This is a genomic window from Natronomonas sp. EA1, assembly GCF_051195035.1.
Lineage (GTDB): Archaea > Halobacteriota > Halobacteria > Halobacteriales > Haloarculaceae > JBNTJV01.
In genome coordinates this window covers 54,444-105,540 of the sequence record NZ_JBNTJV010000001.1, presented here as the reverse complement: position 1 = coordinate 105,540, position 51,097 = coordinate 54,444, and the positions used below count along the sequence as shown (strand labels likewise).

Annotated in this window: 64 protein-coding genes and 1 tRNA gene; 29 read left to right on the top strand and 36 right to left on the bottom strand. The window is 66.1% G+C overall.

Translation table 11 applies throughout. From position 1 onward, the window contains the following. The first annotated feature begins 242 nt into the window (after positions 1–242). Complete coding sequence (locus ACQUQR_RS00625) at positions 243–2,948, top strand: ATP-dependent helicase (RefSeq protein WP_435193929.1); 2,706 nt, start codon at positions 243–245, stop codon at positions 2,946–2,948. 74 nt (positions 2,949–3,022) lie between these two features. Continuing rightward, positions 3,023–3,985, top strand: coding sequence for a hypothetical protein (locus ACQUQR_RS00620; protein ID WP_435193928.1), 963 nt, complete (start codon positions 3,023–3,025; stop codon positions 3,983–3,985). Between the two features lies 1 nt (position 3,986). On the opposite strand, the gene ACQUQR_RS00615 is transcribed toward ACQUQR_RS00620, so the two are convergent. Both ACQUQR_RS00615 and panB read right to left on the bottom strand, forming a co-directional pair. Continuing rightward, on the bottom strand, positions 3,987–4,181 hold the full coding sequence (locus ACQUQR_RS00615; protein ID WP_435193927.1) for a hypothetical protein: 195 nt from the start codon (positions 4,179–4,181) through the stop codon (positions 3,987–3,989). Between the two features lie 52 nt (positions 4,182–4,233). Further along, on the bottom strand, positions 4,234–5,046 hold the full coding sequence (panB, locus tag ACQUQR_RS00610; protein ID WP_435193925.1) for a 3-methyl-2-oxobutanoate hydroxymethyltransferase: 813 nt from the start codon (positions 5,044–5,046) through the stop codon (positions 4,234–4,236). Between the two features lie 89 nt (positions 5,047–5,135). On the opposite strand from panB, the gene ACQUQR_RS00605 reads away from it, so the two are divergent. Then, positions 5,136–5,384 carry a DUF5822 domain-containing protein gene (locus ACQUQR_RS00605; protein WP_435193923.1) on the top strand — a complete coding sequence of 83 codons (249 nt, stop codon included), beginning with the start codon at positions 5,136–5,138 and terminating at the stop codon, positions 5,382–5,384. On the opposite strand, the gene ACQUQR_RS00600 is transcribed toward ACQUQR_RS00605, so the two are convergent. Genes ACQUQR_RS00600 through ACQUQR_RS00590 form a run of 3 tightly spaced genes read right to left on the bottom strand, consistent with a single transcriptional unit; the run spans position 5,357 to position 7,544 of the window. Beyond that, positions 5,357–5,863 (bottom strand): HAD family hydrolase, encoded by a 507-nt coding sequence (locus tag ACQUQR_RS00600; protein WP_435193921.1) that lies wholly within the window; start codon positions 5,861–5,863, stop codon positions 5,357–5,359. The genes ACQUQR_RS00605 and ACQUQR_RS00600 overlap by 28 nt on opposite strands. After that, complete coding sequence (locus ACQUQR_RS00595) at positions 5,863–6,990, bottom strand: acyl-CoA dehydrogenase family protein (RefSeq protein WP_435193920.1); 1,128 nt, start codon at positions 6,988–6,990, stop codon at positions 5,863–5,865. The genes ACQUQR_RS00600 and ACQUQR_RS00595 overlap by 1 nt, the downstream gene beginning before the upstream one ends. A 38-nt stretch (positions 6,991–7,028) precedes the next feature. Next, positions 7,029–7,544: a helix-turn-helix domain-containing protein gene (locus ACQUQR_RS00590; RefSeq protein WP_435193919.1), complete on the bottom strand. Its 516-nt coding sequence runs from the start codon at positions 7,542–7,544 to the stop codon at positions 7,029–7,031. Between the two features lie 195 nt (positions 7,545–7,739). On the opposite strand from ACQUQR_RS00590, the gene ACQUQR_RS00585 reads away from it, so the two are divergent. Next, positions 7,740–7,824: transfer RNA gene (locus ACQUQR_RS00585), tRNA-Leu, on the top strand. Positions 7,825–8,205: 381 nt separating this feature from the next. Here the strand turns inward: ACQUQR_RS00585 and ACQUQR_RS00580 are convergent. After that, positions 8,206–8,349 (bottom strand): rubrerythrin-like domain-containing protein, encoded by a 144-nt coding sequence (locus ACQUQR_RS00580; protein ID WP_435193918.1) that lies wholly within the window; start codon positions 8,347–8,349, stop codon positions 8,206–8,208. A gap of 115 nt (positions 8,350–8,464) precedes the next feature. Between ACQUQR_RS00580 and ACQUQR_RS00575 the strand changes: the two genes are divergently transcribed. Next, positions 8,465–9,025 (top strand): DUF420 domain-containing protein, encoded by a 561-nt coding sequence (locus tag ACQUQR_RS00575; protein ID WP_435193916.1) that lies wholly within the window; start codon positions 8,465–8,467, stop codon positions 9,023–9,025. A gap of 1 nt (position 9,026) precedes the next feature. Here ACQUQR_RS00575 and purF read toward each other — a convergent pair whose 3' ends face one another. The 4 genes from purF to ACQUQR_RS00555 all read right to left on the bottom strand — a co-directional run bounded on the left by purF (position 9,027) and on the right by ACQUQR_RS00555 (position 12,183). Beyond that, on the bottom strand, positions 9,027–10,487 hold the full coding sequence (gene purF, locus ACQUQR_RS00570; RefSeq protein ID WP_435193915.1) for an amidophosphoribosyltransferase: 1,461 nt from the start codon (positions 10,485–10,487) through the stop codon (positions 9,027–9,029). A 221-nt stretch (positions 10,488–10,708) separates the two neighbouring features. Further along, positions 10,709–10,885, bottom strand: a complete 177-nt coding sequence (locus ACQUQR_RS00565; protein WP_435193913.1) for a 50S ribosomal protein L37e — start codon at positions 10,883–10,885, stop codon at positions 10,709–10,711. Continuing rightward, positions 10,882–11,067: an LSM domain-containing protein gene (locus ACQUQR_RS00560; protein ID WP_435193912.1), complete on the bottom strand. Its 186-nt coding sequence runs from the start codon at positions 11,065–11,067 to the stop codon at positions 10,882–10,884. Before ACQUQR_RS00560 ends, ACQUQR_RS00565 begins: the two co-directional genes overlap by 4 nt. Before the next feature lie 57 nt (positions 11,068–11,124). After that, complete coding sequence (locus ACQUQR_RS00555; protein WP_435193910.1) at positions 11,125–12,183, bottom strand: M20/M25/M40 family metallo-hydrolase; 1,059 nt, start codon at positions 12,181–12,183, stop codon at positions 11,125–11,127. Between the two features lie 100 nt (positions 12,184–12,283). Between ACQUQR_RS00555 and ACQUQR_RS00550 the strand changes: the two genes are divergently transcribed. After that, on the top strand, positions 12,284–12,541 hold the full coding sequence (locus ACQUQR_RS00550) for a hypothetical protein (RefSeq protein ID WP_435193908.1): 258 nt from the start codon (positions 12,284–12,286) through the stop codon (positions 12,539–12,541). A gap of 5 nt (positions 12,542–12,546) precedes the next feature. Here the strand turns inward: ACQUQR_RS00550 and ACQUQR_RS00545 are convergent, their stop codons facing one another. Beyond that, the gene (locus tag ACQUQR_RS00545; RefSeq protein WP_435193906.1) at positions 12,547–13,170 is read right to left on the bottom strand and encodes an alpha/beta hydrolase; all 624 of its coding nucleotides are present in this window, start codon (positions 13,168–13,170) and stop codon (positions 12,547–12,549) included. A gap of 106 nt (positions 13,171–13,276) precedes the next feature. On the opposite strand from ACQUQR_RS00545, the gene ACQUQR_RS00540 reads away from it, so the two are divergent. Continuing rightward, on the top strand, positions 13,277–13,657 hold the full coding sequence (locus tag ACQUQR_RS00540; protein WP_435193905.1) for a winged helix-turn-helix transcriptional regulator: 381 nt from the start codon (positions 13,277–13,279) through the stop codon (positions 13,655–13,657). A gap of 21 nt (positions 13,658–13,678) precedes the next feature. Here the strand turns inward: ACQUQR_RS00540 and ACQUQR_RS00535 are convergent, their stop codons facing one another. Beyond that, complete coding sequence (locus ACQUQR_RS00535) at positions 13,679–14,272, bottom strand: flavin reductase family protein (protein ID WP_435193904.1); 594 nt, start codon at positions 14,270–14,272, stop codon at positions 13,679–13,681. 72 nt (positions 14,273–14,344) lie between these two features. On the opposite strand from ACQUQR_RS00535, the gene ACQUQR_RS00530 reads away from it, so the two are divergent. Beyond that, positions 14,345–15,283: a zinc-dependent metalloprotease gene (locus ACQUQR_RS00530; RefSeq protein WP_435193902.1), complete on the top strand. Its 939-nt coding sequence runs from the start codon at positions 14,345–14,347 to the stop codon at positions 15,281–15,283. 15 nt (positions 15,284–15,298) lie between these two features. Here the strand turns inward: ACQUQR_RS00530 and ACQUQR_RS00525 are convergent, their stop codons facing one another. The 6 genes from ACQUQR_RS00525 to ACQUQR_RS00500 all read right to left on the bottom strand — a co-directional run bounded on the left by ACQUQR_RS00525 (position 15,299) and on the right by ACQUQR_RS00500 (position 18,544). Continuing rightward, positions 15,299–15,517, bottom strand: coding sequence for a hypothetical protein (locus tag ACQUQR_RS00525; RefSeq protein ID WP_435193901.1), 219 nt, complete (start codon positions 15,515–15,517; stop codon positions 15,299–15,301). Between the two features lie 59 nt (positions 15,518–15,576). Beyond that, positions 15,577–15,951 (bottom strand): Zn-ribbon domain-containing OB-fold protein, encoded by a 375-nt coding sequence (locus tag ACQUQR_RS00520; RefSeq protein ID WP_435193900.1) that lies wholly within the window; start codon positions 15,949–15,951, stop codon positions 15,577–15,579. Then, entirely contained in the window at positions 15,948–17,114 is a 1,167-nt protein-coding gene (locus tag ACQUQR_RS00515) for a thiolase C-terminal domain-containing protein (RefSeq protein WP_435193898.1), read from the bottom strand. Before ACQUQR_RS00515 ends, ACQUQR_RS00520 begins: the two co-directional genes overlap by 4 nt. Positions 17,115–17,266: 152 nt before the next feature. Further along, positions 17,267–17,488 (bottom strand): hypothetical protein, encoded by a 222-nt coding sequence (locus ACQUQR_RS00510; protein WP_435193896.1) that lies wholly within the window; start codon positions 17,486–17,488, stop codon positions 17,267–17,269. Next, a complete protein-coding gene (locus ACQUQR_RS00505; RefSeq protein WP_435193895.1) occupies positions 17,488–17,892 on the bottom strand; it encodes a nuclear transport factor 2 family protein in 405 nt (134 codons plus the stop codon). The genes ACQUQR_RS00510 and ACQUQR_RS00505 overlap by 1 nt, the downstream gene beginning before the upstream one ends. Before the next feature lie 103 nt (positions 17,893–17,995). Further along, on the bottom strand, positions 17,996–18,544 hold the full coding sequence (locus tag ACQUQR_RS00500; protein ID WP_435193894.1) for a hypothetical protein: 549 nt from the start codon (positions 18,542–18,544) through the stop codon (positions 17,996–17,998). A gap of 76 nt (positions 18,545–18,620) precedes the next feature. Here ACQUQR_RS00500 and ACQUQR_RS00495 point away from each other — a divergent pair, with 76 nt between their 5' ends. Next, the gene (locus tag ACQUQR_RS00495) at positions 18,621–21,323 is read left to right on the top strand and encodes an AAA domain-containing protein (RefSeq protein WP_435193892.1); all 2,703 of its coding nucleotides are present in this window, start codon (positions 18,621–18,623) and stop codon (positions 21,321–21,323) included. Between the two features lie 19 nt (positions 21,324–21,342). Here the strand turns inward: ACQUQR_RS00495 and ACQUQR_RS00490 are convergent, their stop codons facing one another. After that, positions 21,343–22,107 carry an alpha/beta fold hydrolase gene (locus tag ACQUQR_RS00490; protein ID WP_435193890.1) on the bottom strand — a complete coding sequence of 255 codons (765 nt, stop codon included), beginning with the start codon at positions 22,105–22,107 and terminating at the stop codon, positions 21,343–21,345. A gap of 156 nt (positions 22,108–22,263) precedes the next feature. Between ACQUQR_RS00490 and ACQUQR_RS00485 the strand changes: the two genes are divergently transcribed. Together ACQUQR_RS00485 and ACQUQR_RS00480 are read left to right on the top strand one after the other, a co-directional pair. Next, complete coding sequence (locus ACQUQR_RS00485) at positions 22,264–22,500, top strand: DUF7127 family protein (protein WP_435193888.1); 237 nt, start codon at positions 22,264–22,266, stop codon at positions 22,498–22,500. Then, complete coding sequence (locus ACQUQR_RS00480) at positions 22,497–24,758, top strand: CDC48 family AAA ATPase (RefSeq protein ID WP_435193886.1); 2,262 nt, start codon at positions 22,497–22,499, stop codon at positions 24,756–24,758. The genes ACQUQR_RS00485 and ACQUQR_RS00480 overlap by 4 nt, the downstream gene beginning before the upstream one ends. Before the next feature lie 202 nt (positions 24,759–24,960). Here the strand turns inward: ACQUQR_RS00480 and ACQUQR_RS00475 are convergent, their stop codons facing one another. Genes ACQUQR_RS00475 through ACQUQR_RS00465 form a run of 3 tightly spaced genes read right to left on the bottom strand, consistent with a single transcriptional unit; the run spans position 24,961 to position 27,621 of the window. After that, the gene (locus ACQUQR_RS00475; protein WP_435193884.1) at positions 24,961–25,908 is read right to left on the bottom strand and encodes a DNA replication complex subunit Gins51; all 948 of its coding nucleotides are present in this window, start codon (positions 25,906–25,908) and stop codon (positions 24,961–24,963) included. Further along, positions 25,905–27,086 carry a DNA primase small subunit PriS gene (gene priS / locus ACQUQR_RS00470; RefSeq protein WP_435193883.1) on the bottom strand — a complete coding sequence of 394 codons (1,182 nt, stop codon included), beginning with the start codon at positions 27,084–27,086 and terminating at the stop codon, positions 25,905–25,907. Before priS ends, ACQUQR_RS00475 begins: the two co-directional genes overlap by 4 nt. Before the next feature lie 49 nt (positions 27,087–27,135). Continuing rightward, positions 27,136–27,621, bottom strand: a complete 486-nt coding sequence (locus tag ACQUQR_RS00465) for a GNAT family N-acetyltransferase (RefSeq protein ID WP_435193881.1) — start codon at positions 27,619–27,621, stop codon at positions 27,136–27,138. Positions 27,622–27,756: 135 nt separating this feature from the next. Between ACQUQR_RS00465 and ACQUQR_RS00460 the strand changes: the two genes are divergently transcribed. Genes ACQUQR_RS00460 through ACQUQR_RS00440 form a run of 5 tightly spaced genes read left to right on the top strand, consistent with a single transcriptional unit; the run spans position 27,757 to position 32,330 of the window. Next, on the top strand, positions 27,757–28,737 hold the full coding sequence (locus ACQUQR_RS00460; protein ID WP_435193880.1) for a DUF502 domain-containing protein: 981 nt from the start codon (positions 27,757–27,759) through the stop codon (positions 28,735–28,737). Continuing rightward, on the top strand, positions 28,734–29,141 hold the full coding sequence (locus ACQUQR_RS00455) for an archease (RefSeq protein WP_435193879.1): 408 nt from the start codon (positions 28,734–28,736) through the stop codon (positions 29,139–29,141). The genes ACQUQR_RS00460 and ACQUQR_RS00455 overlap by 4 nt, the downstream gene beginning before the upstream one ends. A 53-nt stretch (positions 29,142–29,194) precedes the next feature. Then, positions 29,195–30,274, top strand: coding sequence for a DoxX family membrane protein (locus ACQUQR_RS00450; protein ID WP_435193877.1), 1,080 nt, complete (start codon positions 29,195–29,197; stop codon positions 30,272–30,274). A 31-nt stretch (positions 30,275–30,305) separates the two neighbouring features. Further along, entirely contained in the window at positions 30,306–31,769 is a 1,464-nt protein-coding gene (locus ACQUQR_RS00445; RefSeq protein WP_435193876.1) for an RtcB family protein, read from the top strand. 57 nt (positions 31,770–31,826) lie between these two features. Further along, positions 31,827–32,330 (top strand): hypothetical protein, encoded by a 504-nt coding sequence (locus ACQUQR_RS00440; protein ID WP_435193875.1) that lies wholly within the window; start codon positions 31,827–31,829, stop codon positions 32,328–32,330. Between the two features lie 21 nt (positions 32,331–32,351). Here the strand turns inward: ACQUQR_RS00440 and ACQUQR_RS00435 are convergent, their stop codons facing one another. Next, positions 32,352–32,510: a DUF7563 family protein gene (locus ACQUQR_RS00435; protein ID WP_435193874.1), complete on the bottom strand. Its 159-nt coding sequence runs from the start codon at positions 32,508–32,510 to the stop codon at positions 32,352–32,354. 82 nt (positions 32,511–32,592) lie between these two features. Next, a complete protein-coding gene (locus tag ACQUQR_RS00430) occupies positions 32,593–32,886 on the bottom strand; it encodes a hypothetical protein (RefSeq protein ID WP_435193873.1) in 294 nt (97 codons plus the stop codon). A 77-nt stretch (positions 32,887–32,963) separates the two neighbouring features. On the opposite strand from ACQUQR_RS00430, the gene ACQUQR_RS00425 reads away from it, so the two are divergent. Next, a complete protein-coding gene (locus tag ACQUQR_RS00425) occupies positions 32,964–33,815 on the top strand; it encodes a translation initiation factor eIF-2B (RefSeq protein ID WP_435193872.1) in 852 nt (283 codons plus the stop codon). Here the strand turns inward: ACQUQR_RS00425 and ACQUQR_RS00420 are convergent. Together ACQUQR_RS00420 and ACQUQR_RS00415 are read right to left on the bottom strand one after the other, a co-directional pair. After that, a complete protein-coding gene (locus ACQUQR_RS00420) occupies positions 33,812–33,982 on the bottom strand; it encodes a hypothetical protein (RefSeq protein ID WP_435193870.1) in 171 nt (56 codons plus the stop codon). The two genes, ACQUQR_RS00425 and ACQUQR_RS00420, sit on opposite strands and share 4 nt — an antisense overlap. A gap of 434 nt (positions 33,983–34,416) precedes the next feature. Next, a complete protein-coding gene (locus ACQUQR_RS00415; RefSeq protein WP_435193869.1) occupies positions 34,417–35,160 on the bottom strand; it encodes a proteasome assembly chaperone family protein in 744 nt (247 codons plus the stop codon). A 73-nt stretch (positions 35,161–35,233) separates the two neighbouring features. Here ACQUQR_RS00415 and ACQUQR_RS00410 point away from each other — a divergent pair, with 73 nt between their 5' ends. Beyond that, on the top strand, positions 35,234–36,238 hold the full coding sequence (locus ACQUQR_RS00410; RefSeq protein WP_435193868.1) for a mechanosensitive ion channel family protein: 1,005 nt from the start codon (positions 35,234–35,236) through the stop codon (positions 36,236–36,238). Here the strand turns inward: ACQUQR_RS00410 and ACQUQR_RS00405 are convergent. Beyond that, positions 36,222–36,623 carry a universal stress protein gene (locus ACQUQR_RS00405; protein WP_435193867.1) on the bottom strand — a complete coding sequence of 134 codons (402 nt, stop codon included), beginning with the start codon at positions 36,621–36,623 and terminating at the stop codon, positions 36,222–36,224. The two genes, ACQUQR_RS00410 and ACQUQR_RS00405, sit on opposite strands and share 17 nt — an antisense overlap. Positions 36,624–36,659: 36 nt before the next feature. Continuing rightward, positions 36,660–38,006, bottom strand: a complete 1,347-nt coding sequence (locus ACQUQR_RS00400; protein WP_435193865.1) for a bifunctional metallophosphatase/5'-nucleotidase — start codon at positions 38,004–38,006, stop codon at positions 36,660–36,662. Positions 38,007–38,089: 83 nt separating this feature from the next. Between ACQUQR_RS00400 and ACQUQR_RS00395 the strand changes: the two genes are divergently transcribed. From ACQUQR_RS00395 to ACQUQR_RS00365, 7 genes are all read left to right on the top strand, one after another. Next, the gene (locus tag ACQUQR_RS00395; RefSeq protein WP_435193864.1) at positions 38,090–38,335 is read left to right on the top strand and encodes a DUF5816 domain-containing protein; all 246 of its coding nucleotides are present in this window, start codon (positions 38,090–38,092) and stop codon (positions 38,333–38,335) included. A gap of 138 nt (positions 38,336–38,473) precedes the next feature. Beyond that, complete coding sequence (locus ACQUQR_RS00390; RefSeq protein WP_435193863.1) at positions 38,474–38,791, top strand: DUF7116 family protein; 318 nt, start codon at positions 38,474–38,476, stop codon at positions 38,789–38,791. Positions 38,792–38,830: 39 nt separating this feature from the next. Continuing rightward, entirely contained in the window at positions 38,831–39,358 is a 528-nt protein-coding gene (locus tag ACQUQR_RS00385) for a mechanosensitive ion channel domain-containing protein (protein WP_435193862.1), read from the top strand. A 55-nt stretch (positions 39,359–39,413) separates the two neighbouring features. After that, entirely contained in the window at positions 39,414–40,325 is a 912-nt protein-coding gene (locus ACQUQR_RS00380) for a metal-dependent hydrolase (RefSeq protein WP_435193860.1), read from the top strand. Between the two features lie 50 nt (positions 40,326–40,375). Further along, complete coding sequence (locus tag ACQUQR_RS00375) at positions 40,376–41,008, top strand: hypothetical protein (RefSeq protein ID WP_435193858.1); 633 nt, start codon at positions 40,376–40,378, stop codon at positions 41,006–41,008. Beyond that, complete coding sequence (locus tag ACQUQR_RS00370) at positions 41,005–41,670, top strand: hypothetical protein (protein WP_435193856.1); 666 nt, start codon at positions 41,005–41,007, stop codon at positions 41,668–41,670. Before ACQUQR_RS00375 ends, ACQUQR_RS00370 begins: the two co-directional genes overlap by 4 nt. Before the next feature lie 46 nt (positions 41,671–41,716). After that, positions 41,717–41,917, top strand: coding sequence for a dodecin (locus ACQUQR_RS00365; RefSeq protein WP_435193854.1), 201 nt, complete (start codon positions 41,717–41,719; stop codon positions 41,915–41,917). A gap of 109 nt (positions 41,918–42,026) precedes the next feature. Here ACQUQR_RS00365 and ACQUQR_RS00360 read toward each other — a convergent pair whose 3' ends face one another. Beyond that, entirely contained in the window at positions 42,027–42,380 is a 354-nt protein-coding gene (locus ACQUQR_RS00360) for a HesB/IscA family protein (RefSeq protein ID WP_435193852.1), read from the bottom strand. A 60-nt stretch (positions 42,381–42,440) separates the two neighbouring features. Then, a complete protein-coding gene (hisD, locus tag ACQUQR_RS00355) occupies positions 42,441–43,709 on the bottom strand; it encodes a histidinol dehydrogenase (RefSeq protein ID WP_435193850.1) in 1,269 nt (422 codons plus the stop codon). A 133-nt stretch (positions 43,710–43,842) separates the two neighbouring features. Between hisD and ACQUQR_RS00350 the strand changes: the two genes are divergently transcribed. Together ACQUQR_RS00350 and ACQUQR_RS00345 are read left to right on the top strand one after the other, a co-directional pair. Beyond that, positions 43,843–45,081, top strand: a complete 1,239-nt coding sequence (locus ACQUQR_RS00350; RefSeq protein WP_435195494.1) for a putative manganese transporter — start codon at positions 43,843–43,845, stop codon at positions 45,079–45,081. A 36-nt stretch (positions 45,082–45,117) separates the two neighbouring features. Continuing rightward, complete coding sequence (locus ACQUQR_RS00345; protein WP_435193849.1) at positions 45,118–45,789, top strand: metal-dependent transcriptional regulator; 672 nt, start codon at positions 45,118–45,120, stop codon at positions 45,787–45,789. Positions 45,790–45,801: 12 nt separating this feature from the next. On the opposite strand, the gene ACQUQR_RS00340 is transcribed toward ACQUQR_RS00345, so the two are convergent. From ACQUQR_RS00340 to ACQUQR_RS00330, 3 genes are read right to left on the bottom strand one after another with little or no spacing between them, the layout of a single operon-like run. Further along, on the bottom strand, positions 45,802–46,404 hold the full coding sequence (locus tag ACQUQR_RS00340) for an ArsR/SmtB family transcription factor (RefSeq protein ID WP_435193847.1): 603 nt from the start codon (positions 46,402–46,404) through the stop codon (positions 45,802–45,804). A gap of 60 nt (positions 46,405–46,464) precedes the next feature. Then, positions 46,465–46,722 carry a DUF5615 family PIN-like protein gene (locus ACQUQR_RS00335; RefSeq protein WP_435193845.1) on the bottom strand — a complete coding sequence of 86 codons (258 nt, stop codon included), beginning with the start codon at positions 46,720–46,722 and terminating at the stop codon, positions 46,465–46,467. Next, positions 46,719–46,997 (bottom strand): DUF433 domain-containing protein, encoded by a 279-nt coding sequence (locus tag ACQUQR_RS00330; protein WP_435193843.1) that lies wholly within the window; start codon positions 46,995–46,997, stop codon positions 46,719–46,721. The genes ACQUQR_RS00335 and ACQUQR_RS00330 overlap by 4 nt, the downstream gene beginning before the upstream one ends. Positions 46,998–47,097: 100 nt before the next feature. Between ACQUQR_RS00330 and ACQUQR_RS00325 the strand changes: the two genes are divergently transcribed. Further along, complete coding sequence (locus tag ACQUQR_RS00325) at positions 47,098–47,733, top strand: IS6 family transposase (protein ID WP_435193841.1); 636 nt, start codon at positions 47,098–47,100, stop codon at positions 47,731–47,733. 20 nt (positions 47,734–47,753) lie between these two features. Here ACQUQR_RS00325 and ACQUQR_RS00320 read toward each other — a convergent pair whose 3' ends face one another. After that, positions 47,754–47,963: a hypothetical protein gene (locus ACQUQR_RS00320; protein WP_435193839.1), complete on the bottom strand. Its 210-nt coding sequence runs from the start codon at positions 47,961–47,963 to the stop codon at positions 47,754–47,756. A gap of 80 nt (positions 47,964–48,043) precedes the next feature. Between ACQUQR_RS00320 and ACQUQR_RS00315 the strand changes: the two genes are divergently transcribed. Beyond that, positions 48,044–48,373, top strand: coding sequence for a hypothetical protein (locus ACQUQR_RS00315; RefSeq protein WP_435193837.1), 330 nt, complete (start codon positions 48,044–48,046; stop codon positions 48,371–48,373). 63 nt (positions 48,374–48,436) lie between these two features. Here ACQUQR_RS00315 and ACQUQR_RS00310 read toward each other — a convergent pair whose 3' ends face one another. Together ACQUQR_RS00310 and ACQUQR_RS00305 are read right to left on the bottom strand one after the other, a co-directional pair. After that, the gene (locus ACQUQR_RS00310; RefSeq protein WP_435193835.1) at positions 48,437–49,252 is read right to left on the bottom strand and encodes a hypothetical protein; all 816 of its coding nucleotides are present in this window, start codon (positions 49,250–49,252) and stop codon (positions 48,437–48,439) included. Continuing rightward, entirely contained in the window at positions 49,253–50,929 is a 1,677-nt protein-coding gene (locus ACQUQR_RS00305) for a hypothetical protein (RefSeq protein WP_435193834.1), read from the bottom strand. It lies immediately after the preceding gene. Positions 50,930–51,097 lie beyond the last annotated feature (168 nt).

Sequence of the window (51,097 nt, the reverse complement as noted above, 5' to 3'; positions counted from 1 at the left end):
CGTTCCACTCGTCCCACGACGTTCGCCTCACTGTCGTTCGGCTCACCCCCGGCCCGCGCGGGTACTCGCGAATACTCGTACCACGCGCGACCGGCCGTCCGCCTCACTGTCGTTCGGCTCACCCCCGGCCCGCGCGGGTACTCGCGAATACTCGTACCACGCGCGACCGGCCGTCCGCCTCTGTACAGCCACACCCTCCCCTTCCAGAACCCCCTTGAGCCTGCGAGTCGAACACCGGACAAATGGGAGGCCGTGACCTGCTCGCCGAGTCGGGCGTCGAGTTCGACCCCGAGTCCGTGGCCATCGACGACGAGGCCGTTCTCTCCCGGCTCGAACCCGAGGTCCGGTCGTGGTGGGTCGAGCAGTTCGGCTCCTTCGTCCCCGCCAACGGCGGCTTCTTTACGCCACCGCAGAAGGAGGCCATCCCGCTCATCGACGACGGGGAGAACGCGCTCGTCTGTGCGCCGACGGGGTCGGGCAAGACGCTGGCCAGCTACGCGGCCATCATCGACGACCTGTTCGGACGGGCGAAATCGGGGACGTTGGAGGACTCGGTCTACTGTCTGTACGTCTCTCCTCTCAAGTCGCTCGCCAACGACATCCACCGCAATCTGGAGGTCCCCCTCGACGGCATCACCGAGCGGGCCGAGGGGGACCTCGAGATCAGACACGCGATTCGCCACGGCGACACCTCCGACTACGAGCGCCAGCAGATGCTGGAGACGCCGCCACACATCCTCAACACGACCCCCGAAACGCTCGCCATCCTGCTGAACAGCCCGAAGTTCGCGGCGAAACTGGAGACCGTGGAGTACGTCATCGTCGACGAGGTCCACAGCCTCGCGGAGAACAAACGCGGGACGCATCTGGCCGTCTCGCTCGAACGGCTGGAGGCGATGTGCGACAGCTCCCCCACGCGCATCGGCTGTTCGGCGACGGTGGAGCCCCTCTCCACGATGGCGGAGTTCCTGGTGGGACAAGAAGGGGGCGAACCACGGGACTACGAGCTCGTGGATGCCAGATTCGTCCGGGAGTTCGACATCGAGCTCACCTGCCCGACGGCGGACCTCATCAACACGCCCGGCAGCGTGGTCCAGGACCGTTTTTACGACCAGCTCCACGACCTCGTCGCCGACCACACGAACACCATCGTCTTCACGAACACCCGGTCGGGGGCCGAGCGCGTGCTCCACAACCTCCGGGAGCGGTTCGGCTACACCGAAGCGAACTCGGGGTGTCACCACGGCTCGCTCTCGAAGGAGCGACGGCACGACATCGAAGAGCGCCTCAAGTCGGGGGACCTGGACGTGGTGACGACCTCCACCTCCCTCGAGTTGGGTATCGACATGCCCCACGTCGACCTGGTCGTACAGGTGGGGTCTCCCAAATCCGTCGCCGCGCTCCTCCAGCGCGTGGGCCGCGCGGGCCACCAGGTCGGCGAGACGGTGACGGGCCGGGTCATCGCGCTGGACCGCGACGAGCTCGTGGAGTGTGCGGTGATGCTCAAGAAGGCCGAGGAGGGGTTCGTCGACCGGGTGTTCGTCCCCGAGCGAGCCCAGGACGTGGCCGCCCAGCACGTCTACGGGATGGCCATCAACGGGCCGCGACCCGAGGCCGAGGTTCGGGAGATCCTCGGTTCCGCCTACCCCTACCGGGAGTACACCGACACCGACTGGGAACGGCTCATGTCGTATCTCACGGCCGCATACGACGGGTTAGAGGAGAAGAACGTCTACGCGAAGATCTGGCGCGACACCAACGACGCGCCCGACGGCGAGCACCACTACCCCGACTACGAGGTGGGTGAACCCCTCATCGGGAAGCGCGGCCGGCTCGCCCGGGTCATCTACATGACGAACCTCGGGACCATCCCCGACTCCTTCGACATCGACGTCTACACGCGCTCGGACGAGTGGGTGGGCCAACTGGACGAGGAGTACCTCGACACCCTCGAGAAGGGAGACGTGTTCGTCCTCGGTGGCGGACACTACGAGTACCGCTACCGACGGGGGTCGAAGGCCTACGTCGACCCGACGAGCGCCCGCCCCACGGTCCCCTCGTGGTTCTCCGAGCGCCTGCCGCTCTCCTATGATCTGGGACGGGAGATCCTCGCCTTCCAGCGTGAGTTGCTCGCTCGCCTAGAGGAGGGCCCCGCGGCCGTCCGCGCGTGGCTGCGTGAGTACCCGCTCGACGAGCACACCGTCCGGGCGCTCACCCGGATGTTCGACGAGCAGGTGCGCTACGCGGGCGAGGAGAGCGTCGCCACCCCATCCAGATTGCCCATCGAGGTCGAGCTGGACAAAACCGAGTACCGAAGAAACTACTACGTCCACTCGAACTACGGCCGCCGGTTCAACGACGGGCTCTCACGACTGCTCGCGTACCACGTCGCACAGACCACCAACACGAACGTCAACGTCGCCGTCGCGGACCACGGCTTCACGCTCTCGATGCCGCTCAACCGGAAGGTGGACCTCGAGCGTCTGTTGCGAGAGATCGACCCCGCGAGCGTCCGTGCGGACCTGCGGGCTGCCCTCGACGGGACGGACCTCCTGAAGCGCTACTTCCGCATCAACGCCACGCGCTCGCTGATGATCCTGAAACGCTACAAGGGGTACGAGAAGACCGCGGCCCAACAGCAGGTCTCCTCGGAGATGCTGCTCTCGTTCGCCCAGGAGCTCCCCGCGTTCGCCGTCATCGAGGAGACCTACCGGGAGATCCTCGAGGACAAACTCAACGTCGGGGCCATCGAGTCGGTGCTCGCGGCGCTCCAGTCGGGTGACCTCGAGGTGTGCGTGGCGCAGGTGGACTCCCCCTCCCCGCGAGCGTTCGGCCTCGCCACGCTGATGGCGAGCGATGTGGTGCTCGCGGAAGACGAATCCGCCGCCCTCCAGGAGTTCCACGAGCGCGTGCTGGAGGCGATCGGCGACGGGGCGACCGCGGACTGACCCCCAGTACACTTTGCCCTGCTATATCAGGGGACAACGGTATCTACCGGGGCTCCTCGGTCGGAGATGGGGGAATGACGCTCAGCGATGATTTACGACGACTGGCGGCGTTCGTTGACCAACTGGAAGCGCGAGGGATCCCGGTCGAAGACGCGGTGCCTCGGGGGCGAAACGGGGAGGCGCTGACCGTCGAACTCGAGGTGACGCTCACGCCGGAGACGGACCTCCGGGGAGCGGAGTCGGCCGACACCACGCCTGCCGACGAGGGGACGGAGTGCGAGACGGGCGATGACGCGGCGATGCCGGGAGACGCGACAGACGCGGGGGAGGACACCGGGCCGACCCTCGTCGAGCCCGCCGTCGTCGTGGCGAACGAGCCCATCCCGACCATCGTGGCGACCGAGGGAGAAGTCGGGAGACCCGACGGCGAACCGGAAGCGGAGGCCGGTCGAGTCAGCTGCCAGCACGGCGCGTGTGACGCGGCCTTCGAGACGGCCCACGGCATGAAGATTCACTACACGAAGGTCCACGTCAGCGGCGGGGAGACAGCACCCCACCGGGACCCAGAGAAACTCCGGGCGGTGTACGAGACCTGTGATACCTTCGAGGAGATGCGCGACGAGCTCGGCGCGACGGTGACCCCGGCGACCGTCCGCCACCACCTCATCGAACACGGGATCCACGAGCCGACGCCGAACGCCGCCACGACGGCGGCCGACACGAGCGCCACTGACGCCGAGCCGGCCGTCGAACCGACGGACGAGGAGACCGACGCCGCCGAAGCCACCGAGGTCATCGACCCGAAAACCGAGATTCGGGAAGGGATCACGGTCGAACAGCTCGTCGACAGCGTGTCGACCGCCTCGACGGTGTACGACGTGGAGCGGGCGCTCGCCCTCGATCGCGAGGAGACGACGGCGCTGCTCGACACGCTCGACATCCTCGAAATCGTCCACGGACGGGTTGCGACGAAGCCCGACCGCGACGCGCTCCGGTCGGAGATCGACGAGCGCATCCGGGCGAACGTCGAGCCCTGATCTACCCGAACACGGCGTAGTATCCCGCGAGCGAGCCGATGACGGCCGTCGGAGTGATACCGATGAGCGCCTCGGGCACCGGGAGTGCGAGCGACCCGTAGAGATAGATCCAGAGGAACGTCGTCCCGGCGATCGCGGCGACGGAGACGAAGAAGAGCACTGCGCGGATCGTCGCACTCAGCGAGCCGGTAGTCATCTCTCGGGGAGGTGTAATCCGGCAGCCACAATCAGTGTGCCGGTCATCCCGCTCAGTAGAGCGAGTCGAGTTCTTCCTCGACGTGGCTGTGCTCGTCCGCCGGGAACTCCCCGTTCGCGATCGCCTCGACGAACGAATCGACCGCGTGCTCCATCTCGGATTTCGCGTCACCGAACGGCTTCGCGAACGGCGGGGTCCGCTCGGAGAGCCCGACCACGTCGTGGAAGACGAGCACCTGGCCGTCGCAGTCCGGGCCGGCACCGATCCCGATAGTCGGAATCGAGAGCTGTTCGGTCACCTGCGCGGCGAGGTTCGCGGGGACGTGCTCCAGGACGAGCGAGAACGCGCCGGCCTCCTCGTGGCGCTGGGCGAGGTCCATGATCTCGCGGGCGGCGGCCTCGTCGGTGCCCTGGCGAGTATAGCCACCGAGCTGATTGACGTGCTGCGGGGTGAGTCCGAGATGCGCCTGCACCGGGATGCCGAGCTGAACGAGTTTCTCGGTCAGCTCGACCGTGTGCGGGCCGGACTCGAGCTTCACGGCGTCGGCGCCGGCCTCCTTCAGCATCCGGCCGCAGTTCTCGATGGTCTGGGCGGTGTCGACGCCGAACGAGAGGAACGGCATGTCCGCGACGACGAGCGCGTCCTCCGTGCCGCGAACGACGGCCTCGGTGTGGCTCGCCAGCTGGTCGACGGTGACCGGAAGCGTGGAGTCGAAGCCGAGCACCGCGTTGCCGACGCTGTCGCCGACCAGGATCATGTCGACGCCGGCTTCGTCGACGATGCGCGCGGAGGGCGTATCGTAGGCGGTGAGCATCGTGAGGCGCTCGCCGCCCGTCTGCTCCCGAATCGTCCGAACGGTGGGCATGCCTGAGCCTCCATGCCGGCGACTATCAAAACCCCGGTTCTCGGGAGCCATCTCGAACCGTTTATTCGGCCGTCCGCCCCACTCCGGGTATGGAACGTGTCGACGTCCCCGACGACGAGGTCGATTTCGGCTGGGTGATGCAGACCACCTTCGTCGTCACCATCGTCGTCGGCGCGCCGATCGTCGCCCTCCTCTCCGTGCCGTTCGACCTCCCCACCTGGAACGCGAAGGCCGGCTTCGCCATCCGGGTTGGCGCCGTCATCTGGATCCTCGTCGCCCTCTCCGTGTACGGCTACGCCCGCAAGCGGGCTCAGGCCGCGAGCCAGTCGTCGACGTAGAGGAACGCGACCCCCGCCCGCTCGGCACACCGTTCGTCCGTCTCGCTATCGCCGATGAACAGCGCCTCGCTCGGGTCGCCGCCGAGCGCGTCGATGGTCGCGAGCAGGGGTTCGGGGTCGGGTTTCTCCCACGGCCCGGAGTCCCGGCCGACGACGGCGTCGACCTCGATGTCGTGGCGGTCGAGCGCGATGTGACAGGCGTCCGTGCAGTTGAGCGAGCAGACACCGACCGGTCCCTCGGGGAGGCGGTCGGCCGCGGGCAGGCGCTCGCTGGCGTGGGCCCCCTCGCGCTCGTGTGCCGAGATGACCGCCTCGACGACGTGTCGCGTCCCCGTCTCGTCGCCCACGTCGAGCATCCCCCAGAGGTCGTGTGGCGGGTCGACGCCCTCCTCGCGGAGCGCGGCGGCAGCCTCCTGTGCGACCTGCTCCCAGTCGACGGTGAGCCGGACGAGCGTGTTGTCCAGATCGAAGACGTGCATCACTCGAGCAGCGACCGCGCGATGACTTTCTTCTGGATCTCGGAGGTCCCCTCGTAGATGGTCGTGATCTTCGCGTCGCGGTACATCCGCTCGACGGGGAAGTCCGTCGTGTAGCCGGCCCCGCCGTGGATCTGGACCGCCTCGTTCGTCACGTCCATCGCGGCCTCGCTGGCGAAGTACTTCGCCGTGCTCGCGGCCTGCATCGGCGGGCGACCCGAATCCAGCTGGCGCGCCGCGTCGTACGTCAGGAGACGCGCGGCCTGTGTCCGGGTGTGCATATCCGCGAGCTTGTGGCGAATCGTCTGGATCTCGCTGATGGGCTTGTCGAACTGCTCGCGGTCCTGTGCATACTCGAGGGCCGCGTCGAGCGCCGACTGCGCGACCCCGACGGCCTGGGCGGCGATGGCGACCCGGCCACCCGTGAGCGTCGAGAACGCGGCGGAGAGCCCCTTCCCGACCTCCGTGAGGCGGTTCTCCTCGGGAATGCGCACGTCGTCGAAGGTGAGCGTCGTCGTGTCCGACGCCCGAAGCCCGAGTTTGTGCTCCTTCTTCCCCACCTCCAGCCCGTCGGTGTCCTTCGGGACGAGGAACTGCGTCACCGTACCGTCGTCCGTCTTGTCCGTCTTCGCGAAGAGGATGACGACCCCGGAGCGCTCCCCGTTCGTGATCCACTGTTTCGTCCCGTTGATGACGTACTCGTTGCCCTCCAGTTTCGCCTCGGTGGAGAGCTCCGCGGGGTTCGACCCGGCGTGGGGTTCGGAGAGCGCGAACGCACCCACGGGTCGCCCGGAGGCCATCTCCGGGAGCCACGTCTCCTTGTGCGCCTCGGTGCCGAAGTTCGCGATACAGGAGGTGGCGAGCGAGTGGACCGATGCGGCGGTCGCGACGGCGAGCGAGCCGTACGCGAGCTCCTCGTTGACGAGCGCGTAGGTGAGGCCGTCGGCGTCGTAGCCGCCGTACTCCTCGGGGACGGTGAGCGAGAGCAGGTCCAGTTCGCCGAGGCGGTCCCACACCCCCTCGGGGAACGTCTCCGTCTCGTCGCACTCCCTCGCGAGGGGCCGGATCTCCTCCAGCGCGACCTCGCGGACCGTCTCGCGGACGGCCTCCTGTTCCGGGGTGAGTTCCATATCCACCCCTTGGAGGGTGGGAGCAAAAATTGCCCGGCCTACGACTCCTCGGCCAGCTTGACGTTCAGCCGCTCTTCGAGCGCCGAGATGAGCGAGCCACCGATGCCCGCACGGGTCGCCCGCCCCTGCTCGACGGCGATGATGTCCGCCTCGTCGACGCCCAGTTCGCCGGCGAGTTCGGCGGTCTGGAGCCCCGCCTCCTGACGAGCCTCCTCCAGCTTGTCGCCGTAGCCCCGAACGAGATACGGCAGGGGGTCGTCCTGGTAGTCCGTCCCCTCCTCCTCCCAGTGTTTGGGGTCGCCCTTCCGGGCGTCGTCCATCCGGGCGAGCCGCTGAGCCGTCTTCTTCCGGCGTTCGCGCTCGGGGTCCTGCGAGGCGTCCGACGTGTTGGAGGAGCGCTTTCCGCCCCCTTCGCCGTGTTTGGCACAGTCGCTACAGACCTGCAACCGGGCACCGGCGACATCCTCGGTCCGGAGCTTCGTGGTCTCCTTCCCGCAGAGTTCGCAGGCGTCGGCGTCGTCTCCCCCGACGCCGCCGGTGGAGTATTTTGCCATACGCCCGTCTACTTCGGTTACGTACTTCAACCCCGCGCCTCGCGGCGTTTCTCACCACCGCGGACGCCGTACGCACCCCCCAGACCCCACCGCCCGCCGGCCCCGAATCCGCGCGAGGGGGTCACAGGGCGAAGTCGAAAAGACACCCTTAAGTCAACGACGCGGATACGATGGAGTGCACACAAGACGCACCGTGCGTGGGTAGCCAAGCCAGGCCAACGGCGCAGCGTTGAGGGCGCTGTCCTGTAGAGGTCCGCCGGTTCAAATCCGGTCCCACGCACTGTTAGGGTGGCCGTCTCGGCCGCTAACTCAGTGCGGGTGCTCGTCCCTAGGACAGCACCCACGCATTAACCTCTCTGAACACGACACTCACGAGCGATAGCCATGCAGGGCGCTGTCCTGTAGCGGTCCGCCGGTGAGCGAACAGCTCGCTGTTCGCGAACGCTGTCACGAACGAAGTGAGTGACTGAAGTTCAAATCCGGTCCCACGCACTGGCTGTCCCCGAACGAACGTGAGGGGACGACAGTGCGCGGCCGGTTTGAATCAGGGAGGAGCTTTGCTCCGACCGAAGTTCAAATCCGGTCCCACGCATTAACCTCTCTGAACACGACACTCGACAGCGGCCGCTCCGTCCGGGAGTGGCCGCGCTTCCTCCGGTCGTCACTCCCCGCGAGGGATGGCGATGTTCCGCAGGAAGCCGTCGCACTCCGGACAGACCCGCGTGTGTCGCTCTTCGGTGACGCGAGCGCCGCAGTCCTCGCACTCGTAGAGTGGTGCGTTCGGTACCTCCGGGTTCGGATGCATATCCGCGTATACGTCCCCGAGCGTGTTAAAGCTTAACACACTATCGGACGTAATCGGGGGACATGCTAACACGCCTCTTCTAACGCCTATCTACCTCCCGTCCGTACGCCCGGGCATGGAACTCAACGCGAAGGAGCGCGTGCCGGAGCTCACCGCCGTCCTCACCGTCGTGTCGCTCGCGGCCGTGTTCGGGGCCGCGCTGGGGGTCGTGCCGGCGACCGCCCTGCCGCGGGCGTCCGATGCCGTCCTCGCGCTCATCCCTCACGTGAACGCCGTCGTCAGCACCGCCGCCATCGGTACCATCGTCCTCGGCGTCGCGGCGGCCCGGCAGGGCCACTACGAGCGCCACCGCGTGTTGATGCTCACCTCGCTGGTGCTGTTCGCCGGCTTCCTCCTCCTCTACCTCTACAAGGTCGCGCTGGAGGGGCCGGCGCCGTTCCCCGGCCCCGACGCGGTCTACCAGTTCGTCTATCTCCCACTGCTCGCCATCCACATCCTGCTCGCCATCGTCTGTATCCCGCTGCTGTACTACGTCGCGCTGCTGGGGCTGACCCGGCCGCTCGGGGCCGTCTTCGACACCGTGCACAAGCGCGTGGGACGGGCGGCTGCGTCGCTCTGGCTCGTGTCGTTCGTCCTCGGAAACGTGGTGTATCTGCTCCTGTACGTCGTCTACTGACCTAGTCGTCGGCGGGTGCGGGGTCACCGATGACCGGCCGTTCCACGTCGCGGTCCGTCTCCTCCCCCTCGATGTCGTACGGGTACTCGCCGGTCACGCAGCCGAGACAGAGGTCCGACTCCGACTCGTCGAGCGTCTCCGCGATGGCGTCGATGGAGAGGTACGCGAGCGAGTCGGCGGCGATCTCCTCACAGATCTCCTCGGTCGTCTGGTCCGCGGCGATGAGCTCCTCCCTGGTGGCCATGTCGATACCCATGTAACACGGCGCGATGATGGGCGGTGCCCCGATGCGCATGTGGACGGCCTCGGCGCCCACGTCGCGCAGGAGCTGGACGAGCTGCGTCGAGGTCGTCCCGCGGACGATGGAGTCGTCGATGACGGTGACCGTCTTCCCCTCGACGACGTCCCGGATGGGGTTGAGCTTCAGGCGGACGGCCCGCTCGCGGGCGTCCTGTGTCGGCATGATGAACGTCCGGCCGACGTATCGATTTTTCATCAGCCCCTCCGCGAACTCCACGTCCGCGCCCTCCTCCTGTGCGGCTTCGGCGTAGCCGGAGGCGAACGCCCGCCCCGAGTCGGGGACGGGCATGACGACGTCCGTCTCGATGCCGGACTCCTCCCAGAGCTTCCGCCCGAGGTCACGGCGCACGTCGTAGACGAGCTTGCCGTCGATGGCGGAGTCCGGGCGGGCGAAGTAGACGTGTTCGAAGAAGCAGTGGGCCGTGTTCTCGGGCGTAAAGAGCTGATAGGAGTCGAACCCCTCGCCGTCCTCCTGCAGAACGACCAGTTCGCCGGGGTTCACGTCGCGAATGAGCTCGCCGTCGAGCACGTCGATCGCGGCCGATTCGGACGCGAGAATGTAGCCGTCGTCGAGCTTCCCGATACACAGCGGGCGGTTCCCCTCTGGGTCTCTGACCCCCAGAACGGTGTCGTCGTGGGTGATGGTGAGCGAGTACGAGCCGTGGATGCGGTTCATCGTGCGCTTGACGGCGCGCACGAGGTCGGCCTCGAGGAGGTTCCGGGCGAGGTCGTGGGCGATGACCTCCGTGTCCCCGTCGCTGGTGAACGCGTGGCCCAGTCCAGCGAGTTCCTCGCGGATCTCGTCGGCGTTCACGAGGTTGCCGTTGTGCGAGAGGCCGAGCGAGCCGGATTTGAAGGAGACGGAGAAGGGCTGGGCACACGAGGAGTCGAGCCCACCCTCGGTGGGGTAGCGGACGTGGCCGATGCCGACGCGACCCGCGAGCCCGTCGAGGTCCGCTTCGGTGAAGGCATCACCCACGAGCCCCAGCTCGACGTGGTCGTGCTGCTGGAAGCCGTCGTGGGTGACGATACCCGCCGACTCCTGCCCGCGGTGCTGGAGGGCGTACAGCGCGTAGTAGAGCGGTCGTGCGGCCTGCCTGTCGGCGAGCGACACGCCGACGACACCGCACTTCTCCCGGAGGCCTTGGGGAAGCCCAGACATGTGAGAGAGGGTGGGGGGCCGAGGGGTAAAAACACCCGTGGTTGTGTCGTATCTCGCTTCGATTCGTGAAAAAGTGTGCACAAACGTGTCCATTCGGAAGCGAGAGGGCCGAGATCGGGTGACGGTGGCGGGGCTGGTCGTGAGAGGGTGAGAGGATGAGACGGGGGACCGGGGGAGACAGCCGTCGCTCGGCGCGGGGAGAAAGCAGTTCGGAAAGCGCGTTAGTTGTCGCCCTGCTTCGACTGCCAGCTGTAGCTCCGACGTTTCGCCGTCTTCCCGAAGCCGCAGGAGGCGCAGACCTTCTTGCGGCTGTGGTAGGACTTCTCGCCGCAGCGGCGGCATTTGACGTGCGTCGTCTTGTTCTTCTTCCCCTGGGACGGAGTTCCTGCTCCGGTCATGGTTGTATCGTGACGACGTTATCGCCGCGGATAATCGTTGTGTTCTCGCCCTCCTCGATGACGAGGTTCATGTGCTGGTCGTAGCCTGCGAGGACGCCAGAGTACATCTCGCCGCCCTTCAGTTGCACCGTCACGTCCTCACCGAGGGTCTCCTCGAGGACGTCGAGTGGTCGGCCGGTCATACTCTGAGTCGGTAGCGCGGCCGCCTTAAACACACCGAACGACTGCGCGTGGATGCCTCAGATATCGACCCGGTACGGTGCGAACGCGTCGGCGCGCGCGGCGAACGCGGCCAGCAGGTCGGCGACGGCGTCGAGGTCCGTGAGATCGACCACCTCGACGGGGGTGTGCATGTACCGGTTGGGGACGCCCACGTTGAGCGAGGGGATCCCGCCTTTCGTCGTGAAGAAGGCATCAGCGTCCGTCCCCGTGGCGCTCCCGGCCGACTGGAGCTGGACGTCGATCCCCTCCGCGGCGGCCACCTCGCGGACCGCATCCACGACGACCGGGTGGTTCGTGCTCCCGCGGGCGACGACGGGGCCCGCGCCGAGTTCGATGCCCGAGCCCTTCGAGCCCGGCGATTCGGGGGTGTCCGTCGCGTGGGTCACGTCCGCGGCGACCGCCACGTCCGGGTCGAGGTCGAACCCGACCATCTTCGCCCCCTGGAACCCGACCTCCTCTTGCACCGTGGAGACGGCGTAGACGGTTGCGTCAGGGTCCACTTCGGCCGCGCGCCGGAGCGCCTCGGCCGCAGCCCACGTCCCCACGCGGTTGTCCATCCCCCGGGCGGAGACGAGACTCCCCTGCAGGTCGTGGACCCGGGTATCGAAGGTGATGGGGTCGCCGACCTCGACGAGTTCGCGGGCCGCCGTCTCGTCGTCGGCCCCGATGTCGACGTACTGCTCGGCGATGTCCGTCTGGCCCTCCTCGCCGGTGTCCCGGAGGTGGATCGCCACCTGTCCGATCACACCGTCGACCGGGCCGTCGGCGCCGTGGACGGTGACGTGCTGGCCACGGGTGACCGTCCGGTCCGCACCACCGACCCGGGTGAGTTTGAGGAAGCCATCGTCGGTGATATCCCGGACCATGAGGCCGATCTCGTCGCCGTGGCCCCCGAGTAACACCTCGGGTCCATCACCCTCGACGACGGCGACGGCGTTGCCGTACGCGTCGGTGTGGACCGCGTCCGCGAACGTCTCGACGTACTCGACCCACACCCGCTGGCCGGCGGTCTCGAACCCGGAGGGCGTGGCCGTCGCGAGCAGGTCGTCGAGGAACTCGCGTTGTCGCTCGTTCATAGCCGAACGCGGGCCGGGAGAAAAAAGTAGTGCTCGGTCGCGTGTGGTGTGAGGACACGACCGTCACAACCGATAAGTGCGGTCTCGCCGATATGTAGGTATGGCGAAATTCACGCTTCTGGAGCTCCACCTCGACGGCGCGACGTTCAACGCCCCCTTCTCGCGGGGAACCGAAGACGAGGACGGGAGCATCGAGTTCGCGGAGTCCGAGGACTCCGACGGCAGCACGGCGGCGTGGAAGCCCGCGCTCGTCGGCCTGCTGTTCCTGGCACTCATCGCCGTCGTCGTCAAGAAGAAACTGGATGGCGCGGACGAGGTCGACGACGACCTCGGTGACCTCGACGATATCGACGCCTGAGGGGGTTAGAGGTCCGCGACCAGCGCGCGGACGTGTTCCAACTCGTCGGGGATGACGGTGTGACCCATCCCCTCGTAGATGTTCTCCGTGACCGCCGCGTCCATCGCTTCGAACACCTCGGCCGTCTCGTGGACGCGTTCGACCGGAATGTGCGGGTCCACGTCGGAGCAGCCGAGGAACACCGGGGTGCCGTCGAACGACCCCTCGTACTCGCGGGGGGTCCCCTCAGGGCCGATGAGGCCACCGGAGAGCGCGGCGAACCCGCCGTAGCGCTCGGCGTTCCGGGCGAGATACTCACTCGACAGACAGGCCCCCTGTGAGAACCCGATGAGCATGACCCGCTCGCGGGGGATGCCGGCCTCCGTCGCCGTCTCGATGGCGTCGCCGACCGCCTGCAGCGCGTTCGCGAGGTGTGGCTGGTTCTGCTCCATCGGCGCCATAAAGGAGTAGGGGTACCAGGTGCCGCGTTCGGCCTGCGGCGCGAGATACGCCGGGCCGTCGGGGAGCTCCTGGCTCATTCCGAGCATTCCCTGGGCCGTCGCTCCCCGACCGTGCACCATAATTACGGCCGCGTCGGCCTCTTCGAGGGGGGTCCCCGTCCGCTGGAGGGGCTGGTCCTGGTGTGTCATACGCTCACCCGCAGTCCGGTCGTCGCAATTGGTGTCACCATGTTACCTGATTACGACACGAACCTTCTTATATCCAGCCGGACGATATCGACACCAGGTAACAGCCATGTCATCAGATGAGCGGTACGACGAGGAAGCCTGCAGCGTCATCGACAGCCTCCAGCAGATCGGGTCGCAGTGGCGGCTCATCGTACTCCACGACCTGCAGGACGGCGAGAAGCGCTTCAACGAACTCAAGCGCTCGACGGACGCCTCCTCGCGGACGCTTTCGCGCGTCCTCGACGACCTTGGAGAGATGGGGTTCGTCAACCGCAGATTGGAGGAGGACGCCCCCGTGGCGACCTACTACTCGCTCACCGACAAGGGCCGCTCTTTGTGCCCGGTGTTCGACGAGATCGAGGCCTGGGCCGACGAGTGGCTCCACGCACCGCCGAACAAGTCGGCCGAGACGGAGACGAACGCGGAGCGCGAGCGTATCGCGGAATAGGCGTCGACACGGGTCGACGAGTCAGGGCGGCCGTTCCAGCTCGAAGCGATCGGAGAGGCGCGCGTACCAGCCACCCGCCAGCCGACCGATGGCGTCCAGTTTCTCGGTATCGAACTTCCCCTCGGTGAGGAGTTCCTCGTCCAGGTGGACGTGGACGACCTCGGCCATGATGAGCATCGAGCCGCCGACCTCCTGTGCGTCGTGGAGGGTACACTCGAACGCCACCCGGGCGTCGGCGACGCGGGGGGCGTCGACGACCTCGGTTGGGGCGCGTTCCAGCCCCGCGTGTTCGAACTCGTCCTCGTCGGGGGCGAGCGTCGCCGCCGTCTCGTTCATCGCCTCCACCGTCGACTCGGTGACGACGTGGATGACGCACTCGCCCGTCTCCATGACGTTCACCGCCGTGTCCTTTCTGTCATCACCCTGCCCGAAGGGCGCGAACATCACGATGGGCGGGTCGGCGCTCACGACGTTGAAGAAGGAGTACGGCGCGAGGTTCGCCTTCCCCTCGCTGTTCTGTGTCCCGACCCACGCGATGGGCCGCGGGACGACCGCACCCGATAACAATCGATACGGTGACCCGAACGCGTCCGGGGTGCCATGGACCTGGTCCATATCCCTCCGACGGAGGGGGAGTAGAAAGCGGTTCCCCAGAAACGCTTTACCCGGCGATGGGATAGGGTCCGTGTGAGCATCTATCGCGTCATCCGGGCCGTGGCGGACGCCTCCGGCGAGGGCCCCATCGACTGGGCCGCCGCCGCCGAGGGCGCGAAAGCCGCCATCGACCCCGGGTCGCTCGACCTCGCCCAGGCTGACCGCGGGGGCTACGCCCGCGACACCCGCGACGCCCGCGACCGCCTGCGTGCCGTCTCCGGCCTCGAGTTCGATCTCCCGTCGACCGTCGAACTCCACGACCGCCACCACTGGATCGACGCCAACGTCGGCACCTTCGAGCGCCTGATGGCCCCCCTCGCCGAGGAGTCGGTACCGGGCGTCGCCCGCACCGTCAACACGGGCACGATGACCGTCATGCTCGCCTTCCTCGGCAACAACGTCCTCGGCCAGTACGACCCCCTGCTGCTCGCCGAGGACGACCACGCCCTCTACTACGTGGACCCGAACATCCGCAAAGTCGCCGACGCCCTCGACGTGCCGTTCCCCCGATTCAGGCGATGGATCGCCTTCCACGAGGTCGCCCACGCCGCGGAGTTCGGCGCGGCCCCGTGGCTCCCCGAGCACCTCGAATCCCGGATGCGAACCGGGGTCGATGCCCTCCTCGACGGGGAGTTCGACCGACAGTCGCTGAAGGAACTCGACACCGCCATGACCGCCGTCGAGGGGTACGCAGAACTCGTCATGGACCGCGCGTTCGACCAGGAGTACGTCGACCTCCGCGCGAAACTCGACGCCAGACGGCAGAACGCCGGCCCCATCGGTCAGCTCATCCGGCGACTCCTCGGGATGGGGATGAAACGCCGGCAGTACGAACGAGGCAAGGCCTTCTTCGACGCCGTCGCCGACGCCCGCGGGGTCGAGACCGCCTCGCTCGTCTGGAAGCGCCCGGGGAACCTCCCCTCGGCGGCGGAGCTCGACAACCCCGAGCTGTGGATTCGTCGGGTGGCCTGACCCCGCGTTCTGGAGCTACTTGTACCACACCGTCTGTCCGACGACGCTCTCGCCATCGACCACCGCGGGGAGGCGACTGACGAACAGGTCGTAGACGGCCTTCCGGACGCGGATGTCGGTGCCGTCACAGACGACGACCACCTCCTCGCCCTGCGGCCGTATCTCGTCTACCGTGCCCTCGTTCCAGGAGTCGACGTCTGTCACCGGCGGTTTCGCCCGGATGCGGTCGTGCATGAGTCCTGTAGGTAGCCAGCGGAGAAGACGGTTGAGAACGCGAGAGGTGAAGCCGGACCCTACGCGGAGAAGACGGGCGCGGGGTGCCCGTCGTCCACGTCGATGACGCCGGAGAGGGTCACCGAGTCGCCGATCTCCACGTCCTGGTCGTCGAGCCGGCCCATCACGCGAGCGTCGCCGAGCTGGACGAGCGCGACCTGATAGCCGCGCTCCTCGAACTGCCCCGGCGGGACGGCGATGGTCGTGACGGAGTAGATCTCCCCCTCGCTGGGGAGTTCGACCGTCTCGATGTCGCGCGAGCCACAGTGCGCGCAGGCCCCCTTCGGGGCGCCGGCGACGTGGCCGCAGTCGGGGCACTCCTGACCGAGGAGTCGTCCGTCACGGACGGCCTCGGCCCACTCGCTGTACGTCAGTTGCTCGGGTCGGTTACTCATAGTCGGGCCTCCATGGCGGTCACGAGGGTCGTTGCAGCGTCGCCGCCGAGGTTGTGGGCGACGGCGCGGGTCGCGTCGGGCACCTGCCGTTCACCGGCGATGCCGCGGAGCTGTTCGGTGAGTTCGACGATCTGGGCCGTTCCCGTCGCGCCGATGGGGTGGCCTTTCGCTTTCAGGCCGCCGGAGGGGTTGATGGGGATCTCCCCGCCGAGGGAGGTGCGGCCCTCCGCGGCGGCGACACCGCCCTGACCGTCCTCGATGAGGCCGATTGCCTCGGAGGCCATCACCTCCGCGCCGGTGAAGCAGTCGTGGACCTCGGCGAAGTCCACCTCCGAACCGTCCCAGCCGGCCTGCGCGTACGCCTGCGCGGCCGCGTCGCGGGCCGCCTGCGTCGCGTGCGGGGTGTGTTTGTCACAGATGGGGGCCACGTCCGTCGCGTGGCCGAGGCCGACCACGTCGACGGGGCGGTCGAACGCCGCGGCCTTCTCCTCGCTCACGACGACGACGGCGCTCGCTCCGTCGGAGAACGGACAGCAGTCCATCAGCCGGAAGGGGTCGGCGACGACCGGCCCCTCCAGCACCTCCTCCACACTGGTTTGCTTCCCGAAGTGCGCGCGGTCGTTCAGCTGGCCGTGGGCGTGGTTCTTCACGGCGACCTCCGCGAGCTGTTCCTCCGTCGTGCCGTACTCGTGCATGTGGCGCTTCGTGAGCAGGGCGAAGACACCGGGGAACGTGAGCCCCGTCGGCTGTTCGTACTGCCGGTGGGACGCGGAGGCGAAGATGGTCGTCATCTCCGGGGTGTCCTTCCCCGTGACGGGCGTACACCGCTCGACGCCGCCCGCGAGGACGACGTCGTGGCGGCCCGACTCGACGGCCTCCACGGCGTGTTTGAAGGCGTTCGCGGAGGTCGCGCAGGCGTCCTCGAAACGCTGGGCCGGGACGCCCGCGATGCCGACGTGCGAGGCGAGTTTGGGGGCGAGGTGGGTGTCGTTCTCGGTCTGGCCACCCATCGCGTTCCCGAAGTAGAACGCCTCGATGTCGGCGGGGTCGACACCCGCGTCGTCGAAGGCCTCGAAGGCGGCCTGCCCGAACAGTTCTTGCAGCGGGGAGTCGTGGACGCCGAACTTGGTCATGCCGGCGCCGACGACGCTCGCTCGTACCATACCGGGTGTGGTGGTTACTCACATATGAACCCGACGTTTGTCATCGTTATTACCGAGAGACACCGAACCGTACGGCAGCACCCGGCAGTTAAAAAGACCCGCTACCAACGGGAGGGTTCAGCGCGTATCCCCTTAGCGCTGTAAGACCCCACCTATCGTCGCGTCCGCTTCGTCTCCCCCGTCCCGGGAAAGATGTACCAGACGAGGAGGACGCCGAGCAGGAGCCCGCCGACGATGGCCCCCGCGACGATCTCGATGGCGGGGTCACCCTGGAGCGTGATGAGCCCCGCCGAGACGCCCACGAGGAGGACGAACCCGGCTTTGAGCTTGAACGTCCCCTCGTTCCGCTCCTCGTCCGTGAGGGGGCCGACCATCAGCGGCCACCCCCCGCGTTGGCGCTGCGCGCCGGTGTGGAGACGTGCATCGAGACGAACTGCCAGTTCTCGTCCCCGTCCTCCCCGGGCACGAGCGTCCCCGTCCACCGCGTCTCGAACCCATATCGAATGTTCTTCGGGAGGGAGGCCCAGCCCATGTACACCTCGTCGAAGAAGTGGGCGAAGGAGTCGTGTTCCGTGACCCGGAGATCCCGGGAGTCGACCTCCCACGCCGCCGTCGTCTCGGTCTGTTCGGTGAGCAGCGTCTCGATGGCGTCCGCACCGAGCGCCTGATTCCCGATACCGACCTTCACCGTCTCCTCGCCGTCGGCGAAGAAGGGGTGGAGGGGGTCACCCGCCCGGAGCGCGTCGTAGTACGCCCGCACCGTCGCTGCCGCGTTCATGGTTCCTCTGCGGGCGCGGGGTTCTTACTCGTACCGTTACCCGACCCTCACATGAACCCCCTCACCACAACTCCCTCACCACAACGCCCTCACCAGAACCCCGTCACATGAAGCCGCGGTCGACCCCGTCGTCGTCGATGAGGTCGTCCAGCTCCGAATCAAGGAGCTCCTGGGCCTCCTCGAACTCCGAGGAGAGGTCATCCAGCGCCTCCGTCCGGGAATCGAACTCGTAGTCCATCGGGCCGAAGGCGGGGGAGCCGAGCGCCTCCATCACGTCGTCGAAGAGGTCGTCGCCGGTCGTGGGGGCGTCGGCGTGCGCGCCGAGGACCCCCTCCAGTTTCGTCGCGGCCTCCTTCGCCTCGTCCTCGTCCTCGATTCGCGGCTGCACGCCGAACCGGCCCCCCGCCTTGGTCGGGAACAGCGGTTCGAGTTCGTCGTCGAGGCTGCGGGCCACCCGAGAGCCGACGCCCTTCACCTCGAAGGGGTTCTTCGCGTACGTCTTGAGGTGGAACACCCCCCGGTCCGGGTGGCCGAAGAACATGTCCTCGCCGAGCCCCGACGACCGGTCGCCCGCGACGGCCCGCCAGCCGTCGGGGTCGGCCTTCGACTCCGTCACCTCGCTCAGGATATCCTGCCAGTCACGAACGCGCATGGGATCGCTTCGGGGGGGAGTGAAAAAACGGTATCGTCACCGACAGGGTTTTTCTCGCCGACCCGGACGGGAAGATGTGAACATCCGCGGCCCCGTCGTCGACCCCGGTGAGACGCGCACGGTGAGCACCAGTAACGGCGAGACGGAGCTCGCGGAGGTCACCGTCAAGACGGAGCGGGGCGCGGGCGAGAAGGCCAGAATCACCCTCTGGGGGAAGTGGACGGAGACGGCCGACCTCTTGGAGGAGGGGATGGACCTGCTCGTGACGGACGTGGCGGAAGACGAGTTCAAGGGGGAGATCCAGTACAAGACCACCCGCGAGTCGTTCGTCGTCCTCGAACCCGACTTCCTCGTGGACGTGACCGACATCAGGGAGTGGGTGCAGTGTCCCCGGATGTACTGGCTCTCGAAGATCTCCGCGACCCCGCTCAAATACCCCGTCATCCGCGGGACCATCGTCCACGAGGTGTTCGGGGACCTCCTCCGAGGAAGGGACCTCGAGGCGGCCATCGAGGACCGCGTGGAGGAGGCAGGGCTGGAGCTCGGCCTGCTCGGGAAGGAGGTGGAAGAGGTGACCGACGAGGTGGAGACGAACGCCGCGGCCATCGAGGACTGGCTCGCGCAGGGCCGGCTCACCGAGGCGGACGAGTGGCGCTCCGAGCAGATGCTCATCTCGGAGACGTTCGGCGTGAAGGGGCGGGCCGACGCCGTTCGGCGTGGGGGACCCGTCGAGCTGAAGACGGGGAAGAACCTCAAGCGCGACCCCCGGTTCCAGGACAAGGTACAGGCCGCGTGTTACGCCCTCCTGCTGGGCGAGCGCGAGGGTTTTCTCAACGACACGGACGCCGTGAGCGAGGCCCCGAACACCGGGAGCCTCTTATATACGAAGAACCGGACGCTCGAACGCACAGAGGAGTCCGGCCACCTCTCGCCGGAGAAGGAGTTCTCCATCGGGCCGGGCTTTCTCAAGTACGTCGTCCGCCAGCGCAACGGCATCGCCGCGGCGGAGTTCGACACCTCGATTCCGACGGGGTACGAGGGGAACGCGAAGTGCGAGTACTGCTTCGAGCAGGACACCTGCATGGTCGTCGCCGGCCGGCTGGACCAGGAGTCGAAGGCGGGAGCCATCGGCACCCCCGTCCCCGACGAGGAGCAGGCCTATTTCGATCGGTTCTACCGTGCCATCGAGGCCGAGCGCCGGGCCGTCCACCGCGAGTACCGAAAGCTCTGGGAGCAAACCCCTGAAGAGCGGGCGGAGGACGACCGGGCGCTCATCGGCCTCGAACCGGCCGGCGGGGGCCAGCTCCCGACCGGCGAGTGGGCGCTCCGGGTGCGCCGGAGCAGCGACGCCGTCTCGAAGATCCGGGAAGGAGACGTGGTGCTCGCCTCCGACGGCCACCCCACCCGCGGGAACGCCGAGGTGGGGCGGGTCGACGTGCTGGACGACCACATCGTCGTCCGGGTGGAGGAGCCCCTGGAGGTGCGCAGGCTCGACGTCTACCCCTCCGAGTTCGGGGTCGACCGCATGCTGAGCGCGCTTCACGACTTCGTCCTCAAATCGAGCCCCGAGAAGAAGGACGTCCTCTTCGGTCGCCGGGAGCCCGAATTTTCGGGCGAAGAGGAGACGTACATCGACAACAACGCGGCGCAGAACGAGGCGGTGAACCTCGCCGTGCGCGCGGAGGACGGCGCGCTCATCCACGGGCCGCCGGGGACGGGGAAGACCTACACCCTCGCGCGGACCGTGCGGGCGCTCGTCGACCGTGGCGAGCGGGTCCTGCTCTCGGCGTTCACGAACAGCGCCGTGGACAACGCGCTCGAAGCACTCAGAGAGCAGGGGTTCGACGACTTCGTCCGCGTCGGGACGAAGACGGGGGTCCGCGAGGACATGCAGGACGCCCGGCTGGAGACGCGTGGCGACCCCGACGAGCGAGCCAGAGAGCTCCGGGAGGCCCCCGTCGTCGCGGCGACCACCTCCTCCTGTGGCTCGCGGCATATGCTCGAGCAGGCGTTCGACGTGACCGTCATCGACGAGGCCGGCCAGCTCACCGAGCCGGGGGCGCTCGCGGCCATCAACCGCGCCGACCGGTGGGTCCTCGTCGGTGACCACCAGCAGCTCCCACCCGTGGTCCAGTCCGAGGGTGAGGCGGGCGAGGACGCCGCGGACCTCGCCACCTCGCTGTTCGAGCGGCTCATCGAGACCTACTCCGAGGCGGGCGTGATGCTCGACAGCCAGTACCGGATGAGCCAGCGCATCCAGTACTTCTCCTCACAGGAGTTCTACGACGGTGCGCTCAGACCCGCGACCCCAGAGGTGGCGGGACGGACGCTCGCGGACCTCGGTGTCGACCGCGAGGCGCTCCCGACGTGGCTGCGCGACCCCGTGACGGTCGTCGACCCGGACGGGACCCGCGTGGGGAACACGAATCCCGGGGAGGCGGCGACGGTCGAGGAGGCCGTCCGCGCGTACGTCGCCGCGGGCGTCCCGAAGGAGGACATCGGCGTCATCGCACCGTTCCGGGCGCAGGTCGCGGAGATATCCCGACGGCTCCCCGACGTGACCGTCGATACAGTGGATCGGTTCCAGGGGTCCTCGAAGGAGGTCGTCGTCATCTCGTTCGTCGCGAGCGGCGACCTGGAAGGGCCCATCTTCGAGGACCACCGCCGGGTGAACGTCGCGCTGACGCGGGCGAAGCGGGCGTTGCTTCTCGTCGCGGACGGGGAGGCGCTCCAGACCGACCCGTTCTACGAGCGGATGCTCCGCTGGGCGGTCGGGTAATCGCCCCCGCCCCAGGCCGTCAGCGCCCGTCGAGGAACGCCTCTACCGCGCGGTTCCACGCGTCGGGCCGTTCGAGCATCGAGAGGTGTGCCGCGTCGTCGACGAGTTCGAGGGTCGCGTCCGGAATCCCCTCGACCAGATACTCGTGGAACGAGGGTGGGGTGAGCCCGTCGTCTGCGCCGGTGATGGCGAGCGTCGGGACCGCGATCTCCTCCAGTCGGTCCCGTACGTCGAACGCGTCGCAGGTGCGGAAGTCCCGCTCTGTCACCGCGCGCCCGGTCGTGCGGAGCATCTCTGCCGACTTCTCGACCACGTCCTCGGGCGCGTCCGCAAAGAGCATCCCGGGCTGGTGAATCATCGAGACGGCACCCTCGAAGTCGTCGGCGAGGGCGTCGAGGAGTGGCTGGCCGACGCCGAGTTTCGCACCGGTGCCACAGAGGACGAGCCCGTCGATGGCGAGGTCGCGTTCGAGGGCGACATGCATGGCGACGGCGCCGCCCAGTGAGTTCCCGCAGAGCACCGTCGCGCCCGTCTCGCGGGCCACAGCACAGACATCGTCCGCGTAGGCGTCGAGCGTCTCCGGCCCGGCGGGGGTGTCGATATCGTCGCTCTCGCCGTGGCCCGCGAGGTCCAGCGCGACGCCCGGGGCGGGACCGTCGGGGGCGTACTGGTTCACCCAGACCCGGTGGGTACCGCCGCTGCCGTGGATGTAGAGTACCGTCGGCTCGTCCGTTCCGGGAGCCCGATAGGCCGTCGTCCGTCCGTCGTGGGTGACCGTGTCCATACCCCCCGTTCAGGCGGCCCCGAAATAAACGCACAGCCTCGAAGGGAGTGACCGGAACGGGACCGAACCGCAAACAATCGGTTCTTACCCAAATTATGCCGTCTGCCGGTTTTAGGAAAAAGAATTAAATAGTAAGACAACTAACTTGGAGTTAGCATGAACGAGCATTCACAGTGGTTCGCGCAGGCTGACGTGCTGGCACGTCGCTACGATTACGAGGACACCACGGTCTTCGTCGCGGACCTCGGTGCCACGGACGACGCGAGCGTCGATGTCGTCGACGGTACCGCCATCATCGTCATCGGTGACGAACAGTACGAGCTGGAGCTCCCCGGCGGGGAGGCCCGTGCTTCTATCAACAACGGCGTCGTCACTGTCGAGGTGAGCGCATGAAACTCACCGTCAAACCCCTGAAACAGAAGGACGCCGGTCGTGGACTCGCCGCCATCGACCGCCGCGCGATGGCGGAGATGGAACTCGAGAACGGCGATTACATCCTCATCAAGGGGACCGACGGCGGCCGCGCCGTCGCCCGGGTCTGGCCCGGCTACCCCGAGGACGAGGGCCGCGGCGTCATCCGCATCGACGGCCGGCTTCGCCAGGAGGCCGACGTGGGTATCGACGACAACATCGACGTCGAGCCCGCGGATGTCAAGCCCGCGAAGTCCATCACCGTCGCCCTCCCGCAGAACCTCCGTATCCGCGGGAACATCGGCCCGCACATCCGCGATAAGCTCTCCGGACAGGCCGTCACGCAGGGCCAGCGGGTCCCGTTCTCGCTCGGCCTCGGCCCACTCTCCTCGATGAGCGGCCAGCAGATCCCCCTGAAGGTCGCGAAGACGGAGCCGAAGGGCACCGTCGTCGTCACCGACTCCACGGAGATCACCATCAGCGAGAAGCCCGCCGAACAGATCGCCGAGACCGAGGGCAGGGCAGCCGACACGCCGAACGTCACCTACGAGGACATCGGTGGGCTCGACGACGAACTCGACAAGGTCCGCGAGATGATCGAGTTGCCGATGCGCCACCCCGAGCTGTTCGAGACGCTCGGCATCGAGCCGCCGAAAGGCGTGCTCCTCCACGGCCCGCCAGGCACCGGGAAGACGCTCATGGCCAAGGCCGTGGCCAACGAGATCGACGCGTACTTCACCGACATCTCGGGCCCCGAGATCATGTCGAAGTACTACGGGGAGTCCGAGGAACAACTGAGAGAGATCTTCGAGGAGGCACAGGAGAACTCCCCGGCGATCATCTTCATCGACGAGATCGACTCCATCGCCCCCAAGCGCGGCGAGACGAGCGGTGACGTGGAACGCCGCGTCGTCGCCCAGCTCCTCTCGCTCATGGACGGGCTCGACGAACGCGGCGACGTGGTCGTCATCGGCGCGACCAACCGCGTCGACTCCATCGACCCCGCGCTCCGCCGCGGCGGCCGCTTCGACCGCGAGATCGAGATCGGCGTCCCGGACAAGGACGGCCGCGTCGAGATCATGCAGGTCCACACCCGCGGGATGCCGCTGGCCGACGGCGTGGACATCGAGCAGTACGCCGAGTCCACCCACGGCTTCGTCGGCGCGGACCTCGAGTCGCTCGCGAAGGAGGCCGCGATGAACGCCCTCCGGCGCATCCGCCCCGAACTCGACTTAGAGAGCGACGAGATCGACGCCGACGTGCTGGAGTCGATGCGCGTCACGGAAGGCGACTTCAAGGAGGCGCTGAAGGGCATCTCCCCGAGCGCCCTCCGCGAGGTGTTCGTCGAGGTCCCCGACATCACCTGGGAGGACGTCGGCGGCCTCAACGACACCAAAGAGCGGCTCCGCGAGACCATCCAGTGGCCCCTCGACTACCCGCAGGTGTTCGAGACGCTCGACCTCGAGGCCGCGAAGGGCGTGCTGATGTACGGCCCGCCCGGCACGGGGAAGACCCTGCTCGCCAAAGCCGTCGCCAACGAGTCGCAGTCCAACTTCATCTCCATCAAGGGACCGGAGCTGCTGAACAAATACGTCGGCGAGTCGGAGAAGGGCGTGCGTGAGGTGTTCGAGAAGGCCCGCTCGAACGCACCCACCATCATCTTCTTCGACGAGATCGACTCCATCGCGGGCCAGCGCGGCCGCAACGCCAGCGACTCCGGCGTCGGCGAACGCGTCGTCTCCCAGCTCCTCACGGAGCTCGACGGCCTCGAAGAGCTCGAAGACGTGGTCGTCATCGCCACCACCAACCGCCCGGACCTCATCGACAGCGCGCTGCTGCGCCCCGGCCGCCTCGACCGGCACGTCCACGTGCCCGTCCCCGAAGAGGACGGCCGCAAGCGCATCTTCGAGGTCCACACCCGGAAGAAACCCCTCGCTGACGACGTCGACCTCGACGCGCTGGCCGCCCGCACGGAGGGCTACGTCGGCGCCGACATCGAGGCCGTCTGCCGCGAGGCAGCACTCGCCGCGACCCGCGAGTTCATCGGCAGCGTCGACCCCGAAGAGGTCGACACGAGCGTGGGCAACGTCCGCATCAACATGGACCACTTCGAGCACGCGCTCGGCGAGGTGAAAGCCAGCGTCGACCCCGAGACCCGCGAGCAGTACGAACAGCTCGAAGAGCGGTTCGGGAAAGAGGAGCCGACGAAGGAGCAGGAAGTCTCCCGTACCTTCCAGTAGACGTTTTTTCACGGGGGGTTCGCCAGCCTTCGGCTGGCTCAACCCCCGCCAAAAAACCTCTACCAAAAAAGCCGAATCAGCCCAGCGGGCTGATTCGGTACGACCCCTTGTCCGCACAGCTACCGCTACCGCACAGCTACCGCCACCGCACAGCTACCGCTACCGCACAGCTACCGCACTCAGCAATCAGTAGAATCGTGTGTCAGTCCAGTTTCTCCGCGGCTTCGCGCTGCACGAGCGCCTGTGCGTTCGAGTCGGGGAGAGTCACCACGTCCTCCGAGGAGAGCTCGTAGGAGCGCTCGTCAGCCCCGAAGATCTCGCCCACGTCGCGGGTGATGCGGACCATCGTGCGCTCGACCGAGGGGGAGTCCTCCTGTTCGGTCGTGGGCGTGTCGTCCGGTTCGGTCGTCCCGGTCGAGGACTCGCCCGCCCGTGCGGCCTCCGCCTTCGCGAAGATGTCCACCTCCTCGTCGACGGGGGTCGTGGCCTCAGGTTCGGGCTCGCGGGCGCTCTCGTCGCGGGTGTGGACGTCCGCGCTGGGGGCCGTGGGCTCGGACTCCTGCTCGCTCGGACCCCCACCCATCAGGTCCGCGGCGTTGACGGCCCCGTCGTCGGCGTCCTCGTTGACAACGTCCGGCGCGGCGGCCTCGGGGTCCGGGTCGAGAGAGGGGGTCGACGGGCCGGCGTCGGACGTGGACTCGCCCGTCGGCGTGCCAGCCGACGCTGCCTCCCCGTCGACGGAACACGAGAGGGCGCTCCCCTCCCCCTCGATGACGCCGTCGAGGATGTGGGTGCGGTTCTCCTTGATCTCGGCGACGAGCGTGTCGAACAGCCGCTCCTCCTCGCGGGTGAGTCCGTCGCGGTCCGTGGGCATGTCCGCGGCGGCGATGGACGCCATCTTCACGACCTTCCCGACCCGGCGTTCGTAGATGGCCTGAACCGTCTTCTTCGCGGTCTCGATGTCGTCGGTGAGCTGTTTGACCTCCGGGGCGGAGAAGGGGTCGTCCGCGCGCTCTGCCGCGGCGTCGCGCTCCTGGCGCAGGTCCTCGATGAACTCCCCGGCGTCCTGATAGAAGGAAGAGCGGAGACTCTGCAGGCTCGTCGCCTGGCGTTCCCGGCTCTGGACGGATTGGAGCTCGTCGAGATTCATTCTCTCACCTTCTCGGCGCGACCACGACACATGAGGAACACGCCGAGCGCCTCTGGGAGCGATTGCTCACCCGGCGAGACCGTAAAGCTATCGCCGTCGAACGTGACCGGGCCGCCCTCGGTGACGTTCACCCGGATATCGTGACCCCGGAACGTCTCCGGGATCGCATCCGAGAGCGGGTCGAAATCCTCCAGCGCCTCGCGGTCGATGCGCGTGACGGCGAGTCCGGAGCCCCCATGCAAGCTCCCCGGGAGCCGGATGAGGCGGTTGATGTCCGTGGTGACCGGCTCGTCGATGGGCGCACCCTCCGAGGCGACCGTCTCCTCGAACACGAGTTTCGCGATGGAGACGACGGCGGGGTGGACGTCGATGTTGCCCGCGGCGAGCTGCTCGTAGTTCGTCCGAACCTGCTTCAGCGTCGCGGTCGCCTTCCCCTCGCCGATGCGGGGGAACTCGCGTAGGCGCTCGACTGCGGCCTCGTCGTCCAGCTCCCGCAGCTCGTCGAACAGCGACATGAGGTTCCGGTGGACGCGGGCGCCCCAGCCACCGTCGGTGGGAAGCATCCGTTTGTCGACGGGGTTCGAGAGGCCCATCCCGTCGACCGTCTCCGTGCGGACGAGATCCGCGAACTCGATGTCCGGGCCGTTGACGTACTCCACGATCTCGCGACGCTGTTCGCGGCCGAGTTCCAGCACCCCCTCGTCCCGGACGTGGACGTGGTAGCCCCGCCCGCCGGAGAAGACGACCGTGAGCTCCTCGAAGCCGAAATCGTGTTCGAGGAAATCGAGGAGGCGCAGGAGGGCGTCCTTGCAGACCGCGAGCATCTCGGCGTACGAATCCGCCTCGGGGTCCACGCCGGGGAGGTGGTCCGCGTCCAGATCGAAGACGAGGTCCGCCGCGCGCCACCCCTTCTTCGACATGGAGCCGGCACCCGGTTTCTGGTACCGGCCCGCCGAGAAGTAGACGTGTCGGGGTTTCTCACGCGCGAGGAACTCCTCCAAGGCGCCGCCACCGGCCACGTCGAGCCAGGACTGGTGGCGGACCATCCGCGTCCCGCCGGCCGTCCACGGGATGTGCCCCCACTCCCGCTCGTTCGGGACGGGCGGCGGGGAGAGGTCGGTCCGGCGATAGTAATCACCGAACCGACCTTTGAGGTACTCGCGCGTTCGCTCGTCCATTACTTTCGAAGACGAGGACGCACCGACTCAAAAGCGTGACGTGTTTTCCTCAGCGGCGCATGAACCGCGAGAGCTTCTCCTTGATCCCTTCCTCCCCCAGCCGGAGGTAGTAGGCGTCACCGCGGTCCTCGTAGTAGTTGTCGACGCGGCGGACGATGCGGAACCCGAGGTGTTCGTAGAAGCCGAGTGCGGCCTCGTTGGTGGTGCGGGCGTGGCAGGTGACGGTGGTGTGGTCGTCGGCGACGGCGGCGACGAGCCGTCGCGCGTACCCCTCCCCGCGCTGGCCGGGGTCGACGGCGAGAAAGAGGATGTAGCCGTCCCGGCGACAGGAGGCGAACCCGACGACCTCCTCACCGTCGGGGCCGCGCTCGAGAAGGACGTAGCCCGTCGAGCGACGGTACGCATCCTTGAAGAAGCCCTCGCGCTGACGAAGGAACCCTTCCCCCATCCGGATGCGCTCTTTGAGCTCCCACGCGGCGTCGACGTAGGTGTCGTCACCGGGCGCCACGACGCGCAGGTCGATGTTGACACTCACTGCCACGTATTGTGCCGTCGGAGATATAACTCCACCGCCAGCCGGAGGTCGTGCGCCCGGCGGCCGCCACGAGTCACCCGTGACCGACCCAGTGCAGGCCACAACCTATTCGGTTCGGGGGAGCGACCACCCGATATGTTCAGCCGCTTCGGTGTCGAAAAACGGAAGCCCGACGGGGTGAAAACGGTCGTGAAGCGATCGCTCGTCACCGGTGGGGCCATCATGATCCCCTTCGCGGTGACGCTCATCGTCGTCGGCGTCGTCCTGAACTTCATCTCGAACACCCTCGATCCCGTCATCGGTGCGCTACAGGCCGGCCCCATCGGCCCCGACGACGTCAGCCCCCTCCAGCTGAAGGTCCTCACCGTCGTCGTCTTCGTCCTGTTCGTTTTCGCCGTCGGCTTCCTCGCGGAGTTCCGCGACGGGACATCCCGGTTCGGCCAGGCGTTCGACAACGTGATGGCCGCGATTCCCGGAATCGGCTCCGTCTACACGAGCTTCGACGAGATGTCAGAGCTGCTGCTCGACTCCGACACCGACTCCTTCCAGGAGGTGAAGCTTGTCGAGTACCCGAGCGAGGGGGCCTACACGGTGGCGTTCAAGACCGCGGAGACCCCCTCCGTCATCGAGGAGGCGACCGGCGGCGAGATGGTCACCCTGTTCATGCCGATGGCCCCCAATCCCGTCATGGGTGGGTTCGTCATCCACATCTCGAAAGAGCGCGTCGTCGACGTGGACCTGACCGTCGAACAGGGGATCCGCTCGATCGTCACCTCCGGCGTCGCCATCGGCGAGGACGGCGCACAACACCGAGGACTCACCGAAAGCGAGATGCGGAAGCTCGGCCAGATCGAGCGCGTCGAGCAGGCCGCCGACCCCGGAACGGAGACCGACGAGGTGGAACGGGAGATCGAGTCGGACCCCGACGAGCGCATCGACGAGTACGACGACGCCATCGCCCCCGAGTACTCCGAGACGGCCCAGAAGATCGCGGAACGCTCCGCCCAGGAGGGCGAGGAGACGGTCGTGCCGCCCGCGGAGCTGGCGGGTCGCGACGACGAAGACCGCGAACCGACGGGAGAGACGCCAGACGAGCGCAGCCGGGAGGACGAATGAGCTACGAGCTCCGGGACCACACCGCCGACGTGGCCGTCCACGCCACGGGCGGGACGCTCGATGCCGTCTTCGCCGCCGTCGCCGACGGCCTCACCGCCGCCATGTGCGAGACCGTCCCCGAGACGGGTGGTGAGGTCGTCGAACTCTCCGTCACCGCCGAGCGCAAGGAGGCGCTCCTCTTCGAGTACCTAGACGAACTCATCTACGAACGGGACGTGCGGGGGGTCCTCCCCACGGACCACGCGGTGACGGTCGACCCCGAGACGTGGACGCTCGACGCCAGCTTCCGGGGGGTCCCCTTCGAGGCGGTGACCGCCCGCGAGGTGAAGGCCGTCACCTACTCCGAGATGCGCCTCGAACCGGTCGAAGCCGGCTGGGAGGCGTACGTCGTCTTCGACGTGTAGATCGAGTGAGACAGAGGCCCACACTTTTGCCGTCGCCGGGCGAACACCCGCGTATGCACCGGACACGCCTGCGCGTCCTCGCGCTGGCTGGTACGCTCACGCTCGCGGGCACGGCATCGGCACACGTCGACTACGTGACGGAGGACCCCGCCCCCGTCGAGAGCGCGGTCGCCTACCTCGTCGAGGCGCTCACGAACCCCGTCGTCGCCGGGCTGCTCGCCGGCGGGGCCGTCGCCGCGCTCCTCGCCGTCGCCGTCTACCTCCGGTTCGTCGCCCCGCTCCCCGACATCCCCGTCCTGCGCGAGACGCTCCGCGGCTACCGCCCGCTCGTCCCCTGGATGCTCCGGCTCTCGATGGGGCTCCCCCTCGTCGGCGCCGGGTTCGCGGGCTACTTCTTCTCGCCCGCGGTCGAGGTGCCGGGGATGCGCATCCCACAGGTGTTCGTCGGCTTTCTGTTGCTGTTCGGACTGGGAACGAGGGTCGTCGCCGCCCTCGGCCTCCTGCTGTATCTGGGGAGCCTCCCCTTCTACCCCCGGCTCGCCCTCGCCATCGAGTACGTCCCCGGCCTCCTCGCGGTCGTCCTCGTCGGGGGCGGGAAGCCGAGCGCCGACCACATGTTCGCGCAGGTCGCGAACGCCCCCGGCACCCTCTACGGGCGCATCGAGCCCGTCCGGGCCGTCGCCGCCCGCGTGGTCCCTGCCATCGAACGCTACGAACGCTACGCCCCGACGATCCTCCGGGTCGGCCTCGGCGTCGGGTTCCTCTATCTCGGCATCGTCGAGAAGCTCGCCGACCCCGCCCACGCGCTCGCCGTCGTCGCGAAGTACGACCTCACCGCCGTCGTCCCCGTCCCGGCCGACGCGTGGGTCGTCGGTGCCGCGCTCGCCGAAGTCGGCCTCGGCGTCCTGCTCGTGCTCGGCGTGTTCACCCGCGGGGCCGCCGCCACCGCGTTCCTCGTCTTCACGCTCACGCTGTTCGGGCTCCCCGACGACCCGGTGCTCGCACACGTCACCCTGTTCGGCCTCGCCAGCGCCGTGTTCACGCTCGGCCCCGGGCCGCTCGCCGTCGACCACCGGCTGGACGGGCTCCGGGCCCGGGTCCCCCTCCTCGGAACTGCGACCGCGGAGCGGTAGCTATTCGGGCGCGGCACGTAGAGTCTCCTGTATGACCGATACCTTCCAAGCCGGCGATATCACGCTCCACCGGGTCGGCGAGTACGTCTGGGAGATTCCCCAGGAGGAGGGGATGAACGTTCCCGCGCGCGTCCTCGCCAGCGAGCCCCTGCTGGAGGAGATCGCCGACGACAAGACGCTCGAACAGCTGAAGAACACGACCCACCTCCCCGGCATTCAAAAATATGCAATCTGCATGCCTGACGGCCACCAGGGGTACGGCTTCCCCGTCGGCGGCGTCGCGGGCATCGACGCCGAGAACGGCTGTATCTCGCCCGGAGCGGTCGGGTATGATGTTAATTGCGGAGTTAGAATGATAAAAACAAACCTCCAGTATGAGGATATCGAGGGCCGCGAGGAGGAACTCGTCGACGCGCTGTTCGACGCGATTCCGACGGGGCTCGGTGGCGGTGGCGTCGTCGAGGGCGACCAGCACACCATCGAGCAAGTGCTCGCCCGCGGGATGGACTGGGCGCTCGAACACGGCTGGGCCGTCGAGGACGACCTCCTGCACTGCGAGGACGAGGGGATGCGGGAGGACGCCGACCCCAGCGCCATCTCGAAGAAGGCCAAAGACCGGGGACGAAACCAGCTCGGCTCGCTCGGTTCGGGGAACCACTTCCTCGAGGTCCAGCGCGTCACCGATGTCTTCTTAGAGGACGTGGGCGAGACCTATGGATTAGCGGAGGACCAGATCGTCGTCCTCATCCACTGCGGCTCGCGGGGGCTCGGCCACCAGACCTGCAACGACTACCTGCGAAAGATCGAGCAGACGCACAAGGGACTGCTCGACCAGCTTCCCGACAGGGAGCTCGCCGCGGCGCCCGCGGGGTCTCAGCTCGCGGAGCAGTACTACGGCGCGATGTGCGCGGCCATCAACTTCGCGTGGGTGAACCGGCAGCTCATCATGCACCGCACGCGGCAGGTGTTCGAGGAGGTGTTCGACCGGCCGTGGCAGGAGATGGAGATGGACCTGCTGTACGACGTGTCGCACAACATCGCGAAGAAGGAGCTCCACGACGTGAACGGCGAGGAGCGCGAGCTGTTCGTCCACCGGAAGGGCGCGACGCGGGCGTTCCCCGCCGGTCACCCGGAGGTCCCGAAGGCCTACCGCGACGTGGGCCAGCCCATCATCATCCCCGGCTCGATGGGGGCGGGCTCGTACGTCCTCCGAGGCGGGAAGGACTCAATGAACCTCACCTTCGGCTCCACGGCCCACGGGGCAGGTCGGCTGATGTCCCGCACCCAGGCGAAACAGGAGTTCTGGGGCGAGGACGTCCAGGACGAGCTGCGCGAGACGAACAAGGTCTACGTCAAGGCCTCCTCGGGCGCGACCATCGCGGAGGAGGCCCCCGGGGTGTACAAGGACGTCGACGAGGTCGTCCGCGTGAGCGACGCGCTCGGCATCGGTGATAAGGTCGCACGGGTCTACCCCGTCTGCAACATCAAGGGGTGAATCCCACTACCCCGGTTCGGGGAAAGAACGATGTTCGTGCGTTGATGTGTTCCATACATGTCCGGAGAAGGCGCGGCCGAGACCCCACGGGATGGCGGGGAGGAGCCAGCGGTCTGGTACCGCTCGCCCCGCGTCGTGGCCGTCTTCGGAATCGACGTGCTTCTCACGCTCGTCGTCGCCGGGACGACGGTACTTTTCAAGGGCTTCCTCCCTGATCTCGGGAAGACGGGGGACTTCTCGGTCCAGGTGCCGTGGGAGGTATACGCCTTCAGCGTCCTCGGCGCGCTCGGATTCGTCTTCACCGCGCTCATCCGGGATTTCGACCGGACGCCCGCCGAGATCGTCCAGTACCACTTCCGGATTCCTGCCGCGATACCGCTCGGTGCGGGCGTCTATCTCCTCTCCACGTTGATTCTGGGTGTCGGCCCGGACGGGACGCCGAACGACACGCTCGTTGCCGGGGTGGTCTTCCTCTCGGGGCTCTACGTGAACCTCGCGTACGAGCGGCTGTCGGCGCTGGCCGACCGGCTGCTGCCGAAGCGTGGTAGAACGGCGGAGTGAGACGCGAGAACGGGGTGGGCGTTACTGCTGACGCGGGGCGCGGGCCTCGCGAACGCCGGCACCGTCGCGGAGCTTGTCCTCGCAGTGGGGGCAGACGCGCACGCTGTCGTAGTCGTCGGGCGCGAACACTCGGACGTACGTTTCGGAGACGTACGACTCGCAGTTCAGACAGTGGGGCATACTCCCCCGTTCGGATGGTCGTTAATAGGCCTTCTGTCTCAGAGCGCCGTCGTCCGGCGTTTTTCCCGATTGTTCATGCCGGTTAGCGGGTGAAATCGAACGACACGTCCGAGAGGGGGAGACGGGGGTCGACCTCCTCGCCCTCGTGGAACTTCACGAACGAGAGGTAGTACGGCTGGCCGCATCCCTCGCCGCGCGTCTCGCTCGCGCCACAGACGATCTCGACGCCCTCTGATTCTTCCAACTCGTCGTAGGCGTTCGCGTACTCCCACCCGTCCAGCGGGTCGGGGGTGACGCATTTGTCCGCGAGGTAGGCGTCGCGTTCGAGCTCCGCGATGGCCTCACAGCGCGGGCAGTAGTAGGTGACCGTGACCATGACTGGAGAAGGCGGGCCAGCCGTATGGCGTGTTCGGAGCCGGAACCCCTTTGCCGACTCCCATCCACCCCGCGGATATGATAGACGAGACCGTCGAGGAGATCCGCGAGATGCAGACGCACTCCTCCTCCGTGGTCGCGGTCAAGGCCGCCGCCGCGCTCCGCGAGCTGCTGGACCGCGACTACCCGACGGCCGAGGAGTACGTCCGTGACCTCGAACGGAACTCGAACGCCCTCCAGCGGGCGAACCCCTCACACGCGACGCTGCACACGACCCAGAAGGAGATCCTGGGGGCCGTGTCGAGTCTCGAGAACACCTCACTCGAGGAGGCGCAGGCGCGCACCGCCGAGGTCATCGACCGGGTCATCGAGGAGGTGGAGACCGCGAAGTCGCGTGCGGCCGAGCGCGGCGCCGCCGTCTTCGAGGACGGAACGACCGTCCTCACGCACGACTACTCCTCGACGGTGCTGGAGGCGCTGGAACTGGCCGCCCGTGACGGAAATCACCTGACAGTGTACGTCACGGAGGCCCGGCCGCGGTATCTCGGGCGGAAGACGGCTCGCACGCTCGCGGGGATCGACCGCATCGAGACGCACCTCATCACCGACGCCGCGGCGGGCCACTTCCTGCCCGAGGTGGACCGTGTCGTCGTCGGAATGGACTGCATCGTCGGCGACACCTTCTACAACCGCGTGGGGACGTTCCCCATCGCGGCGACGGCGGCGGAGATCGGGGTGCCGATGACCGTCATCGGCTCCTCGGCGAAGCTCATCGAGGACGGCTTCGCCTTCGAGAACGAGTTCCGCTCGCCGAGCGAGGTGATGCGCGAGCCCGCCGAGGGATTCAGCGTCGAGAACCCCGCGTACGACGCGACGCCGACGCGGTTGCTCACGGAGGTCGTGACGGACGACGGCGTGAAGGAGTTCTAGAACAGCGGCTGGGCGAGTATCGTGCGCCCGCAGTCCGGGCACTCGAAGACGACGGTCCGGTCGTCGCCGTCGCCCTCGTGGGTCGTGACCCAGTCACCGTCGATAGGACTGGCGTGACCACAGTCGAGACAGTGGAGGTGGGTTTTCCCACCTGCGGAGGTACTCATTTGCAGTCTACCGTTCGCGCTCATCGGATAAAGCGCTGGCGTGAGCCCGTGTGAACTACCGGCACGTACCATGGCGAACAGGCGGCTCTCGGCGACTCGCGAGGGGTGAGCCGCACACCCGCCGTGGCCCCTCGCGACGATACTCACGTCACGGGGGGGCTGGTCCCGGCTTCGTTCATAAACCCTCGCCCGTACGGAGGCGGACGGCCGGGAGCGCGTCCCGAACGGTAGTGAGGGCGCGCGACTTCGGGGGAGGGCTGGGCTGCTGCGGTGGCGGTGCCGTGCGGGACGGTCGGTGTGCGGTGATGTCCGAGCGAGCGACAGCGAGCGAGGTTCACCGAATCAGCCCGACGGGCTGATTCGGCCTTTTTTGGTCCAGATTTTTCAAGGAGTGGTTCGCGCTCTGCGCGAACCCGACGCAGAAAAAGGTGGGGCTACATGTACATCCGATCTTCCCGCCCCCCGGTCTCCTCCTTCGCAGCTGCGACGCGGCCAGCGAGCTCCTCGTAGTAGGCGGAGACCCGGTTCGCGAACGCCTCGAGGGGGGCGCGTTCGACATCGAGGTCGTAGAGGGTGCAGACGGTCTCGAGCAGGCGGAGGGCGGCCGCTGCGTCGGGGGTCTGTTCGTGGGCGGGGGTGGTCAGAACGCAGGTGCGGAGCGTCGAGTCGATGCCGCGTGCCATGATGGCGCCGTTGACGCCGTCGAGGAAGCCGCCGGCCATCGGGGGGATGTCGGTGTCGGTGAGGTGCGCCTCGCGGTAGTCGGGGGAGGCGATGTAGAAGGTGCGGTGCTCGTCGGGGCCGTGGGCGACGGGGACGCCGGAGGCGACGACGATCTCCTCGACGGCGTTCTGCTCGGTCCAGTCGAGGATGGCGTCACCGAAGGGCTCGGCGGCCCAGCCGGGGACGAACAGCTCGCCGACGAGCACCGTGATATCGAGGTCGTCACGGGAGAACAGCCGGGTGTGGTGGCGTGGACGGCCGTTCTCGAAGGGCGTGATGGTGGGGAGCTGGTCGACCTCGATGTGGCCCGTCTGTTCCAACTCGAGCTGTTTGACGAGATAGTCGACGGTGGTGAGCCCCGCGAGGCCGAACTCGGAGAACCCACACAGCAGCGTCTTCGAGGGGGACTCGTCCGTCCGGATGTTGAATCCGGGGGAGCCGCGAATGCCGAACATACGACCCGTTGAACCTCGGGGGAGATAACTGTGGGTCGGAACCCTTTTTCCGGCGGCCGGCGAGGGGTAGCGCATGCAGGCCGGGACGCCGACACCGACGACAACCCCGGAGAGCTTCGTTCCGCACCCGGGCTGGCTCCCGCCGTGGATTCCGGACTGGACGGTGGACGTGACCGTCGCTATCGTCGTGCTCGCGGTGACGTTCTACATCTCCCGGCTGGTGAAGGCCGTCCTCGGCCGGCGCATCGCCCGACGGTTCCGGCGGCCCTCCGTCGTGCGAACGGTGCTCCGGTCGGTGCAGGCCGCCGTCCTCGTCGCCGGTGGGCTGGTGACGCTGACGGTGCTCGGCATCCCCATCGGTGACCTGGCCATCTCGCTGTCGGTGTTCTCGGCCGTGCTGGGTTTCGTTCTCGCGCCCATCATCGGGAGCGTCATCAACGGCTTTTTCGTCCTCTCGGAGCGCCCGTACGAGATCGGCGATATGGTCCAGATCGTCGATACGGACACCTACGGCTTCGTCGAGGATATCACCCTGCGGTACACGAAGATATTCACCCTCGACAACACGTTCCTCGTCGTCCCGAACGGCGCGATGCGCGACCGCGACGTCATCAACTACTCGGCGGAGGACGCCCGCACCCGTCTCGCGCTCGACCTGCTCGTCACCTACGAGAGCGACATCGACCGCGCGCGGGCCATCGCGGAGGAAGCCGCCCGGAAGGTGGACAACGTCATTGAGGGGGGCCCGGACATCCGCGTCGGCGGGGCGCGCTACCCCGCGGCCCCGACCTGCTACATCGAGGCCTTTGCCGACCACGGGGTGAACCTCCGACTGCGCTACTGGGTGACGGAGCCGTACAAACTGCTCACCGCGCGCTCGAACGTTCAGACGAACTTCTGGGAGCTCATGCGCGAGGAGGACGTGGAGATCGCCTACCCCCACTCGCATCTCTTCTTCGACGAGACGAGCGGGGAGATGCAGGTGTCGGTTCGCGAACGCGGGCCGGAGTCGGTCGAGGAAGGGCCGGTCTCCGACGAGGAGCTGGTCGTGAGCGACGAGACTACAGAGACGCAGTGACGACCTTCGCGTCGAGTTTCTCGCGGAGGAACGACTCCACGTCGGGGTCGTCGATGAGCTGGCGGACCATCCGCCGCCAGCGACTCGCCTGTTTGCGCCCGATGACGACGAAATCCGCGCCCTCGGAGATGACCTCGTCGAGGATGGTCTCCTCCACGAGGAACCCCGAGCGGACGACGAACCGGGCGCGGGGGACGCGGCCGAACTCGGCTTCGACCGCGCGTTTCAGCTCCGCCCGGGTGATGCGGTGGTCGTTCTGATAGAGGTTCACGTGAAGGACGGTGAGGTCCGCGTCCTCCTCGCGGGCGAGGTCGATCGCCCGCGAGAGGGTTGCCTTCGAGTGTTCCGACAACGGATAGCGCACGGGGACCACGACCAGCGTCATTACGAGTGAGAAGAATGTCGAGCGGCCAAAAGCTTACTATCGGAGGACGACCCGGCCCTCGATACGCGGGTCGATACCGTGTTCACGGGCGTACGCCGCGAGCACCTCGTACTGCGTGTCACCGAGTTCGAGTCGGTCGGCCTCGGTGAGCGCCGGGAACTCGTCCGACGAGTGGAGGACGTAATCGGAGACCGCGAGGGTGTAGCGCCGCTCGTCGTCGATGGGGTCTCCCTGCACGGTGACGTTCGAGAGCGTCCCGGTTCGCCGGTCGTACTCGAGGCTCGCCCCGGCGATGTGTGCGTGCCACCAGCCCGGCTCGCCGAAGCCGAGTTCGTCACCACCCTGGGCGAACGCCTCGCGAAGCCGTGCGCCCTCGACGCGGGCGATGGCCAGTGGTTCGTCGAACGGGATCAGACTGATGAGATCGCCGATGGTCACGTCATCCTCGAGGGCGTGACCCTCCCGGATGCCACCGGAGTTCTGGAGCGCCACGTCGGCCCCGGTGGCCCACAGGTACGCGTCCGCGACGAAGTTCCCCACTCTGGACTCCCCCCGGAAGCAGGTCTCGACGGTGCGCTCGATGGGCTGCTCAACGTGTGCGACGACCTCGTGGACGCCCGCCTCGCGTTTCTGGGCACGAACGCGGGCCGCGACCCCCTCGTCGAGCGGCCCCTCCCGGACGACGTGCCGGGTCGCCGCCTTCGCCGGGAGCTCGATCTCGAGCAGGATCTCCCCGTTGACGCCGGGGCGGGTGAGCAGCGTGCCGTCGATATGTTCGACGACCTCCGCGTGGATGTGCCCGCCGAGGATGACGTCCACGTCGGTCTCGCGGGCCAGCTCCTCGTCACCGCGCCCGAGATGCGAGAGCGCGACGACGTAATCCGCACCCGCCGCGCGCAGGGCGTCGACGGCCTCCTCGGCCGCAGCGATGGGATCGGTGAACTCCACGTTCCCCGTGTTGGGGTTGATAGAGCCCGTTCGCGGGGTTGTGAGCCCGAAGGCCCCTATCGTGGTACCGTTCACGTCGAAGGTCTCCCACCGTTTGACCGCGGGTGCGCCGAACGTCTCGCCACCGCGTTCGACGTTCGCGGAGAGCCACGGCTGGGGGCTCGCCTCGATGATCTCGATCGCCCGGTCGGGGCCGTAGTCGAAGTCGTGGTTGCCGAACGTATCCGCGTCCGGGGAGATGGCATCGAAGAACTCGATCGCCTGCCCGCCGCGCGTGACGAGCGGGAGGACGCCGGGAGAGGTGTTGTCGCCGGTGCCGAAGACGAGCGTGTCGTCGTCCCGGCGCGCGTCGATGAGGCCCGCGAGTCGCCCGAGCCGCTCGGGGTCGTCGTAGGCGTTCTCGACATCGGAGTAATGGAGAAGCCGGAGGGACATACCCGTCGTGAGGGGTGGGAGGGGAAAACGGCATCGGACCGCGAGGGCGCACCCTTTTACTCTCGGCGTGGGTACGGTCTCGCATGAGCCTGGAATCACGTGACGGCCCGGCCGGCAAGACGCTCTACGTCGCCCGCGACGAGGGCGAGAAGGGGCAGAAAGGCCCCTTCTTCGTCGTCTACTCCGACGACGACCGCGAGGACCGCTGGGGCTTCTTCTGTGCCAACTGCGAGACGTTCAACAACGCGATGGACGCGATGGGTCGCATCCAGTGTAACGAGTGTGCGAACATGAAGAAGGCGGACGAGTGGGACGCCGCTCACGAGTGAGTAGACGTAACCGAATCCGATTTCGGTCGCCGAGTGGAATCGCCCGAGCCGCCAGAAATCGCCATCCTCGGACGTTCTTCCCGAGTCGGGCAGTCAGGTACGAAGGTTTATTGCCCGGCATGTGCAACCCTCGCATGGATGAGGCCTGTTACCACATCTCTCGTTGAAGAGGCCAAGTCGATCTTCCAGCAGTTGGGATACGAAGTCGAGGAGTCGGGAACGGAACTCCGAGCGACGCGCAAATGGCGCACGGTGTACGTGACGACCGCGACACCGGAGGACGCACCCACCCACGGCGACCTTCGCTGTTTCGTGGCACGTGCCGATCGCGCCTATGGCCTTCGCGAGACACTCCTGCAGGCGACCCCCGCGTACGACTGGGCAGTCATCAGCGTCGACGAGGACGGGGACTACGAGGTCCTCCACCCCGACCCCGACGTGTTGCCGGCCCCCTGACGCAGGGCCCTTTTTTACGGCTCGCCACAACGGTGAGCCATGGCGCTCGTCGAAGACGCGATCCGACAGTTCATCACCGACTTCCAGACCGCCCTCCCGAAGCTCATCGCCGGGGCCATCTTCCTCGTGCTCGCGGCCATCGGCGTGAAGCTCATCATGTTCGGGGTGAAGACGGCGCTCAAGCGCACCGTCCCCGGTGAGTCGCCGGTCTACCGGCAGTTCATCGCCACCATCGTCGTCATCGTCCTCTGGTTCGCGGTCGGGCTCTCGTTTCTCTCCATCGTCGGCTTAGACGGCATCGCCACCTCCCTCGGGACGGCGACGGGCTTCATCGCGCTCGGCGTCTCCTACGCCATCTCGGGGATGATCGCCGACGCCGTCGCCGGCGTCTACCTGCTTCGCGACCCCGACTTCATGCCCGGCGACACCGTCGACATCGGGGGCGTCGAGGGGGTCGTGAAGGCGATCGAGCTCCGGAAGACGCGGCTCACCGTCGACGGCGACACCGTCGTCCGCGGGAACGCCGAGATCGAGAAGAAGTGGACGAAGCGCGACGACGCGGACTGACCCTGCCAACGAGTAACACGCGCTGCTTTTATCCTCGTATCGCCAATTCGGGCGCATGTTCATCGGCCACGGGCTGCTCGCGTTCGCGCTCGCCGCGTTCGTCGCCCACGCGCTCGGCTGGCCGCGTGACCGCGCGCTCGCGGTGGCGCTGGCCGCGGGCGCGTTCGGCCTCGCGCCCGACGTCGATATGCTGTACGCCCCCGCCGGCGTCGTCGGCGCGTCGGGCGTGTTCGACGCCGCGAACGGCTTCTGGGCCACCGGGAACGTCGTCCACCGTGCGGTCACCCACTCGCTCGTCGTCGCCGTCGGCGCGACGGCCGCCCTCTGGAGCTTCGGCCGCGCGCGGCTCGCCGGCCTCCTCGTCGGCGGCTGGCTCGTCGCGTGGGCCTTCCTCGCAAGCGGTGGGCTCGCTGCCGCGGTCATGCTCGTCTTCCTCGTCACCGTCTTCACCATCGCGGGTGGGGCACTGCGCGCGGGGCAGTCCGCCGGGCTCCGGGAGCGCCACGTCCTCGCCGCGGCGCTTCTGGGGATCGCCTCCCACCCGTTCGGTGACCTGCTCACCGGGGAACCGCCGGCGCTGTTCTACCCCCTCGACGTGACCCTCATCGCCTCGCGGCCGGAGCTGTTCGCCGACCCGACGCTGAACCTGCTCGCCCCGCTGTTCGTGGAGCTGGCCACGGCGTGGCTCGCGCTCGCGGCCTACCTCCGGCTCCACGACCGCCGGCTGCTCCCCGAGGTGTCCGGCCGCGCACTGGCGGGGACGGGCTACGCGAGCGCCGTCCTCCTCATGCCCCCGCCGACGCTGGAGGTGTCGTACCACTTCGTCTTCTCCATCCTCGGGCTGGGGGTCGTGACGAGCGCCCCCCGGATGCGCGCGCTCCGCCGCCCCCTCCGGGCGGTCACGACCGGGCTCGCCGCCGTGACCCTCGCCGCGCTCGCGTACACCGGTGCGTACCTCTGGTTCTGAGTCTCCTCCGGGACCACCCCTTTTTAATCCATCCGGCCGATTCCTCCGATATGAATCGGACCGGCGTCGGCGGGTTGCTGGAGAACGAGCGACGCAACGCCGTCCTCGCGTGGCTCCTCGTGGGGTTCGTGCTGGTCGTCGCGGCCGGACATCTCGCGACCGGGAGCCTGCTGTGGGCCGGCTTCGCGGTCGTCGTGGCCGTTCTCGCGTGTCTCCCGCCCGCGGTGGCCCGGAACCTCGAGGCGATGCTCCCGTGGGAGGTGCTGCTGCTCGCCGCATTACCCCTGCTCGGACAGGTGTTCGCGCAGGTGCCCGTCACGGGTGACATCGCGGCGTACCTCTCCGTGGCCGCGCTCGCGTTGATGGTCGCCGTCGAGTTGCATCTGCTCACCCCCGTCGAGATGAGCTACCGCTTTGCCGTGGCGTTCGTCGTCATCACGACGATGGCTGCGGCCGGGGTCTGGGCGGTCGTCAGATACGGGAGCGACCTCTATCTCGGCACCTCACTCCTGCTCCCGCCGGTGCGGACGGAAGCGGCACTCGAACGGGCCGAACGCGAGCTCATGATAGAGTTCGCCGCGTCCTTCATCGCGGGGGTCGTCGCCGGCGTCGTCTTCGAGTTCTACTTCCGGCGGCGCAAGCGTGCGGACGCCGCGGCGCTCGGCATCGAGGGGGGAGCATGAACATCCGCGACCACCTCGGACTCTCCGAGAAGCGCCAGCGGCAGCTGACCAACCTGATGGAAGTGTTCCTCATCGGCATCTTCTTCGTCGGCCTCTACGAGGGGAACACCGGCGTCGTCGTCAACACCGGCGTCGCGCTGCTCGTCACCCGCCTCCCCTCCATCCTCGAACGCGACTACAACATCCCGATGGACAGCGGACTCACGCTGTGGATCACCACCGCCGTCTTCCTCCACGCGTTCGGCACCATCGGCCTCCCCGGCAACGAACTCACGCCGTACCGGTCGCTGTGGTGGTGGGACCACCTCACCCACGCGCTGTCCGCCAGCGTCGTCGCCGCCGCCGGCTACTCCGTCGCGCGGGCCGTGGACGTCCACTCCGACGCCGTCCGGCTCCCGCCGAACTTCATGTTCGTGTTCATCCTCCTCGTCACGCTCGCGTTCGGCGTCTTCTGGGAGGTCATCGAGTTCGTCATCGGGGAGGCCTCGGCGATGCTCGGTGGCGCTCCTGTCCTCACCCAGTACGGCCTCGACGACACCATGCTGGATCTCGTCTTCGACACCATCGGCGCGGTCATCGTCGCGACGTGGGGGACCGCCCATCTCAGCGACGTGGTCGGCGCGCTCACCGAACGGCTGGACCAGCGGCAGGACCCGAGATAACACGGAGCATACCTTCTTATACGTCGCCCGAGAAGTGGCGACTGCGATGGTGTTCAAGAAGATCACGCTCATCGGGACGAGTGCCGAGAGCTTCGACCACGCCGTGGACGACGCGCTCGACCGCGCGGAGGAGACGCTCGACAACGTCTACTGGGCGGAAGTCCAGGAGATGGGTGTCGAGGTCGCCAGCGTGGACGGCCGCCAGTATCAGGCAGAGGTCGAAGTGGCGTTCGAACTCGACGAGTAGCGACCATCGCAGGTCTGTAACGGCCTGTGCAGCCGTCGGTGCGGAGGGGAAGGAGCGAGACCGACGCACCGGAACAGACTCTTCTTGGAGACAGAACGGAGAGCCGACGCTACGTCCGGAACGACTCGCCACAGCCGCACTCGCTTTCCACGTTCGGGTTCTGGACGTGGAACCCCTTCCCCTGGAGTCCGCCCTCGAAGTCGATGACGGAGTCGTGGACGTACTTCATGCTCGCCGAGTCGACGAACAGCCGAAGCCCGTGGTGTTCCGTGACGGTGTCCTCCTCCTCGGGTTCCAGATCGAAGCGCATCCCGTAGGAGAGGCCCGCACAGCCGCCCTGCTGGACGAACAGCCGGAGCCCGGCCTCGTCCGTGTCGTACCCCTCGCCGCGCAGGAGGTCGAGCGCCTCCGCGGCGGCCGCTTCCGTGATGGTGACCTCGGCCACCTCGGCACTGCTGCTCATGTAGGAACGATGCGTCTGTCACCTGTTAACGTTGTCGCCGCCGGAAGCGACCCGGACCGGTCACTCGAACCGCTCGCGCACGCTCGCCGCGTGGGCCTCGAGCCCCTCGGCCTCCGCGAGGGAGGTGATGGTCTCCGACAGCTCGGAGAGCGCCTCCTCGGAGAGCCGCTGGACGGTCACCGAACGCATGAACGTGTCGACGGAGAGCCCGCCCTGCAGTTTCGCCAGGCCCCCAGTTGGAAGAACGTGGTTCGGGCCGGCCGCGTAGTCGCCGGCCGCGACGGGGGAGTACGGTCCCAGAAAGACCGACCCCGCGCTGTCGATTCGCTCCAGGAGGGCCTCGTCGTCCTCGACCTGCAGGGAGAGGTGTTCCGCCGCGTACTCCTCGGCGAAGAGGACCGCCTCGGGCATCGAGCGGGCGAGCAGCACGCCGGACGCGTCGTTCTCGAGCGCCTGTCGGATGACCTCCTCGCGCTCGCGCGCGCCCGTCTGACGCTCCACCTCCTCGACGATTTCCTCGCCGAGGGCCTCGTCGTCGGTGACGGCGACGACGGAGGCGTTCGGGTCGTGTTCGGCCTGCGCGACGAGGTCGGCGGCGACGAACCGGGGGTCCGCGGTCTCGTCGGCCACCACGAGGATCTCGGAGGGGCCGGCGAGGAAGTCGATCTCGCAGTCACCGCGCACCTCGGCTTTCGCCGCGGTGACCCACTTGTTCCCGGGGCCGACGATCTTCTGCACCCGGTCGACGGTCTCGGTGCCGTACGCGAGCGCGGCGACGGCCTGCGCCCCTCCGGCCTGGTACACCCGGTCCGCGCCCGCGAGGTGGATGGCCGCGAGCGTGGCGTCGTTCAGGTCCTCAGCCGGGGGCGTGGCGACGGCGACGTGGTCCACGCCGGCGACCTTCGCGGGGATGACCCCCATCAGCGCGGAGGAGGGGTACGCCGCGGTGCCGCCGGGGACGTACGCCCCGACGCGTTCGAGCGGGCGGAAGCGTCGACCGAGTTCGCGGCCGTCGAAGTCGTCGGTCCAGTCCTCGGGGAGCTGGCGCTCGTGGAACGCGCGGACGTTCGCCGCGGCGGTCTCGATGTGCTCGCGGAGCGCGGGATCGAGCCGCTCGGCGGCGCGCTCGGCCTCGTCGGTGATATCCAGGTTCCCCACGGTCACGTCGTCGAACTCCTCCGCGAACGCGCGGAGGGCGGCGTCACCCTCCTCACGGACACGACCGATGATCTCCCGGACGGGCTCGCGGGCCTCCTCGACGCCGGCGTCGCGCTCGAACAGGGCGCGGCGCTCGTCGGGCGAGCAGTCCGCGAGGACTCGCAGATTCATATCCCCGCTTTCGGGACTCGCGTGAAAAACGGTTTCCATGCCGTGTGGCTCCCTCCCGCGACAGAGATAAGTTACTCCGCGTTAAACTGAGAGTTAGATATGTCTAATCCATCGGAAGAGGGGTGTGGTCGCCGTGGTTGACGCCGGCGACCTCCTCGATGTCCTCGTCTTCTCGCTACGTGACGGCTACGTGCAGGTCTCCGCGTTCGTCGCCGTCACCGTCCTGCTGTTCGGGCTCGTCCAGTACCGGACCAACGGCGCCCTGCTGACGGCGATCCAGAAGAACGAGCGGTACCAGCCGCTCATCGGCGCACTGATGGGGCTCACCCCCGGCTGTGGTGGGGCCATCATCATGATGCCGCTGTACATCCGCCGGACGGTGTCGTTCGGCACCGTCGTGGCGACGCTCATCGCGACGGCGGGCGACGCCGCGTTCGTCGTCCTCGCGCTCGCACCGAAGGCCGCCGCCGTCTCCTACGGCATCGGCTTCGTGACGGCCGTCACCTTCGGCTATCTCGTCGACCGCGTCGGGCTCGGGGTCGCGCGGGTGGACGCCGCCGTCGCCCGGCTCTCACCCGCCGTCGCCACCGACGGCGGTGGGGCCGCGGCCGTCCACGCCGCGAACCCCGGCCACGAGTACAGCCAGGAGACGCCGGTCCACCACCATCACGAGGGGCCGGACCGCGAGAGTGCGCTGCTGACGCCGCTGTCGCACGCCGCACACGTCGCGTGGTGGGGCGCCGCGAGCGTCGGCCTCGTCGCCGGCGTGCTCTATCTCCTGCGCGGCGCGCCGGACGTGCCCCTGCAGTTCGCGCCGACCTTCGCCGGGGCGTTCACGGTCGCCGGGCTCACCGGGACGACGCTGTCGTTCTACCTCTACTTCGTCGGCCGCCACTACATCGGCGAGGGGGGTGTCGGCCGGGTGCGCGAGTCGTTCACCTCGGCCTACTCGACGTTCCAGCACGCCGCCGTCGAAACCTCGTTCGTCACCGTCTGGGTCATCGGCGCGTATCTCGTCTACGAGTACGCGCTCCTCCTTACGGGCGCTGACATCGGCGCACTGGCGGCCGCCGCCGGGGTGCTCGCCCCCATCGGCGGCGCGCTCGTGGGCCTGATTCCGGGCTGTGGGCCCCAGATCGTGCTCGCCTCCGTGTACGCGAACGGCGGTATCCCGTTCTCGGCGCTCACCGCGAACGCCATCAGTCAGGACGGCGACGCGCTGTTCCCGCTCATCGCCATCGACAAGAAGGCCGCCATCGTCGCCAGCATCTACACCACGATTCCGGCACTCGTCGTCGGTATCGCGCTCCACTTCCTGTGGGGCCCGGTGTTCGGCCTCCCCGAGTTCGGCTACGGTGTGCTCGGGACCTAAAGGGTTAACCACGACGCCATGAAAGACAGGACACGCATGCTCAGCGCGGTGATGGAGGACTACATCAAGGCCATCTACACGATACAGAACGACACGGACGACCGGGTGGCCACCTCCGCGCTCGCGGAGTACCTCGACGTGACCCCCCCGACCGTCTCCTCGATGCTGAAGAAACTCGAGGAGCGCGGGCTCATCGACCGCGAAGAGTACAAGGGCGTTACCCTCACCGAGGAGGGGGAGATCGTCGCGCTCGAGATCCTCCGTCACCACCGCCTGCTGGAGGCGTTCCTCACCGAGGCCCTCGATTACGACTGGGCGGACGTCCACGAGGAAGCGGACCGATTAGAACACCACGTCTCCGACCAGCTCACGGACCGCATCGCCGAGGTGCTCGGCTATCCGGCCGCGGACCCCCACGGCGACCCCATCCCCGACAGCGACCTCAAGCTCCCCGAGGCCGAGGAGACCATCCGGCTGTCGGCCGCCACGGAGAGCGACCGGCTCGTCGTCCGCCGCATCCGTCACCAGGGCGACGAGGAACTCCGGTATCTCGCCGAGGCCGGCGTCGAACCCGGCGTCGAGCTCGAAGTCGTCGACGTGGCCCCGTTCGGCATGGTCACCGTCTCGACCCCGGAGGGCGAGCAGTCGCTCCCCGAGGAGATCGCGCGGCTCATCGAGACGGTGCCCGCCGCGGAAGCACAGGCGTAGCGGTCGAGTTTTTCAGCGCGCGTTCCAGAGCCACCAGGCAGTGAGAAGTGCGATGACGAACGCGCCCCCGAGGAAGAAGACGAGCGTGGGGTCGAGCGACGACGCCGTGCTGGCCGTCGAGGCGGCCATGTCGCCGGCCGACACGCTCTCCTGCTGGGCGAGGCCCATGGTCGGGGTCGCCGGCTCGGGCGTCAGCAGTTCCACGATACCCGTCGCGCCCACGAGCACTGCGACGAGGACGAACACGCGCGAGACGATACTGCGGAGGCGAGAGCCGGTGTGCTCCTGCCCGGCAAAGAGGACGACGGCCTCGCTCGCCGGGCCGTAGACCGTCATCTCGTTGCCCTTCTCGGAGTAGCCCACGCCGGCGGGCTCGATGAGGTTCGCGCCCTCCAGCCGGTCGAGGTGGTAGTGGACGTTCTGGAGCGAGGTCCCGACGACCGACTGCACCTCCGGCGGGGTCCGCGGCTCGTCGTAGATGACCTGCAGGATGCGTCGTGCCGTCTCCGAGCCGAGCGCCTCGAACGCGCGGTCGGCCTCCTCCCCGTCGATATCGAGGACCTTCGGTTCGGCAGGGGCGGAGTTCACGACCAGTCGCGACGGCAACAGTCCCATTACCTGCAGAGAACTCACCTGATACGATGACGGTTTCGGTGGGTCAAAGCGGCCTTTGAGCTATTCGAGCCAACTCCTCCCGAGGGTCATGAAACCGCCGAGTTCCGCTGTCGAGGAGCTGTCCACTGGAAGCGACCGAAAGTCGTCGTCGTAGGTCGCGATGACACGTCGCTCTGCCCGGGAGAACACGGCCAACTCGGCATCGGTCGACCCTTTCTCGGGGGCACCGCCGACTTCGACGTGGACGACATCGTGCCCGGCATCGACGAGCCGGTGGTACACCTCGTGTTCGATGATCTCCTCGAGGAGAAACCTCATTCGGGCTTTTCGAGCGTCTCCGACTCCGTCGCGGCGCGCTGTCGGCGAGCCTCGATGGCAGTCATCTCCTCGGGATGCCGATGATAGTACGCGAGTGCCTCGTACACGTCCGCCACGTCGAGGCCCAGTCGGTCCGCAACGGTCTCGGGACGGAGCCCACGCTCCTCGACGCGGGCGTGGAGATGCTGGACCGTCACCCGGGTCCCCCCGATGTGTGGCTCGTCGTGAACGTCCGACTCCGAGCCGGACACGATTCGCGACTTCGTCACTGCCATACCGGTACTCGGGCGTTCTATCGGTTAAACTCTCGCCCGAGCTCGAGGGCGGTGTTCAGATAAGGATGAAGTGTGAGGCGGTGCGGTTTTTCAGTGCTCTATGCCGAAAAACGCCCGCCTCAACGGTTGTTTAGATCAAATTGACTTGGATTTTGTGGAACGAGAAGCGACACCGAGATTGGTGATGAAGCTTGGTATTCAGCTCCACCTTGCTGGCCTATCACTTTCGAATACCGTTTCTATTCTTGAGATATTCGGTGTCGAACGTGCTCGATCAACCGTCCATAATTGGGTTCACAAGGCCGATCTACAGCCCGAAGCTGGTCGGTCTCCGGATCACGTTGCGGTTGACGAGACCGTGATCCGACTCAATGATGAGCAATATTGGCTGTATGCCGCTGTCGATCCCGAGACAAGCGAATTGCTCCATACAAAGCTTGAACCGACGACTACGAAGGTTCTCGCTCAGTCGTTTCTGACGGAACTCTCCGAGAAACACGACGTCTCCGACGCCGTGTTTCTCGTCGATGGATCACACTCGTTGCAAGCTGCGTGTCAGCGCCACGGCTTCGATTTCAGATACGAGAAACATGGAACTCGGAATAGCGTCGAACGTGTCTTTCGTGAGATAAAACGCCGAACTATCTGCTTCTCAAACTGTTTCAGCAACGCCGACGCAGAAACCGCCGACGACTGGATCAAATCATTCAGCTTCGCATGGAATCAGCTTATCTGAACACTACCAGCTCGAGGGAGCTACTCCAGCGGCCGGATGCCCGTCACCGCGAGCACCGACCGGACGAACAGCACGGCGACGAGGACGCTTCCGACGAGGACGAACGGGGTCGCCAGCAGCCGCGCCGTCGTGTACGGGAGGACGATGCGCGAAAAGCCCATCGTGGCGAACCCCGCGAGGATGGAGCCGAACGCGGCGAGCGAGAGCGTGACGAAGGTGTCGCCGTTCACGCCAGAGCCTCGACGCTGGGGGACAAAAGCGTACACGGTCCGACGAGGCGTTATGCCCATCCGCGACGTATCTCTCGGCCATGCACCACGAGTCGGGCGTCTCGCTCCGGTGGAACCAGGCCGTCACGGGCCTCGCCGTCGCGTGTCTCCTCGCGGGGTTCACCGTCGCGACGGTGACGACGAGCCTCGCGATCCAGGCCGGTGAGGTCCCGGCCAGCCTCCTCCCGTTCGGTATCGCCACGATGGGGCTTGCCGTCCTCACTGCCGTCCGCGCGCTCGTCACGTTGACGCTGTGGCGCACCGTCGCCCGGTATCACCCACGGTACGGCGACCACGCGCTCGTGCTCCTCGGGGTCGCGTGGCTCCTGTGGGGAACGTGGCAGGCGTGGCTGCTGCTCGCGAGAACGTGATGGAGTCAGGAAGACAGCCCAAAGCCGATAGAATAGAGGTATTTGTGATAATACCTTCTGAGATTATTGGCTATCCATTCTTGGAGCAATGATTATTTCTGTAGGTATCTTTCCGTCTTCTCGTTCAGTTGCTATTTTCAACGGATAATCCTCACCTAAAAACAGACTGATACAATCTGACGAAGCAAATTTATTCGCATGTCTGATGAGCCCAGACCCATACTTTGACTCATAGTCACTGGAAACATTTTTTAGAGAACAAGCTCGTGTATTTTCGTCTTCCAAGATCTGCCCCTCGGTCGGCACAACCTCTACGTCAATCTCGGCAATGTCACTATCCCCGTGACCACTAAACTTGAAAGAGTGAGGACCCAATTCAAGCTTTATCGAGTCACTCATCATACCAATCACCTGATGAGCTCGTTGTAAAACACCACTATGCATAATCACTTCCGCATCATAGTCCAAATCAGGAATATTGGGTTCTTGAACGGTCGAAGGATCCACGCTGGAGAGTTGGTAGTTCACGTCAGAAAAGCTGACGCTAATTCGATTATTCTTTCTTAATTCAAGATTGACTGACTCATCAGATTCTGCAGCATTTAATAAATTCAAGAGTGTTTTACATCTTGTGCCAACAACAATCTGGTTTTCAGGTGGTGTAACATGAAACTCTGAAAAGCAAGATTGACTAATTGTTTGATTTATTACGATAGCATTAGCAACATCCACCGTCTTGACAATTAATGCATCCTCTGTCCATCGAAAGTTTGCGATTCCCTCCGGAGCAATATCGACCGGAGGTTCCACAATCGATTGTAACAGATATGCAGGAAGCTGGACTTGGAGCGAGCTTTGTGGATTGTCTTGAGAGGGCATTTATATTGAAGTCCTATCCATTACCGAAAGATCGATATCTGCGTTAATGTGTTTGCTATCAACATTAAGTGCAATGATAATATGCCCTTTGCCGATGGGAATAGACCACACCCGCGAATCAGACAATCCGAAATCATTATGCAGTTTCTCCTCAATTTTATTTAGTTTTTCTGACGATACTCCGCTTTCGATTGGATCAATTTCTTTCGTATCCTCACTGATTCCGATAATCAGGAACCTAGAGCTCTGGAATTCTTTATTCATTCCATATGCGATATCATCCACGCTCGTCTCGCGCTCAAACCAGGGGGGAGATTTCCACTCAAGATCGATTTGTTCACCCTCAGTCTGAATTACTCGGCTATTCCCCTCAGAATCAGTGAGGAACTGGCTCTCAAATTCATTAGCGAACTCAATAAACATATACCGCAGAGGTTTTGGAGTTGCTTCAGATAGGAGCTTGAAAACCACATGGGTAAATAGTGGCCTGAGGTTGGCAGATCCCATGTCTTCAGCAGTTTTCAGTAAATCAGTAATATACTCAGATTGCACCTCGGAAAGACCCATTTTATTGTATATCCGAAAGTTTCCGATTTTGAATGGATGCTCAGCGAATTCGGCACCTGCGTGGCAAATCGGGAGAGGGTCACGGTCTGTCAACAAGTTTTGACACAAGTGCTTGCGCCATGAAACGTGCATATCAACATATTGATTGACATACACCAACTCAAAATTATCAACCTGAGGTTTTGATATACTTTCTGTCGATTCGTTTTTGAATTTTATAATAGCCTCACGATGATCCTCAACATCAAAAAATGAATCCAAGCTATTTGATATTTCATCATTGTATAAGTCAAACGCTCTAGCCAAATTGTGGCTTATTTTGAACAGGTCTTGTTTAAAATCATCAACATCAGAATATGCGGTATGACCCCAGCGAATGCGTTCAATCCGACGGGGCTTTTCATTCGGAGTTTTAAGCATTCCATCCGACAGGTCATACCGGTCGGACCCTAGTAATTTTTTGGTGATGTCTTTTTCGTCAAATTCAAACACTACGTCAATATCATCTATTTCGGTATAAATACGTACATCTCCTTTGATATTAAATGCAACTTCATCCTCGGGGATGCCTAGCCAATTTGTGAACGAAACCGTGTCATTGCGATCGTAGTGTTCAACAATAACATCTTTATCCTCATCATATCGAAATTCTGCAAATTTATCAATATTAGATTCGCTCAGCAGTTCTTCAATCACAGTCATATCGGTGGTAATCGCTTTTTTTCCAGTGAATGAATGCGCCGCAATCAGAGACCCCTCAGAAATAATGAAAACTACATATTTTCCTTTCTCACGAGCCCGGCTTAACATACTATCCGAGAAGTCCTCAGCTAGGTACTCAATGGTCTTTCTAAGGTCTTTGTCAATATTCGCAGTTAACGAATCAGAATTAGCAAGTATAGTAGTGACCCAGTCCTTGAAGTACGATCGCACGTCAAGAGACTCCAAAGTATGGAAATCTTCTACCCCATCTCGAACATCATTTATTAAATCTCGTATATTAGTTATATCATTATTCTGATCAATGATGTCGCTTTCCAATCGGTCATCTGATTGGACTTCCCGGTAGAGAATTAGATAGTTCCCCGAGTCTTCCTGTGTAAGCGACATAGGCTTCTTGAGTACTTTCTTCTAACGCATAAAGATATTTTGGAAAGTCTGGTGAAACTGAAAATGGGACTTCCTGCATTCAAGCTCCCAGATCTCAAGAACTCAGATAAGACTGGTTTATTTTGCTCTATATATATCAGAAGATATCGCCCCAAACACTAACGACCG

What these genes read in the sequence shown, in the direction of transcription:
- ACQUQR_RS00625 (WP_435193929.1), top strand. Translation starts at nt 243, where the DNA reads ATGGGAGGCCGTGACCTGCTCGCCGAGTCGGGCGTCGAGTTCGACCCC.
- ACQUQR_RS00620 (WP_435193928.1), top strand. Translation starts at nt 3,023, where the DNA reads ATGACGCTCAGCGATGATTTACGACGACTGGCGGCGTTCGTTGACCAA.
- ACQUQR_RS00615 (WP_435193927.1), bottom strand. Translation starts at nt 4,181, where the DNA reads ATGACTACCGGCTCGCTGAGTGCGACGATCCGCGCAGTGCTCTTCTTC.
- panB (WP_435193925.1), bottom strand. Translation starts at nt 5,046, where the DNA reads ATGCCCACCGTTCGGACGATTCGGGAGCAGACGGGCGGCGAGCGCCTC.
- ACQUQR_RS00605 (WP_435193923.1), top strand. Translation starts at nt 5,136, where the DNA reads ATGGAACGTGTCGACGTCCCCGACGACGAGGTCGATTTCGGCTGGGTG.
- ACQUQR_RS00600 (WP_435193921.1), bottom strand. Translation starts at nt 5,863, where the DNA reads ATGCACGTCTTCGATCTGGACAACACGCTCGTCCGGCTCACCGTCGAC.
- ACQUQR_RS00595 (WP_435193920.1), bottom strand. Translation starts at nt 6,990, where the DNA reads ATGGAACTCACCCCGGAACAGGAGGCCGTCCGCGAGACGGTCCGCGAG.
- ACQUQR_RS00590 (WP_435193919.1), bottom strand. Translation starts at nt 7,544, where the DNA reads ATGGCAAAATACTCCACCGGCGGCGTCGGGGGAGACGACGCCGACGCC.
- ACQUQR_RS00580 (WP_435193918.1), bottom strand. Translation starts at nt 8,349, where the DNA reads ATGCATCCGAACCCGGAGGTACCGAACGCACCACTCTACGAGTGCGAG.
- ACQUQR_RS00575 (WP_435193916.1), top strand. Translation starts at nt 8,465, where the DNA reads ATGGAACTCAACGCGAAGGAGCGCGTGCCGGAGCTCACCGCCGTCCTC.
- purF (WP_435193915.1), bottom strand. Translation starts at nt 10,487, where the DNA reads ATGTCTGGGCTTCCCCAAGGCCTCCGGGAGAAGTGCGGTGTCGTCGGC.
- ACQUQR_RS00565 (WP_435193913.1), bottom strand. Translation starts at nt 10,885, where the DNA reads ATGACCGGAGCAGGAACTCCGTCCCAGGGGAAGAAGAACAAGACGACG.
- ACQUQR_RS00560 (WP_435193912.1), bottom strand. Translation starts at nt 11,067, where the DNA reads ATGACCGGCCGACCACTCGACGTCCTCGAGGAGACCCTCGGTGAGGAC.
- ACQUQR_RS00555 (WP_435193910.1), bottom strand. Translation starts at nt 12,183, where the DNA reads ATGAACGAGCGACAACGCGAGTTCCTCGACGACCTGCTCGCGACGGCC.
- ACQUQR_RS00550 (WP_435193908.1), top strand. Translation starts at nt 12,284, where the DNA reads ATGGCGAAATTCACGCTTCTGGAGCTCCACCTCGACGGCGCGACGTTC.
- ACQUQR_RS00545 (WP_435193906.1), bottom strand. Translation starts at nt 13,170, where the DNA reads ATGACACACCAGGACCAGCCCCTCCAGCGGACGGGGACCCCCCTCGAA.
- ACQUQR_RS00540 (WP_435193905.1), top strand. Translation starts at nt 13,277, where the DNA reads ATGTCATCAGATGAGCGGTACGACGAGGAAGCCTGCAGCGTCATCGAC.
- ACQUQR_RS00535 (WP_435193904.1), bottom strand. Translation starts at nt 14,272, where the DNA reads ATGGACCAGGTCCATGGCACCCCGGACGCGTTCGGGTCACCGTATCGA.
- ACQUQR_RS00525 (WP_435193901.1), bottom strand. Translation starts at nt 15,517, where the DNA reads ATGCACGACCGCATCCGGGCGAAACCGCCGGTGACAGACGTCGACTCC.
- ACQUQR_RS00520 (WP_435193900.1), bottom strand. Translation starts at nt 15,951, where the DNA reads ATGAGTAACCGACCCGAGCAACTGACGTACAGCGAGTGGGCCGAGGCC.
- ACQUQR_RS00515 (WP_435193898.1), bottom strand. Translation starts at nt 17,114, where the DNA reads ATGGTACGAGCGAGCGTCGTCGGCGCCGGCATGACCAAGTTCGGCGTC.
- ACQUQR_RS00510 (WP_435193896.1), bottom strand. Translation starts at nt 17,488, where the DNA reads ATGGTCGGCCCCCTCACGGACGAGGAGCGGAACGAGGGGACGTTCAAG.
- ACQUQR_RS00505 (WP_435193895.1), bottom strand. Translation starts at nt 17,892, where the DNA reads ATGAACGCGGCAGCGACGGTGCGGGCGTACTACGACGCGCTCCGGGCG.
- ACQUQR_RS00500 (WP_435193894.1), bottom strand. Translation starts at nt 18,544, where the DNA reads ATGCGCGTTCGTGACTGGCAGGATATCCTGAGCGAGGTGACGGAGTCG.
- ACQUQR_RS00490 (WP_435193890.1), bottom strand. Translation starts at nt 22,107, where the DNA reads ATGGACACGGTCACCCACGACGGACGGACGACGGCCTATCGGGCTCCC.
- ACQUQR_RS00485 (WP_435193888.1), top strand. Translation starts at nt 22,264, where the DNA reads ATGAACGAGCATTCACAGTGGTTCGCGCAGGCTGACGTGCTGGCACGT.
- ACQUQR_RS00480 (WP_435193886.1), top strand. Translation starts at nt 22,497, where the DNA reads ATGAAACTCACCGTCAAACCCCTGAAACAGAAGGACGCCGGTCGTGGA.
- ACQUQR_RS00475 (WP_435193884.1), bottom strand. Translation starts at nt 25,908, where the DNA reads ATGAATCTCGACGAGCTCCAATCCGTCCAGAGCCGGGAACGCCAGGCG.
- priS (WP_435193883.1), bottom strand. Translation starts at nt 27,086, where the DNA reads ATGGACGAGCGAACGCGCGAGTACCTCAAAGGTCGGTTCGGTGATTAC.
- ACQUQR_RS00460 (WP_435193880.1), top strand. Translation starts at nt 27,757, where the DNA reads ATGTTCAGCCGCTTCGGTGTCGAAAAACGGAAGCCCGACGGGGTGAAA.
- ACQUQR_RS00455 (WP_435193879.1), top strand. Translation starts at nt 28,734, where the DNA reads ATGAGCTACGAGCTCCGGGACCACACCGCCGACGTGGCCGTCCACGCC.
- ACQUQR_RS00450 (WP_435193877.1), top strand. Translation starts at nt 29,195, where the DNA reads ATGCACCGGACACGCCTGCGCGTCCTCGCGCTGGCTGGTACGCTCACG.
- ACQUQR_RS00445 (WP_435193876.1), top strand. Translation starts at nt 30,306, where the DNA reads ATGACCGATACCTTCCAAGCCGGCGATATCACGCTCCACCGGGTCGGC.
- ACQUQR_RS00440 (WP_435193875.1), top strand. Translation starts at nt 31,827, where the DNA reads ATGTCCGGAGAAGGCGCGGCCGAGACCCCACGGGATGGCGGGGAGGAG.
- ACQUQR_RS00435 (WP_435193874.1), bottom strand. Translation starts at nt 32,510, where the DNA reads ATGCCCCACTGTCTGAACTGCGAGTCGTACGTCTCCGAAACGTACGTC.
- ACQUQR_RS00430 (WP_435193873.1), bottom strand. Translation starts at nt 32,886, where the DNA reads ATGGTCACGGTCACCTACTACTGCCCGCGCTGTGAGGCCATCGCGGAG.
- ACQUQR_RS00425 (WP_435193872.1), top strand. Translation starts at nt 32,964, where the DNA reads ATGATAGACGAGACCGTCGAGGAGATCCGCGAGATGCAGACGCACTCC.
- ACQUQR_RS00420 (WP_435193870.1), bottom strand. Translation starts at nt 33,982, where the DNA reads ATGAGTACCTCCGCAGGTGGGAAAACCCACCTCCACTGTCTCGACTGT.
- ACQUQR_RS00415 (WP_435193869.1), bottom strand. Translation starts at nt 35,160, where the DNA reads ATGTTCGGCATTCGCGGCTCCCCCGGATTCAACATCCGGACGGACGAG.
- ACQUQR_RS00410 (WP_435193868.1), top strand. Translation starts at nt 35,234, where the DNA reads ATGCAGGCCGGGACGCCGACACCGACGACAACCCCGGAGAGCTTCGTT.
- ACQUQR_RS00405 (WP_435193867.1), bottom strand. Translation starts at nt 36,623, where the DNA reads ATGACGCTGGTCGTGGTCCCCGTGCGCTATCCGTTGTCGGAACACTCG.
- ACQUQR_RS00400 (WP_435193865.1), bottom strand. Translation starts at nt 38,006, where the DNA reads ATGTCCCTCCGGCTTCTCCATTACTCCGATGTCGAGAACGCCTACGAC.
- ACQUQR_RS00395 (WP_435193864.1), top strand. Translation starts at nt 38,090, where the DNA reads ATGAGCCTGGAATCACGTGACGGCCCGGCCGGCAAGACGCTCTACGTC.
- ACQUQR_RS00390 (WP_435193863.1), top strand. Translation starts at nt 38,474, where the DNA reads ATGAGGCCTGTTACCACATCTCTCGTTGAAGAGGCCAAGTCGATCTTC.
- ACQUQR_RS00385 (WP_435193862.1), top strand. Translation starts at nt 38,831, where the DNA reads ATGGCGCTCGTCGAAGACGCGATCCGACAGTTCATCACCGACTTCCAG.
- ACQUQR_RS00380 (WP_435193860.1), top strand. Translation starts at nt 39,414, where the DNA reads ATGTTCATCGGCCACGGGCTGCTCGCGTTCGCGCTCGCCGCGTTCGTC.
- ACQUQR_RS00375 (WP_435193858.1), top strand. Translation starts at nt 40,376, where the DNA reads ATGAATCGGACCGGCGTCGGCGGGTTGCTGGAGAACGAGCGACGCAAC.
- ACQUQR_RS00370 (WP_435193856.1), top strand. Translation starts at nt 41,005, where the DNA reads ATGAACATCCGCGACCACCTCGGACTCTCCGAGAAGCGCCAGCGGCAG.
- ACQUQR_RS00365 (WP_435193854.1), top strand. Translation starts at nt 41,717, where the DNA reads ATGGTGTTCAAGAAGATCACGCTCATCGGGACGAGTGCCGAGAGCTTC.
- ACQUQR_RS00360 (WP_435193852.1), bottom strand. Translation starts at nt 42,380, where the DNA reads ATGAGCAGCAGTGCCGAGGTGGCCGAGGTCACCATCACGGAAGCGGCC.
- hisD (WP_435193850.1), bottom strand. Translation starts at nt 43,709, where the DNA reads ATGAATCTGCGAGTCCTCGCGGACTGCTCGCCCGACGAGCGCCGCGCC.
- ACQUQR_RS00345 (WP_435193849.1), top strand. Translation starts at nt 45,118, where the DNA reads ATGCTCAGCGCGGTGATGGAGGACTACATCAAGGCCATCTACACGATA.
- ACQUQR_RS00340 (WP_435193847.1), bottom strand. Translation starts at nt 46,404, where the DNA reads ATGGGACTGTTGCCGTCGCGACTGGTCGTGAACTCCGCCCCTGCCGAA.
- ACQUQR_RS00335 (WP_435193845.1), bottom strand. Translation starts at nt 46,722, where the DNA reads ATGAGGTTTCTCCTCGAGGAGATCATCGAACACGAGGTGTACCACCGG.
- ACQUQR_RS00330 (WP_435193843.1), bottom strand. Translation starts at nt 46,997, where the DNA reads ATGGCAGTGACGAAGTCGCGAATCGTGTCCGGCTCGGAGTCGGACGTT.
- ACQUQR_RS00325 (WP_435193841.1), top strand. Translation starts at nt 47,098, where the DNA reads ATGCCGAAAAACGCCCGCCTCAACGGTTGTTTAGATCAAATTGACTTG.
- ACQUQR_RS00315 (WP_435193837.1), top strand. Translation starts at nt 48,044, where the DNA reads ATGCACCACGAGTCGGGCGTCTCGCTCCGGTGGAACCAGGCCGTCACG.
- ACQUQR_RS00310 (WP_435193835.1), bottom strand. Translation starts at nt 49,252, where the DNA reads ATGCCCTCTCAAGACAATCCACAAAGCTCGCTCCAAGTCCAGCTTCCT.
- ACQUQR_RS00305 (WP_435193834.1), bottom strand. Translation starts at nt 50,929, where the DNA reads ATGTCGCTTACACAGGAAGACTCGGGGAACTATCTAATTCTCTACCGG.